The organism is Mesobacillus foraminis, assembly GCF_004340465.1.
Classification (GTDB): Bacteria; Bacillota; Bacilli; order Bacillales; family Cytobacillaceae; genus Mesobacillus_B; species Mesobacillus_B foraminis.
Genome location: NZ_SLVV01000001.1, coordinates 230,196 through 286,021 on the forward strand (window position 1 = coordinate 230,196; position 55,826 = coordinate 286,021).

The window sequence follows — 55,826 nt, forward strand, 5'->3', positions numbered from 1 at the left end:
CTTTCGTTATTCCTGCTTGAATAGTAGGCATTGATGCAAAAGAAAGGAATCATTGATAAGCCAAAATAAAAAATTGATGGGGCAGCAGATAAAGGAACTGTAAACAGCAAAATAGCTGTTCCCATATAGATAATCGTCCATTTAGAGTAAAAGGAGGTCTTTTTCTTTTTAAATAGAAGCAGCAATGGATAGGTAGCTAGATAGAGCAGCACCCAGCCAATAAACAATGGTATATGCTGCCATACAATCCCGGTTGCAGCCGCGCCCAGCCAAAACGGGATTATTAACATGGCCCAGGCGCCGTGCTGCTTAGGCAATAATAACTTCATTTCAATCACTCCCTTCTCTTTACTATAACGCCATGCAGCGTTAAGGTAAGTGAAGGAAATCACATGTTAAGTAATATATCGTTCAGGAAAGAGCCTGGCTGCAGCCCTAGTCACTTTTTGCCATTAAGCTTTTTATATACAAGTGAGGTTTATATATATATGTTACTTTATTTGTAAAGGCGAGAAGCAGTAAAAATAAAAAAACGATAATGAAGTGTGCCCGCAAAATAATTGAACTGTTTGTAATCAGATTTAGATCAGGCTTAAACTGAATCAGGCTTGCTACCCAAAGAAGAAGGTGGTGGGAGTCATCCGAAAAATGCATCATCCAGAATCCTGACAGCGCACTAAGTATAAGCATTGTCCTCAATACGGCTTTTATTACGTATTGGGATTTGGAATTATCGTTATTCCCTCCTGGTGCATCCAGCTGCCAAATCAGCCCCATGCCGACAACTGCTGCAACTGAGTAGGGAAATACAATCCATAGTAATAATTGATAAATTTCCATTCCTTTTCACCTCTGTGACATTGTTCAAAGACTATTCATAAACATTGTAGCGTGAGAACTTGCCTGTCACAGTGAGAAAAGTCGCAGCATATGAAGATTTTGCGAACTTTTTTTAAAAGATTTATGAACACAGAGGTATTAAGCCCCGTTACGGCGACATGCTACCGATTTCGGCCATTACATAGTCTGCAATCCAGGCAGCCGCCTGATCCGCCTTATGGAAAACCGGGCATTCCATGTTTGCAAGGCCTGCAGCTATTCCGGCATCCATGCAAAATACCACTTCCCTGTTCGTTAACACTTTCAGAAGCTCCAGGTCCTTTTCTGCTCTGATAAGAATCGCTTTTGGAAAGTCCATGTTCTTGTGCCCCTCAATCAAAATGACGTCGGGATTTAATTGGGAAATCAGCTGGATTTGTTCTTCCAGCTTCCAGTTTTGCTTTTCGGCCTGGACAATGACTCTGCCGTCACCCTCAATGAGAGAAGCAAAAGCACCAGCTTTTACATGCCGGCCAGAATCTTTGTGTTCAGGAATATCCGGCTTGCCGCCATGGCCATGATGTTTAATGGTAACAACCTTATAGCCTCCGGATGCAAGAATTTGGATGACTTCAGACATGATGGTTGTTTTTCCGCTGTTCTGATACCCGACAATCTGAAAAATCACTGGTTTTACCAAGGCCAGTCACTGCCTGTCTGATCTTCGAGCATAAGGACTTCAACTTTCATCCCGCGTTCAAACCCTCTTGTTCCTCCCGGAAGGATCATTAGCGAGTTGGCTCCGGCAAGGCTCATGATAATATTTGATTTATCCAGGCCGCTGGGGGTAACAATCAGTTTTCCATCTTGAATAGTCAGAGCACTCCTTACAAACCTGGTAAAAGGATTCGCTTTGGGGAAATCAGCCTCCAGTCGGGCCCGCTCTTTTCGTAGATGCGGTTTGTCCGAACACAGCATCGTACGGATGATTGGCCTTGCAAAGAGTTCAAACCCAACATAGCACGCAGAAGGATTTCCGGACAGGCCGAACAAAAGCTTGCCATGAAGCTGCGCAACTGTTGTTACGCTTCCCGGTCGGACGGCTACTTTATTAAATAGCACTTCAGCCCCCAGCTTTTCATAAATTTGAGGCAGATAATCGAAATCTCCGACTGAAACTCCGCCTGTTGTGATAAAAATATCGACACCTCCGATTGCAGCTCGAACTGCTTCGTAGCAGGTTTCAAAATCGTCCGGAAGCTGGCCGAAATAGCGTACCTCCGCCCCTGCTCTCTGGACCTGGGCTGAAATCATATAGGAATTGCTGTTCCGGATCTTACCGGGTTCTAGAGGATCTCCTACCTCAAGCAGTTCTGTTCCGGTAGCATAGAGGCCAACAATCGGCTTTCTGGCTACGGGCACTGTTGCATAGCCGAATGTTGCCAGCATAGCCTGTATTCCCGGATTAATAAAGGTCCCTTTTTTTACAAGAACCTCTCCCTCTTTTGCATCTTCCCCGCGGAAAGAGATATTTTCTCCTTTTTGATGGACTCTCTTCACGAACATAAATTTTCCGTCAGCTTCTTCAGCCTCTTTTGTCAATTCCAGCATGACCACTGCATCCGAGCCTTCAGGCATTTGGGCACCGGTCATAATTCTGACGGCCTGGAATGGCCCTATCGTTTTGTCTGATACCATCCCTGCACCAATATGGTCAATCACCTCAAATTTTACAGGGGAGGTCTGAGCCGCTCCTCTTGTATCTTCCGAACGGACGGCATATCCATCGTACGGCGCCCTGTCAAAGTGCGGCACATCACTTGTCGCCTTTAAGTCATCTGAAAGGAACCGGCCATAGCTGTCATTAATTGAAACAAACTCCGTGGATCCTTCCAGCTTATACTCCATCACCTTTTTAACTGCCTCACCAATCTGTATGGGGGTTCTTCTCTCTACCATCTACTCAGCTCCTATATTCCGTTCATGTTGTTTCTTTCCATTTCTCCATTATAAAGGGTATTGGAATTCCAATACATGCAAAATGTCACATATTATAACAAGACTTTTCAGCAGAAGTTTTTTAAGTGTGATTCATATCACCTAATAGTAAAACCATTTCCTTTATGATGAATCTATAAACAGCCATTCACCATAAGGAGGAACTACGAATGAAACTTCCATTTAATGAACAAACACTGGTCAGAGACATTGTAAATATATTCCCAAAATCAAGTGATCTATTTAAAAAGAACCGAATTGATTTCTGCTGCGGGGGCAGTATCCCTCTGGCAGATGCAGCAGCTGAAAAAGCTGTCAGCCTTGAGTCTCTTATGGCAGAGCTTGAAGACCTTTATTCACGCAATGTGAATTCGGCAGAAGACATGGAATTCTGGACCGAAACTCCATCAGCTGCACTGGTTGATCATATCCAGGTGCAATACCACCGGACCCTTGAGGAAGAGCTGGCCCTGTTAAGCCCTTATGTAACAAAGGTTGCCAGAGTACATGGTGAAAATCACCCCGAACTGGTGAGGATGCACGATTTATTTTACGAGTTGAAAAAGGAACTGCTAGAACATACGGCTAAAGAGGAAGCTGAAGTGTTTCCCGCACTTCTGTCCCTCGATGACCCTGCAGCCGAAAACCGGGAGACAATCCTTATGAGAATCCAAGAGCTTGAAAAAGAACATGACCATGCAGGCTCCATTCTCAAGGAACTGCGCGATGTCACTTCTGACTTTACTCCTCCAATGGATGCATGCGGTGCGTACAGGCTTGTTTACAAGCGACTGGAGATGCTTGAAGCACATACTTTCATGCATGTGCATTTGGAAAACAATATTTTGTTCCCCCGATATTTCGCAGACATTACAGTCTGATCGGACAGCTGCACACAATTCAAGCTCCGGAATTTCCGGAGCTTTTTCTTTTTACAGGCATTAAAGCACCCCTGAAAACAGGCGGGCAAATGATTCTTTCGCTCTCTCAATAATTCCTCTTTTATAATGCTGTATCGCCCCTATCTTTTCACTGTGCTCGATATCCTCCTCATACTGTCCTACGAGGTCACGAATGGAGCTGCTGCCAAAAAGAAATACATTTACCTCAAAATTCAAGTGAAAGCTGCGCATATCCATGTTTGCTGTTCCAATGGAGGCTAAGTTCCCATCCACAATGATGACCTTTTGATGTAGGAATCCTTTTTTATATGAATAAATTTCCACACCGTATCTTAACAGCTCGGCAAAATAGGATCTGCTGGCATACTGGGTAAGGAAACTATCATTTATCTCAGGCACCATAACCCGGACTTCAATTCCTTTGGCGGCTGCCACCCTTAATGCAGTCCTGATGGCTTCATCTGGTACAAAGTATGGCGTTGCGATCCAGATTGATTTTTCAGCACAGGTCATCAGTGCATAGTAAAAATCACTCATGATTCCCTGCTGTGTATCAGGCCCGCTTGCTACCACCTGGATGGCCCCATCGATTACATCATCTTCCAGCCTTGATCTCGATTTATCCGCCCTGTGTTTTTCGATGACCTTTTCGCCGCTGACATACTCCCAGTCAAGCAGGAAAACATTGTGAAGGGAATAGACCGCTTCACCAGCAAGAACCATATGGGTATCCCGCCAATAGCCAATAGCTTCGTCCTCCCCAAGGTATTCCACGCCTACATTCAATCCCCCGACGAAGCCAATTTCGCCATCAATGACGATTATCTTCCGATGGTTGCGGAAATTGAATTTTTGATTAAAGAATCCATACTTCAATGGGGAAAAGGGACGGATTTTAATGCCGGCTTTTAACATAGCTTTAATGTCTCTCGGGCAAAGACTCCTGCTTCCGGCCGCATCAAAGATAAAGAGAACTTCAATTCCTTCATTGGCTTTTTCAATGAGGATATCAATCAGCTCTTTCCCAAGTCTGTCGGATCTGAAAATATAATACTCTATGTGTATGAATTCTTTTGCCTCTCTTAATTTTGTTTTAATTTGATGAAAGGTCTCAGATCCATTTTTAAGGATGGTTGCACGTGAACCAGTGCTGATCGGAGTCAATGCGACATTATTGGCAAACCTTGCGAACGATTGCTGGTTATCCTGCAAAAAAGAAAGATCCGGCGTTTTCTCTTTCCGCATCAAGCGTTCCCACTCGTCCCTGGCCATTCTTCTTTTCGTTTTAAACAAGTAGCCCTTTAAATACAGCTGTCCGGAATACAAGTAAAAAAAGTAGCCCAGGACAGGAAGGAAAATAAGGACATACATCCATAAGAGAGTTTGATTAGGAGACCGATTCTCCAGAATCAGGGAAAATACACTGGCAAGAATGATTGCACAGTAGAGACCACCAAAAAAAAGCTTCCACATGAAGCCATAATCAGTAAATAAAAGCAAATATAAGCACCAGATTAAAATAATAACAAAAACAAACTCAATTCTTCTCTTTATCATAAAACATCTCCAAACCACTAGGCAGCAATGATAAACACTACCATTAACATACCCATTTCCCTTCCCAAAAGAAACATAGTGAACCTGCACTTTACCAAAGTAAAGCGGGTCAGGCACCTTCTGTTCTATTAAAGCAATAAACCACCAAAGAGGGTCACACACCTTTTTTCTACTAAAGCATTAAACCACCAAAGAGGGTCACACACCTTTTTTCTACTAAAGCATTAAACCACCAAAGAGGGTCAGGCACTTTTATTCGCTTCGGAACCTAAAAAAGACCCCATGAAGGAGTCTTTGGACGTTAAGGTTTATCCGCCTATATAAGACATTTCGACTTTTTTGCGGTTGGCGATGGTTTCCTGTGTTCTTTCGTCTGAGTACCGGTCATTCCTTGCATTCCAGATGTCGGTGATCCTGTTCTTGAGGTCCTCATCGGTTACTCCGGTCCGCATATAATCGCGAATATCGTGGCCGTTTCCGTTGAAAAGGCAAGTAAACAGCTGGCCATTGGCAGACAGCCTTGATCGTGTACAGCTGGAACAGAAAGATTCTGATACGGAAGATATAAACCCTACATGGACGTTTGTCCCTTTGTATCTATATCTCTTCGCCACCTCTCCGAAATACGCGGCACCCGTATGTTCAAGTTCATAATGTTCATTGATTAGCTCATACATTTGCTGCTTCGTGATTACATCGTCCATCTTCCAGCCATTTGTGCTCCCCACATCCATAAATTCGATATACCGGAGTTCCAGGCCTTCCTTTTTGCAAAACTCTGCCATTGGAAGTATGTCAGAGTCATTCAGGCCTTTCTTCACAACCATATTGATTTTTACGCCCAGGCCGGCCTCCTTGGCCGCTTGAATGCCTGCCAGAACCGGCTTCGTACTGACATTTCTTCCGTTTATCTGGCCAAATAGTTCATCATTCAACGTATCAAGGCTGATATTGACCCGTTTTAATCCAGCTGCTTTCAGTTGGACAGCAAGCTTTGGAAGCAGCACTCCATTAGTCGTTAGAGCGATATCAGACAGTTCTTCAATGGCTGAAAGCTTTTCAACCAGAATCGGAAGATCCTTCCTTAGGAGAGGTTCTCCCCCGGTCAGTCTGATTTTCTCCACCCCAAGTTCAACAAAGATCTTTGCCAGCCGCTCAATCTCCTCATAGGAAAGTAGTTCATTCTTGGGCAAAAATGCAAAATCAGGACCAAAAATTTCAGCAGGCATACAATACGTACAGCGAAAATTACAGCGGTCAATAACAGAGATGCGCAAGTCACGCAGCGGCCTGTTCAGCTTATCTTTGATCAATGTTTTATCCATATTCGTCAACTCCGTTTAATAGAAGTTTGCCCGTCGACAAAGCAGTGGTTTAAGAAACTATTATCACTAAAATTAAGCTTTTACTTGTACAGGAAATTACTTTTTCTTTTTATCATACTATACATCGCCCCTTAAAAACTACGTTCATAGTATAAATACCTTGAAATGTTCAAATTCTTATATTTTAGGAATCATCGTCTAAAAAGGATGGAAAAGTGTATATTAATTTTACAAAACTGTGAACATCTTCACTGAAAATCATGACAATATTTCAACAAGTTGGATTGAACTCATTATTTCTACTACGCAAATGTTATTATTGGGGCAGAAAACCATACTCGGCAAAAGGGTGATAACCATGCCTCTAGTAACTAAAGCTACACACTCAATTGAAATAAAAGAATTATTGCAGTTTGCTGACCGGACAATCCATGCAAAGAAAGGTACTTACCTGTTTCAGGAAGGAATGGAAGCAGAAGAGCTTTATCTCATCCTGTCGGGAAAAGTTCAAATCAGCAAGGTGACACAGGACGGCCGAGAACTCGCCCTCCGCATTTGCGGCCAAAATGATTTATGCGGCGAACTGACCTTATTTACTGAAGACCCAAAATATCTTCTGAGTGCCTTGCTCCTTGAGGATGGAGAAATAGTTGCCATCAGGAAAGATGTAATTGAAAGAGAAATCTTTCAGAACCCGGCACTTGCTTTTGAATTCATGAAGTGGATGAGCGACCACTTTCGAAAAACGCAGACAAAGTTCCGCGACCTTGTTCTAAACGGCAAAAAAGGCGCCTTGTTCTCCACGCTGATTAGGATGACCAACAGCTATGGCATCAGGAGGCAGGACGGAATTTTAATCGACCTTCCTCTGACAAACCAGGAGCTGGCAAACTTTTGCGGGACGTCACGAGAAAGCATTAACCGCATCTTAAATGAGTTGAAACGGGAAAAGATCATTAGTATACACAAAGGCAGAATTATTGTTCATGAACTTGATTATTTAAAAACAGAAATAGGCTGCGAAAACTGCCCCGCAGTGTATTGCAGCATCGATTAAGGCATCCTGAACAAGCTATTCGGATTCACAGGAAAGGAACTCTCAAAACTGAAAGTTCCTTTTTTTATGCTGCCCAGGATCATGAGCGCTTTCCTTTTAATTTTCTCCATGCTTTTGGAATATAAACACAAAAGGGTTCCGATTCCAGGTAATCACCTGTCATTGCATAAGCTCTTGAACGAGACCCCCCGCAAACATGCCTGAATTCACATACCCCGCATTTCCCCTTATATTGATCGGGGTTCCTGAGACTTGTAAAAATAGGGGAATAACGATAAATATCAGCAAGAGGCTGCTCCCGGATATTTCCTGCTTTTACTGGAAGCAAGCCGCTGGGGAAAACATCCCCTGTATGTGAAATAAAAACAAAGCCGTTGCCATCATTTACTCCTTTGGGAGCCCTCCCTAGACCATCAATCGAGCCTGTCAGCCCTTGTCTTGTCATGGCATCCAGATAGTCTATTTCACCGTTTTGTTCCCTCGCCTCACGCATTTTTTGCTGAATGACGACACGGCGGTAATGCTGCCCGGCCGTTGTTTTAATATCAAATTTCACTCTGTGGCTTAATTGATAAAGCCAAATAAACACTTTCTCATGTTCAGCCGGTGAAATCATATCCTTTTCCTGTCCTCGCCCGGTCGGCACAAGGAAAAAGACGCTCCATAAAACGCAGTCCAGTTTTTCAACCAGTCTCGCCATCTCTTCAAGTTGGTCAATATTATAGCGAGAAATGACCGTATTGATTTGAATCGGGATTTCAAGCTGATGCAAATAATCGATTCGTTCCATCGTTAAATCGAAAGATCCTGAAGTCCCCCGAAAATGGTCATGTATTTCTGAATTAGGGCCATCAAGGCTAAAGGCCCAGCGTGACAGCCCCACATCTTTCGCTTTCTGAATCGCTTCTTTTGTAACATTTGGGGTCGCACTGGGTGTCATGGATACACGTACACCTTTTTGCACCGCATATGCCGCAATGTCAAATACATCCTCTCTCATGAGCGGATCCCCGCCTGTAAAAACCAGCAATGGGTTGTTCATTTCGTATATTTGGTCAATTAATGCTTTTCCTTCCTCAAGACTCAATTCTCCCGGATCCCGCCTGAACTGTGCTTCGGCGCGGCAGTGCAGGCATTTTAATTGGCAGGCTCTTGTCAATTCCCAAATTACAATAAACGGATCTTTATTAAAATCTCTGGCTAACATTCTTTACTGCCCCCTATTTGGTCTCTTCTTTCAGTATAGAAAACTTCCCAACTGGTTTAAGTGAGTTATCTCACATTCCAGGCTCTATCCCCTCCCCTATGGATCCGCTCGCACTAAACTTCCCCAGAACACTTAGCAGAACTTTTTGTGTGCTATAAAAAAAATGTTCAGGTCCCGGGACCTGAACATGATCTTTTTAGATTTATTTGATTTTCATTTCTGCATTTTTCCTTTGATAAAAAAACCAGTTTAAAATGAAGGCTGCAATATAGACAACAACAAAGAAGTAAAGGGCATTGATTGGCGTTCCAGTATGATTAGTGGACCACCCAAACAATTTAGGGATAAAGAATGATCCATATGCTGCAAAGGCCGCTGTGAACCCCAGGACGGGCGCTGCTTCTTTTGCTTCAAAAATATTCGGGATCATCTGGAAAGTAGAACCGGAGCCAACACCGGCAGCAATGAACAACACCATGAAGGCAGTCAAAAAGCCTGCAAAATTCACTTGTTTTGTGAAGTAAACCACAACTAAAGCACCCGCAGTCATAACCCCGAACACAATGGATGTCACAAGAGTTCCGCCAAACTTGTCAGAGAGCCATCCTCCAATCGGACGTGCTGCCGCTGCCAGAAAAGCTCCAAGAAAGGCCAGGCCGATATGCGCCGGGAAAAGCGATTTTAACAGTAATGGAAAAGCAGCTGAATATCCAATGAAAGATCCAAAAGTGGCAACATATAAAACAGTCATGATCCAGGTATGTTTCCTTTTTACAATCACGAATTGATCTGAAACAGATTGCTTAGCAGCGGGAAGGTTATCCATTCCGAAATAAGCAAGCAAAGTCAGGATGATGATTGGAATCACCCAGACAAATGCTGCGTTTTGCAGCCATACCTGAGTGCCATCTGAAAGGATCTGGCCTTCTGTATTGCCGCCAATAAATGCAAAAGTGCTGCTGGCGATGACCAAAGGAGTAATGAATTGGACAACGGAGACACCCATGTTTCCAAGTCCGCCATTGATTCCCAAGGCAGTCCCTTTTTCTGCCTTTGGAAAGAACATTGAAATATTAGCTGTAGAGGAAGAGAAATTGCCTCCGCCCAGTCCGCATAGTCCGGCCAGAAGAGCCATTACCCAGTATGGCGTATCAGGATTTTGAACAGCAAATCCAATTCCCAGAGCCGGAACCAGGAGGATGGCCGTTGCAAAAATCGTCCAATTTCGGCCACCAAATGCACCAGAACCAAAAGTATAAACAAATCGAAGAGTGGCACCAACCAGTCCAGGCAATGCAGCGAGTGTAAATAGCTGTTCCTGCGAAAAGGCAAAACCAATATCATTAAGCCGGATTGCTACGACGGACCAAATTTGCCAGATAATGAATGCGATCATCAATGAAGGGACGGAAATCCACAAGTTCCTCTGGGCATGCTTCTTGCCCTCTGCTTCCCAGAATGCCTGATTTTCAGGGTTCCACGTTTTTATTCTAGCCATGATTATTCCCCCAATAAGGTGTTTGTTTTTTTAATTTTTTAAGAATTATTCCTGGAATGAAATCATAGTAACATAGGCCATATGTCTATAGAGCTTACGGCTGATACAATACACAATTCCGTAACAATCTCAGACAAAATTCCTTCACAATTTCCCCCTTTGAAACCTTAAAAAGCTGTAAAAAGCCATAAAAAAAAACGCCTGGATCATATCCAGACGTTGTGGTTCGCACAATAAGCAATGCTTATGTTCAGTCCCTGACTCCAAGAGCGATTTTCGCATAGCGGGACATCATATCCTTTGACCACGGCGGGGTGAAAACAATGTTAACTTCCGTATCCTTCACTTCAGGAAGATCGGAAACTGAGTGCTTAACTTGATCGACAATTGTACCTGCCAGCGGGCATCCCATGGAAGTAAGAGTCATCGTCACGGTCAGCTGTCCTTCCTCATTCATCTCGAGACCGTAGACAAGTCCGAGATTCACAATATCTACTCCTAGTTCAGGATCGACGACCATCTCAAGCGCACCCATGATACTGTCTTTTAATTCCTGGTCCAAAACGTTCACTCCTTTTTAAATCTTATCCTGCCTCTATCTTAACAGCATTTTAAATCTTGTACAGCCTTTAACTCTCAGAGATGCTTTTCAAACCACTCTGCAGCACTCCTGATGCCTGCTTGCGAAACCTTATGGCCTGCATGGGCATCCGCAATAAACTTAAGGTTTTCGGGGATTTCATTATAGTCTTGCCTGATTGACTCATAAAAATCATAAGCACCGTCAAACGGGACGACCGGATCCAATTTTCCATGCCAGAATAAAACAGGCCTTCCCTTCAATTTCTCAGGCTCCAGACTTAGGTCGTATTTCCGGATTTCATTCAATAGTTCAGCGATATCACTTTCTTTTAACGGCGAGCGTATCCCCATTTTTTCCACTTCGTTCAATTGCCATAATGCCAGCTGTTCATAGGCAGGGTGCCCCATCAAAGAAACTGCCGCTTTAATCCAGTCATATTTCCTTAAAGCCCCGAGAGTGATAATAGCCCCCATGGAAGTTCCTGCAAGGCCGATTCGTTTGGGATCTGCCAATCCTTCATCAATAAACGCCTGCTTTAAGTCCTCCAGTTCATGAATTGTATTGAGAACAATTTCCCAAAAAAGAAAGCTTAATTCCCTTTCCGTTTTGCCGCTGTTGCGCTCCCCATGGTGAAGAGCCTCGGGAAGAACAACCCGAAATCCTTTGTCGGCCATAAGGTAGGCGTAATTAAGGTTGGTTTCCTTGATGCTGGAAAAACCATGGATAAAAAAGACAAGCGGAAGAGATTCTGTCATTTTTTGCTGCTTCACTATATGCAGGACGGGTATATCGTTTATCTGTTTTTTTTCAATGACGATCAAATTAATTCCTCCTATAAACAAACATTAAAAGGTGTTAAATGATTTTTTTACAATTAATCTGTAAAATGGGTAGCATAGTCGTTAGATGTTCTTTCCTCCGCTTTCTAATCGTGTCTGCATCATTGTAATCCTCATTCAGGATTCAAGTCCAATATTCTGACATACAATCTGTGCAGATCCTATATGATAACAATAAAAAGAAGCAAGGGAGAAAGCGGAGAGGAACAAATAAACAGAAAAAAGAGGGAGTACCAGTATGGCTGACAAACATTTAATTGCTCTAGATTTAGACGGGACCCTTTTAAAAGATGACAAAACAATATCAGAGAGAAACAAACTTGTGCTGAATAAAGCGCGCGAAGAGGGCCATATTGTCATGATTGCAACGGGAAGACCCTTCCGTTCAAGTGAAATGTATTATCACGAGCTTGAACTTGATACCCCGATTGTTAATTTTAACGGTGCCTTTATCCATCATCCATTGGATCAAAGCTGGGGTGTCCACCATTCGCCGCTGTCCATTGAGGTCGCCAAGGATATTGTAGAAGCGCTGGATTCATTCAAATTTCATAACATCATTGCAGAAGTCATCGATGATGTGTATTTTCATTATCATGATGAAAAGCTCCTGGACATTTTCAATCTTGGCGGCCCGAATGTGACAACAGGGGATCTTCGTAAATATTTGAAAGCTTCGCCAACAAGCATGTTAATACATACAGAGGAAGAACAGCTTGCTGTTATACGGAAGCATCTGTCCGAAGTTCATGCTGAAGTCATTGACCACCGCAGCTGGGCCGCTCCGTGGCATGTAATTGAAATCGTCAAATACGGACTGAATAAAGCGGTTGGCCTGAAAAAAGCTGCTGATTATTTCCAGATACCAAAAGAGAAAATCATTGCTTTTGGGGATGAAGATAATGACCTGGACATGCTTGAATATGCCGGCAGAGGTGTAGCGATGGCAAATGGGATTGAAGCGGTAAAAAATATCGCAAATGAAACCACACTTTCCAATGAAGAAGATGGCATTGGAGTTTATTTAAACGAAATCCTGAATTTAAAGGCACTTTAAACTACAAATATTCGAGGCGGTTATTCGACTTTAGGACATTTCACTGTGAGTTTTGGAGCATACTAACAAAGAAGCAGTCATCCTGTTTCATATCTTGCTCGCTAATGGAGGGGTAAAAATGGGGAAATCGAATAAATCCAAACGCTTTTTCAAGCAAGGATCAGACAGTGTCGCAAGGCATGACTCTCGAATTCCGTATCATACCACTTATGCTGAAGCTGAGGCAAGGCGAAAGGCCGATGTGCAGGATTCTTCTTTAGGGGGTATATAGATGGGAAATCGCCTCTTTCAGGAAGCGAAAAAGGCTGTTGAACTGGCACACAGTTCCAGCGGGAATAACCGCCAGGGTGCTGTCAATCGTGCAGAAAATGCCCTTTCTTCCGCCTTTGCGAATTCGACACTAGCCGAAAAGCAGCAGCTTCATCAATATCAGGACGAGCTTGATCACATTAAAGGGCATTAAATGAAAGCTGGCACATATTTTGTGCCAGCTTTTGTTTTCCTTCTAATAAAATTTTTCAAGTATCAATGGATAGCTGTTAATCAAATCACCATCACTGTTTCGTTCATAAAGGTGTAAAATAAGTGTTCCATTTTTAGGAAGTGCATCCGGAGGAAGGTGAATTTCAATCTTAAACGGTTTCCAAGCTTCAGGTGCTTTTTCAACCTCGCCCTTTGTTTCTTTTAAAAGTTGATTATGCCCATCTTCAACACTGTAGTAAAAGTATCCATCTTTTGGGCTGGCCAGCCCCTTGATCGTGTATGTGCCCTGTTGCCCACTCACTTCTATGTGTTTGAAAGCGGGATTTTCTTTAGGAAGGTACATCGTTTTCACATCTGTTAATGGCTCCAGTTTTTTACCATTAACCATCTTTGCTTTTAATAATGCCGATACTTTGTACTCGCCTTCATGAAGTCTAACCCCGGAATGATGTAGATCCCAATGCTCTGTCCAGTTTACTGATTTTCCCGGCAAAATCGTTACATCCCTTAAGGCTTGGGCAAAAGCCTTGCCCGCTGAATAGCGATACACTTCCACGCCTCGATTGTCATGGACTGTGATTTCGTAGGACTGTGAAGTCGGGAACGTGAAGGTCAAAGGAGTGTCTCCTGTATTGGTAAGCACGAGGTCAAAAGCGGCTTCCTCCGGCCCTGCGACCGGGTCAATGAAAAAATGCATCGTTTCCCCCTCCTTTTCCGTCTGTTCCCTCTCATAGGCAAATGCTGGTGCTGCAATTAAAAGGAGCAGAAAAAGGGCAAGCATAAATTTACGCATGATCCACCTCGACTTTGTTATTAAAAATGTACTTGTTGTCCTGACTATTCCCTTCTGAAAAAACCAAAGATTCCAGTTGTTTCAACAATGTTTGTAAATGCTTGGGGGTCGACGTCCCTGATGATCCTTTCTAGATCAAACAATTCGTAGCGTGTAATGACAATGAACATCATATCCTTTTCCTCATTCGTGAAGGCACCCTTTGCTGGAACAGTCGTGATTCCTCTCACCAGCCGGCTGTGGATGGCACTTTTAAGTTCCCCTGCTTTTTTAGTCACGATCATTGCAGTCAATTTCTCGTGCCTCGTATGGATGGCATCGATCACTCTGGTTGATACATAAAGGGTAACGAGCGTATATAAAGCTTTCTCCCACCCATATAAAAAACCCGCTGATATAATAATTATGCTATTTAAAGTAAAGAAATATGTACCAACAGGCCGATCCTGCATCCTGGACAGGATCATGGCAACGATATCCATTCCTCCTGTGGAAGCTCCCCACTTCAACGTTATGCCAACTCCTACAGCTGCAATGACACCTCCAAAAACAGCATTGAGCAGGATATCTTTTGAAACATGGACAATCGGGATTACCTCAAGAAAAAACGACATCAGAAGAACCGATAAAAAACTGTAAATCGTAAAAGATTTCCCAACCCGTTTCCAGGCCAGAATTGTTACTGGAACATTTAAAATAAATAGCAGTATTCCTGTTGAAAGCTGAAAGGGTGCAAACTCCCCTAGGATACTTGAAATGAGCTGAGCTGCTCCTGTAAATCCGCTCGCATAAACATTAGCGGGAATTAAAAACAAGTTCATCGCAATGCCGTTGAGCAGGGCACCTACCAGCACAACGACAAATTTCTTTGTATGTAACCAGGCCATCTCCATCCTCCTTGCTGTTTTTGGTTGTTTACCCTATTTTGCCTAATATCAGCACTTCTAATTGTATTTTTAAAATTTAACCGCTAAACTAAAAATATATAGGTAGAAAGAGGTGAATTTTTATGGGAGTAAAAATTCTGGCTGATAGTGCGTGCGATTTGCCTTTACCATTCTATGAACAGAATCAGGTTGCCCTTATCCCTTTAAAAGTATATATAGATGGCCATGAGTATCAGGATTTACAAACAATCCAGCCTGCAGAAGTTTATGAAAGCATCCGTTCCGGGGATTTCCCAAAAACGTCACAGGCTTCCCCAGCTCTTTTTAAAGAACTCTTTACAAATCTGGCCATTAATGGTGAGCAAGGAATATACATAGCATTCTCATCAGAGCTGTCCGGAACTTACCAGACGGCTGTCATGATTATGGAACAAGTAAAAGAAGAGCATCCAAATCTTGACTTGACCATTATCGATACAAAATGTGCCTCATTAGGCCAGGGTCTTATCGTCATGGAAGCAGCAAGGCTTGCAAATGAAGGAGCAGCAAAAGAAGAAATTCTTGAGGATGTCCTGTTTAGGTGCCAGCATATGGAGCATCTGTTTACCGTCGATGATCTTGACTATCTGGCAAAAGGCGGGCGCGTCTCCAAGGCATCAGCGTTCCTGGGAGGACTTCTCAACATCAAGCCGCTGCTTCATGTGGAAGAAGGCAAGCTGGTTCCCATTGAAAAAATCCGCGGGAGAAAGAAACTTCTGCGCCGGATCATTGAAACAATCAAAGAACGGGGCGAACATCTCGAATCCCAGGTAATCGCCATCAGCCATGCGGACGATGAGGAAGCGGCCAATGAAATAAAAGAAATGATCAACCAGGAATTTGGCCCTAAAGAAGTTTATATCAATGCCATTGGCGCGGCAATCGGTGCCCACACAGGCCCAGCAACAATTGCCATATTCTTCTTAAATAAAATCAGGTCTTAACAACAAAAGGGTGTTCCCATGCGGGACAACCTTTTTCTATTGCGGTACGTGCGGGAAACACCATCCATTTTTGGGGACAAGGGCTACAGGGCCTGGCCTGCAACAAAGACATTGCAGGAAGTATTTTTATCTTTCATACTCGTCTTTTTTTTACGAATCTGGTTTTTAAAGTCAGTCTGGGTTTTCTTGTCTTGGTAGATTTCTCGTGATTTAGGATCTGAGAACGCTGACTACTCTTTCTAAGTAGCTTTCTAGGAGGTTCAGCTAAGGCAGGACTCTCCTAGCATCCCCTCCACGGTGGGTTTTCCTGTGTAGAGGCATTCAAAACCCATCTAGCTTCCCTCACCCGGCGGATTTCCTGCGCTGCGGGCATGTAGACCTCTTCTAGCTTCCCCCCATCGGCCGTTTTGCCTGTTTGGGGCATGTAGAACCCTTCTAGCTTCCCTTCCCCGGCGGTTTTGCCTGTGCAGGGGCACATAGAACCTTTCTAGCTTCCCTCACCCGGCGGTTATGCCTATGCGGGGGCACATAGAACCCTTCTAGCTTCCCTTCCCCGGCGGTTTTGCCTGTGCAGGGGCACATAGAACCTTTCTAGCTTCCCTCACCCGGCGGTTTCCCCTGCGCTGGGGGCACATAGAACCTTTCTACCTTCCCTCACCCGGCGGTTTTCCCTGTGCGGGGGCACGTAGACCTCTTCTAGCTTCCCTTCCCCGGCGGTTTTGCCTATGCGGGGGCACATAGAACCCTTCTAGCTTCCCGGCGGTTTTGCCTGTGCAGGGGCACATAGAACCTTTCTAGCTTCCCTCACCCGGCGGTTATGCCTATGCGGGGGCACATAGAACCCTTCTAGCTTCCCTTCCCCGGCGGTTTTGCCTGTGCAGGGGCACATAGAACCTTTCTAGCTTCCCTCACCCGGCGGTTTTCCCTACGCTGGGGGCACATAGAACCTTTCTACCTTCCCTCACCCGGCGGTTTTCCCTACGCTGGGGGCACATAGAACCTTTCTACCTTCCCTCACCCGGCGGTTTTCCCTGTGCGGGGGCACGTAGAATCCTTTCAACCTCTCCTCACCCGGCGGTTTTCCCTGTGCGGGGGCACGTAGAATCCTTTCTACATTCCTTCACCTGACTGTTTTTCCTCGGCATGGGGCTCAAAACATTCTCTACCATTTCTCCGCCAGCGTTTGCTGGTCATTCCCTTACCTCATACCCGCTTTTCTCACGAAGAAAATCACACTTGCTCCTCTTGTGTGACCTCCACACACTTTTTCACCGAAGTAGGTCACGCTTCCTCTCCTTGCGTTACCTCTCACACGCTTTTTCACCGAAGTAGGTCACGTATCCTCTCCTTGCGTTACCTCCCACACACTTTTTCACCGAAGTAGGTCACGTATCCTCTCCTTGCGTTACCTCCCACACGCTTTTCCATTGAAGTAGGTCACGTATCCTCTCCTTGCGTTACCTCCCACACGCTTTTCCATTGAAGTAGGTCACGTATCCTCTCCTTGCGTTACCTCCCACACGCTTTTAAAAGAAGGTCAAGCATTCTCTCCTTCTGTTACCTCTCATCCGCTTCTATGTGAACAAGCTTCTCCTCTTGGATTGATTGCCAGTCTCCCTTACTCGCTGCCCCGCTCCCTGGCCATCCGTGCAAATCCGCCCACCAAGAATACTTCCCCTTAATGGTTGGCATCCTAATTGATAGATGATTGGAAAGGAGCTAAATGCAATGTCACATACATCTGACAATGATAAAAAAGCCCAGGACCATAATGCCATGCAGCATGAAAAGAACATGCTTGCTGAAAAGAACCGCAAAGCAGGCAAGAACCAATATTCAAAGAAGACAGATCACCTTTAGAAAAAGCGGCCGTGACGGCCGCTTTTTAATGTACATTAGTTGTTTTCCTTTTTATATGTCCATCCTTTGTCCTGGTAGACCTTTCCTTCTTTCATTAAGCGTCCCAGCGCTCGTTTAAAAGAACTTTTGCTGAGGCCAAATCGATCCATGATGTCTTCAGCCATACTTTTATCGCTATATGGCATGGCCCCGTTCCTTGATTCAAGATACTCCATGATTTTCTCGGAATCTGTATCAAGCGCTTCCTGTTTCCTTGGCAGGAGGGAGATATTGACGGTGCCATCCTCCTTGACATCGATAATTCTTCCTTCGACTTTTTCACCGACTCTCGGTTCAGTCCTTCGCTGCGACTCGTGGATAAATCCTTTATACCCCTCAGCTGTGAGCATCCAGCTTCCAACCCTTGCTGTCCGATAAATATGGCCATGGACGTTTTTATTAAAATCTTTCGTTGTCGCAGGAACGGAAATTTCCTGAATCACCTGATCGCTGGCGAGACGCGCATAAATCAGGTTGTTTCTGTTTACTCTCAAGGTGATATACACCAAGTCCCCTTTACTCGGCCAGACCGATTCAAATACCGGTAAATCATCCTTGCCAAGCAGAATATCTTTTTTGATGCCGATATCGAGGAAAACACCTGTGCCCGGGTTTACATTAACGACAGGGACCCAGCTGTATTCGCCAACGGTAACCGCCGGAGTGGTTGTTGTGGCGGACAGCCTCCCCCTGGAATCCACGTAAAGGAAGACAGACACCTCGTCCCCTTCCTCAAACTCCCGGTCTGTATCATTTTTGTGGAGCAGGACATCCTCTTCTCCATCGGTTAAGAAATAGCCAAAATCCGAAATGCGGGCAACCTTTAATGTAGCCATACGGCCTGTATATTCATTTAAAGACATGATAAATCCTCCTGATTGCTAGTTTAAAGCGTAGAATCTGCGAAAAGTTGTCGGAACTGCTATATTTTACTATAATGAAGCCATATTTAAAAATGATTTCGGAGGTTGAGTATGTCAAAAGAGAGCTCATTTGATATTGTATCCAAAGTTGATTTTTCAGAAGTCACAAATGCAATAAATATTGCGATGAAAGAAATCAGCACCCGTTATGATTTTAAGGGAAGCAAAAGTGATATTTCCCTGGACAAGGAAGAACTGGTTTTAGTCTCGGATGATGAATTCAAGCTTGAACAGCTGAAAGATGTCCTCCTCGGCAAACTGATCAAGCGCGGTGTTCCCATCAAAAACCTTGACTATGCAAAAATCGAGGGTGCTTCAGGCGGCACCGTCCGGCAGCGTGCCAAGCTGGTATCCGGCATTGATAAAGAAAATGCCAAAAAAATTAACACGATTGTTAAAAACAGCGGACTTAAAGTCAAGAGCCAGGTACAGGATGACCAGGTCCGTGTAACAGGCAAAAACCGCGATGACCTTCAAAAAATCATTGCAGCTGTTAAAGAGGCAGATCTGACTGTGGATGTCCAGTTTGTCAATTACCGATGAAATAAAATAATTAAAAGCTGCGGACAGGAAATACCTGTCCGTTTTTCTTTTCACTCTTCTACTTCATAATTTTTCCATGTTTTTTCTATCTTGATAGAAGGAATTTAACAGTATGACTAAGTTAAGAGGAGTGAGCTGTTAATGACAAACGAAAACAAACAAGGCTTCCCGGCACAGCATCAGGATCACCAGCCAGGTACGGAAACAGAAATGCATCCAGAGCCAGTATCGGTTTCCCCCAATTACAAGGGCTCCGGAAAACTTGAAAATAAAGTTGCACTAATTACCGGAGGAGACAGCGGGATTGGTAAATCTGTGGCTGTTTATTTTGCAAAGGAAGGCGCAGATGTGGCCATCGTTTACCTGGAGGAAAGCGAAGACGCTCAGGATACTCGCCAGTTAATCGAAGCCGAGGGAAGAAAATGCCTCCTGATTGCGGGCGATATTGGGAAGGAATCCTTTTGCAGGGAAAGTGTTGAACAAACACTCGCTGAGTTCGGAAAAATCGATATCCTTGTGAATAATGCAGCCGAGCAGCATCCACAGAATAGCCTTCTTGATATTTCAGCAGAACAGCTGGAGAAAACGTTCCGTACGAACATTTTCTCTATGTTCTATATCACAAAAGCGGTACTTCCTCACTTGCAAAAAGGAAGTTCCATTATTAATACCTCATCGATTACAGCTTATAAAGGAAATGAGACTCTGATTGATTACTCTTCTACTAAAGGAGCCATCGTTTCATTCACGCGTTCTTTGGCCATGTCTCTTGCATCCCAGGGAATCCGGGTAAACAACGTGGCGCCGGGACCTATCTGGACTCCATTGATCCCGTCCACCTTTGACGCGGAAAAAGTGGCCAAGTTCGGCACGAATGCGCCAATGGGACGGGCTGGCCAGCCTTATGAGCTAGCCGGTGCCTATGTATACCTTGCGAGCGAGGATTCCTCGTATGTCAGCGGGCAAACCATTCATGTTAATGGCGGTACCATTGTAAATGGCTAAAATGCAATAATAAAAAGGCAGCAAACCATAAGGTCACGGTGTGCTGCCTTTTTTTGCTTTTGGTTCACTGCAGGAAAGTCTCTCGACGATTTCATAAGGAATGATGATTCTTTTTGCAGGTTCGTTCGGGTTTTCTATTTTTTGAATCAGGCTCTTGGCCGCTTCAAATCCGAGATTAAAAATATTGATGTCTACGGAGGTTAACGGCGGCTTAGCCATCTCTGCGATCATGACATTATTAAAGCTCACAATGGAAAGATCCTCAGGGACGGAGATTCCCACCTCATCAAGTGCATTCAGTACACCCAGTGCCATTAAATCATCCGCCACAACCAGGGCGGTTGGCATGGCCCCTGAAGAAAGCAGGATCTGAACCGCTTCACGGCCGCCCTCCCTCAGGAATTGATTATGGATGATGTATTCACTTGTCAGCGGAATCCCAGCCTCTTCTAAAGCCTTTTCATATCCAAGCAGGCGGTCAACGGTAACGACCAGATTAAGGTCCCCGCCGATAAAGCCAATCTTCTCATGCCCCAGGGAGATGAGATAATTGGTTACTTCTCTTGCAGCCTTAAAGTTGTCGTTATCCACATGCGTAATTGATTCCGTATCCTTAAATGGCTTCCCGATCACCACAAAGGGAAAATCCTGTTCATGAAGGTAGGACAGCACTTTGTCTTCTACTTTAGAGGATAACAGAATCATGCCATCTACCCTTCCCCCCTGAATCATGGATACGACACCTTCATAAATCTCATGATCGGTTTTGCCTGTCGTCATATGTAGGACATACTGTTTAGCTTGTGCACCTTCACTTAATCCCCCCAGAACGATAGGAAAAAAAGGATTTTGAAAAACGATATCCGTCGAACTCGGCATGATTAGTCCGATAGCCTGTGTAGACTGGCTTGCAAGGCTTCTGGCAATAAAGTTTGGGTGATAGCCTAACTGGTGCATGACCTCCCTGACTTTTTCCTTCGTTTTTTCGCTGATTCTCGGGCTGTTTGCAATGACACGAGAAACGGTCGAAGGTGCCACATTGGCTATTTTAGCTACATCTTTAATGGTTACTGCCATTCCTTCCCCTCCCTATGCCAGAAATATCCTTGTATTTTCCTTTGTCCCCTAAATTTGTCTCTCAACATTTGCGTATCAACAAATAAAGCAAAGGCGTTCCCCATTCAGTGTGGAATGAGCCACTACATCATGACCTCTTTCTCTTTGCCCTTCTCCATACAAGGAAGATGAAGATGAAGAAAGCAGCATATACAGCACCCATGACAGTTAAGTAAGGGATATTTAAGCCCGAACGATCAGCCAGGCTATAAATTTCTGCTTCCTCCCGGTCAAGTACGAGCTTATATTTTCCGTCTGTGCTGCGAACCAGGTCGCCTGACAGCATCCCGCGCATTTCCTTGTCCTTCTCAAGTTCTTCTTCCGTCAAGGTAACATCCTGTGATTTCGAAGTATTATTAATTGCAATGATGGAAACTTCATCCTTATATGTTCTTTTATAGACTGCCATTCCATCCTTCTCATGCAGCAAGTCAAACGATCCTCTGGTGAGAGAGGGATGCTGATTCCTTAGTTCACCCAGTTGAGTGATATAATCAATCAATTCTTTGTCGGTCATAAAATTCATCTGGCGCCGGTTGTCAGGCTCTTCTCCCCCGTCAAGAGCAATTTCGCTTCCATAATAGACAACAGGGATTCCCGGCACAGTATATAGATAGGTTAAGGCCAAGCGCCATCTTGCGCCTGGATGCTGATTATTCTGAACTGCATCTCTCGTGAATCGGACGGTATTATGGTTGTCCATAAAATTGGCCATCAAAAAGGGAGCTTCGTATACTTCTCCATTTCCCTCGGCAGCTGCCAATAAAGCCTCCAATGGCTGGTCAGGCTTTGCGAAAGCGGTTCTTAAATCTTCATTCAAAGGATAATCGAGAAGACCGTCAAACCCTGCCTTATCATATTGGACAATTTCTCTTGGATCTTTTGAACCCACTTCCCCCAATAGATAAAAATCACTTTTAGCGCCCTTTATTTTTTGGGTAAATTCACTCCAGAAATCAACAGGTACATTCTGGACATCATCCAGGTGGTATCCGTCTATATCGGTTTCAGTGATCCACCACTGAGCCGCATCAATCAGATACTTCCGCACTTCAGGGTTGTCCTGATTCAAATCAGGAAGGCCTTGAAGCCAGCTGTCTTCACGTTCTTGCTGATCATCTCCATCTTCCGCCTGTTTTGGGTGGAACCAATCAGCTTTTGAGGAATCTTTCAGCCAAGGGTGTTCAGGGCCGACATGGTTGACAACAAAATCCAGGATCACCTTTATATCCCGTTTATGAGCTTCCTTGACTAATTGCTTAAAAGTTTCCATACTGCCGAAATGCTCATCGGTTTTATAAAAGTCGCTGACCCAGTATCCATGGTAGCCGTCCTCCGCATTATCGAACACCGGCGACAGCCAAATGGCCGTAAATCCCATATCTTTAATATAATCCAACTGTTTGATGACCCCTTCAAAATCTCCGCCATGATAGGTTTTTGGGTCTTTCGTGTCTATATTAAGATCGTTTGAATTGTCCCCATTATTAAACCGGTCCACCATTAGGAAGTAAATTGTTTCATCCTGCCATTTTCGTTCTTCTTTTTCAACAGCTCCTACAGGGAGGGCGTAAAAAAGAAGAAACGGAATTGTGATGAAAGCAAGCCATGCTCTTTTCATTCCGCTCCTCCTCCAAAAACTCAGGGCAAAGGAACCAGCCTTTGCCTGATATTATCTGCCCTATTAGATTATCCCTTTGTACCGCCAGCCGTCAAACCAGATACAAAGTATTTTTGAAATGATAAAAAAAGAATCGATATAGGAATGGCAATCAGCACAGCTCCGGCTGCAAAGTTTGTAAATTCAGCCCCAAACTGTTTGGCAACCATTTCATACAGCCCAACAGCAAGTGTATAATTCTTCTCTGTCCTTAAAAGGATGCTGGCAATGATGAAATCTGCAAATGGAGCAATAAAGGAAAACAGGGCAACGACTGCGATAATAGGTGATGAGAGCGGCATCACAATCTGCAGGAATATCCTGAAATGTCCCGCCCCGTCGATTTTAGCGGATTCGTCCAGCTCTCTTGGAATTGTGTCAAGATATCCTTTCATCAGCCAGGTATTGATTGGAATCTGGCCGCCAACATAGACAAGGATCAGTCCAAGATGTGAGTCAAGAAGCCCAGTAAGAAAGGCCAGGACAAAAATGGCGATCAATGCTGCATAGTTGGGAACCATTTGCAAAACTAGAAATGTCATCAAACTTTTTCTGCGGCCGGCAAATCTGTAACGTGAAAACGAATAACCTGTCAGGCTGACCAGTATGACTGTAAATACCATGGTCAGAATGCTGACTTTCAAAGAATTCCAGTACCAATATAAATAATTGCTTCTTCCGGGGTCAAATAATTCCCGGTAATGGGCCAGGGTGGCATTTTTAGGAATGATGCTCGAGCCTGACAAACTCTGTCCAGGATTGAAGGAAGACCCGATAATCCATGCGAGCGGATACAGAATGACAGCAAACATGATAAAAATCACAAGATACGTGATGGTCAGCCTGAGATATTTCTCCTTTTTTATACTCATATCACATCATATCCTCTTCCTGGAATGATTTAGTTCTCTTAAACTGCCATAGCGCTGCCAAAATGACAAAGACCGATAATAGCATCGTGATGGCCGCAGCCTTGGAGTATTGGGCTGATGTCATGGTGAGCCGGTATATCCATGAAATCAGGATGTCCGTTCCGCCTGCATTTGCCCCGGGGACGGCAGGACCCCCGCCATTGAACAAGTAGATGATATTGAAGTTATTAAAATTAAATGTAAACTGCGTGATCAATATTGGTGCTGTGGCAAACAGGACAAGCGGCAGGGTAATTTTCTTGAATTTCTGGTAGTAAGTCGCCCCATCGACTGTTGCCGCCTCATACAGTTCATCTGGTATGGATTGCAGGACTCCGGTTGTCATCGCAAAGATAAACGGAAAACCCAGCCATGTCTGAATCAGGATGATGGCGATCTTGGTGTACACAGCCTTTGTCATCCACGGAACAGGGTCAATCCCGATCAGGGAAAGAATATCCCGGTTTACTGCCCCAAAGGATTCGTTGAACATCCCTGCAAAAACAAGGATGGACACAAAGGCAGGCACTGCCCATGGGAGGATAAAAACGGTCCTGATCATTGCCTTTCCCTTTACTTCCTTCTGATTTACGAGAATAGCGAGAAAAATTCCCAGTGCAATCTGAAAGGTGGTTGCCGTAAATGTCCAGACAATTGTCCATGCGAACACAGAGAAAAAGGTCTGCCTCCAGATATCAATGCTAAAAATGTCCACAAAGTTTTTGAAGCCCGCCCAGTCAACGAGTTTTGCAGGCGGGGAATGGTAGAGGTCATAGTTTGTAAAAGCCAGTAGAATAACAAAAATGATCGGAAGGATGACAACGAAAACAAGCAGCAGGAAGCCAGGTGACATAATTAAATAGGGAAATCCGCTATTAACAAGGTTTTGATATTGTTCTTTTAATTTTGCCGGCCTCTCTCCCCTATCCCTCTTCAAGCCATTTTGATAAGCGTCTCTTAGATTAAAAAGGTAGAATGCCAGGCCAAAAATTAAAACAATAACGGCCACTATTCCATATACAAGGAGAAAGATTGAGTGGTCGCGGGGAGTTTTTTCACCCAGTGTGAAGAGGCCCCATAATCCAATATTGAGCATATCAGCAAATACATAGATAAAAGAAGCTGCCAATATGAAAAAGAATGTCCCTTTTGCATATTGTTTATGGTACAACTGACCCAGCCCCGGGATGATTGAAAGAGCGAATGCCGTTCTCCGATGATTTGTTTTATAGGGTGATTCAGCCATCGTATCCTCCCCTTTTTTTATTTATGCCATCATTTTTCATGTCTTTATATTAAAGATCGGATTAAAAATCAGCTGGCAGCACCCAAGGAGGCACTGCCAGCTCGTTATTACTTGGAATGGTTAGCTTCGATATTTTGCTGAATCTGCTTGACCGCGGAGTCCAACGCACTTTTAGGCTCTGCTTTCCCTGTTACGACTGTTTGGAGTGCATCAGCCATAGGCTTCCAAACCTCGCTCATTTCAGGAATGTTTGGCATTGGGACTGCATCCTGAGACTGCAGGGCAACTGCCTTTGCTCCTTCGTCTTCAGAGATTGCAGGGTCGGCAACCAACGCTGTATTGGTCGGAACCTCTTTTGTTTGTTCAAAGCGATATTTAGCATTTTCGTCGTTTGTTATATACTCGATAAATTTAGTCGCCCACTCCTGATTTTTAGAGAAGGCGGAAACATGCCAGCCCTTAACTCCCATGAACGTTTTCATCGGTGTTCCGTCTGCAAACTTTGGCAGCGGGGCAGCACCGTAGTCGATACCTGCTTCTCCAATTGGTCCAAATGCCCATGGTCCATTCATGACCGACGCTGCTTTTCCTTCATTAAATAATCCATCCATGGCTGACCCGCCGCTTTCACCAACAATTCCATTAGGAAATAATTTTTCAAGGTACCATTTCTGAATGTACTGCGTCCCTTTAACAGCGCCTTCATTATTCAGCCCAAGATTAGCTGGGTCAAGCACCCCATTGTCATCATTGAAGACAAAACCGCCATTTCCTCCAATTACCGCATGGGCGAAATAAAAATTATCCCATAGAGCAAGAAAACCATATTGATCGCCGGATGTATTCGCTTTTGCAAAGTCATAGAGCTCTTCCATTGTCTTCGGAACTTCCTTCATAAGCGCTTTATTGTAGATAAAAACCGGTGTCTCAGCAGATTTTGGCAGACCGTATAATTTTCCATCATAGGTTTGGGCAGCGAGAGAAGATTCCGAGAATCGATGTTTCGTTTCTTCACTTACATCCAATTCAGCTACTATTCCTTCCACTGCAACCTGGCCAATCTGGTCATGCGGAAGCGTCACGATATCTGGCCCGGTTCCTGCAGGACCATCGAGGCGCAGCTGATCCCGCATCTTGGTTGCCATTTCGACTTCCTTAAATTCAATTTTAATGCCGTGTTCCTTTTCAAAGTCGGAAGCTACCTTTTCCAGCCAGCCTGACTTATCTTTATCTTCCCAGACAACTAATTTTTCAGGTTTAGCCTCTTCCCCTTTGCCGCCCGTTTCGGATGGCCCCGTTTCCTCTTCCTTCGGACCACAAGCCGCAAGAATACCAAGCATCAGAATCAGCATCAAAAAATTGAATAGTGCCTTTTTCATCTCTGCCCCTCCTAAAAATAATTTCTTTTCTGTATTGCGCAATAAGTTCCATATGGAACTTTATTGCGCAATCGCTTTCACTCTTGTTTAAACTATATTAATGCTGTGTCCCATTTATTAATTTATTTTGTCTGTATCATGACAAGGAGGACAAAATCATGACAGCAGTTTTGCTTTTGTGGCTTAAAAGTGTTTAATAACAGGCACAAACGGTTAATATGATTAGACTAAACAGATAGGTAATTTTTATATGAGATTAATAGTAAAGGGGTATTGATCGATGTTTAAAGAAGCTATTTACCATCGGCCTAAAGATAACTATGCATACGCTTGCGCAGAAGATGAGCTTCATATCCGCATCAGGACCAAAAAGGATGATATAACGGAAGTAACCCTTATGGCTGGAGACCCTTATGAATGGGAGCATGATCAATGGATCACCACGATGGTCCAAATGAAAAAAACCGGTTCGGACCAGCTGTTTGATTATTGGCTTGCATCAATCAAGCCCCCATACAGACGGCTCCGATACGGGTTTATTTTAAGCGACGGAGTGGAATCGGTATGCTTTACTGAAAAAGGTTTTTACCCAGAACCGCCCCTGGATGACATCGCCTATTATTTTTGTTTCCCATATTTAAACGGTTCTGATGTGTTTAAGGCACCCAAATGGGTCAAAAATACTGTATGGTACCAAATTTTCCCTGAACGTTTCGCCAACGGCGATCAGTCAAACGACCCTGAGGGAACGCTGCCGTGGGGAAGCGAAGGTCCCACACCCGAAAACTTCTTCGGAGGGGATTTGGAGGGTGTAATCCAGAATATTGACTATTTAAAAACGATAGGGATAAACGGGATTTATTTCACTCCCATCTTCAAGGCTCATTCTAATCATAAATACGACACAATTGATTATATGGAGATTGACCCCCAGTTCGGTAACGAAGAGACACTGAAACAGCTTGTGCAAACTTGCCATGAAAATGGCATTAAGGTAATGCTTGATGCCGTCTTTAACCATAGCGGATTTTATTTTCCCCAGTTTCAGGATGTTCTTGCGAATGGGGAAAATTCCCCCTATAAGGACTGGTTCCATGCAAGAGAATTCCCTCTTAAAACCGAACCTGCGCCAAACTATGATGCTTTCGGTTTTGTACCGGAAATGCCAAAGCTGAATACGGAAAATCCAGAGGTAAAAGAATACCTTCTTGAGGTAGGACGGTACTGGGTCAGGGAATTCGATATTGATGGATGGAGGCTTGATGTCGCCAATGAGGTCAGTCACGCATTTTGGCAGGAGTTCCGCAGAGAAGTAAAGGCGATCAAGCCTGATTTATACATCCTCGGGGAGATTTGGCATGATTCCATGCCCTGGCTTCGTGGAGACCAGTTTGATGCCGTAATGAACTACCCTTTTACGACCAATATTCTTAATATGTTTTCCAAGGGGACAGTTGGGCCAACTGAATTCATGGAGAATATGACCACCGTTATTCACATGTATCCTCGAAATGTAAATCAGGGGGCCTTCAACCTGATTGGCAGCCATGATACTCCAAGAATCCTTACGGAATGCGGCGGAGACATAAATAAAGTGAAGCAGATCTTCGCAATCCTCCTGACCTTTTATGGAACACCATGCATTTACTATGGAGATGAAATCGGGATGGACGGAGGCATGGACCCAGGCTGCCGGGAATGTATGAGATGGGAAACAGACCAGCAGAACCGTGACCTGTTCGAGCATGTCCAAAAGCTGATCCAGCTCCGAAAAGAAAATGAGGTACTTGCGAATGGCGGTGATTTACAATTCCTGTATGGTGCATGTGAAGGGGATGCCTGTTTCGCCTATTCCAGATCAAACGGCGAAAAAACAGCGATTGTCATTGTCAATAACAGCCAGGACCCCACCGAATATGAATTGCCATTTGAACTGAAAAGAAAGACGATTAAAAATCTCTGGACAGGTGAAAAATTCACTGCCGAAGCTGAAAAGCTGGTGGCAACCGTAGAAGGAAACGGGTTTGCCATTCTTGAATTCGAGAAGGCCCCTATCGATGAAAACACTCCGTAATCAACGGGGTGTTAGCTTGTAGACATAGTTTGTATTTTTATAATTAGATTCTTGTATTAGCAAAGGTTAAAGCATGTTATCAAACGACTGGATAGTAATCGAAACAATAAATATTGTACGGATAACGGACCGCCAAGTGTTGACTCGGTTGTTCTAATCAAAAAGGTCTTTGTCTAATACCTTTTTGGTATTAGACAAGACGATCGCTAGTATTGAAGCGATTTAACACAACCTATAATAAAAAGAAAAAGTTTTACGAGCTCAGCTTGGGAAGAAAGGTACTATATTTTCTTCCCAAGCTTTTTTATTTTTACTTTTTTAATGAACGTATTTTCATTTTTTAAAATAGAAAACAAAGATTGCTACCATTAACCTAGCTTTGCTTGGTGTAAACAAGGTGAATTATTAAAGTAAAAAATAAAGGCTGTCGAGATTTTCTCGACAGCTGAGCTTAAATAAGAAGGTTTTTCTTTTTTATTTTTTATCCGTTTGTTGGTGTGTCATCAATATCCTGACTAAGACCGCAAATACAACGGCAGTCTATCACAAGTCTTTGGTCCCTAGTAGGTGGAGGACCCCCGCCGGTTTGAAACCATATAAATTCCGCACAGCATGTTTCTGGGAAAAATTCGACAAATTCGAAGTCAGTACCTCGGAATTGATCGTCAGGATTGAATGCAAGGAACTGGTTATCTCCTTCAGGAAGGATTTTGAACATTTCACCTGGAATTGCATCTTCCAAAATGCTGCAAGCACACCCCTCACAATTAACCGGAGTTGGTGGAACTGGTGGTTTTGGTTTATGATCATGACAATGATCATGACAATCATGATGACGACCGAAAAGGAGACCTTCAAGCAAACCTCTATGTTTCCGGTCGCAGCTATCAAGAATCAAATCTCTAAGCCAACCGCTTTTATCATCGTGATGAGGCTTTTTATGGTCATGGTGTTTATGATCATGGTGTTTATGATCATGGTGTTTTTTACCACATGAACATTTTTTACTCATATTTTTTTCACCTCCTTGATTGCATATTATGTAATTAAGGAGGAAGCGACAGGGTATTTGTACCCCGCAGTACAAAATAGGCTTAATTTCTTTATTTTTTCTACAAGGTAAAATCACCAGGCTTTAACACAGTTTATTACGATATTTTATGAATATAATATAGAAATATTGCCAGGAGGGGATCCGGTGGGAGTCAAAAAATTAGGCTTGGAGGATTTGACGGAAAGACAGAAAGAATCCTACATTTTAACTGTTGACGATGCTCTAAAGATGTTAATAGAAGCCGGTGTCTCAGAAGCAAAAGACACACAAGTCATCAGTCGCTGGTGCCGTGAAGGAGTCTATTTGGACGCCATTTTGATTGAAAGAGGAAGGGCGGAAGAGCGGGGTTGGCGAATCAATGAAGGATCTCTTCGTTTGTTTATACACTATAAACAAATGACGTTTGATGAATATCGCATAATGTTTGTGAAGGCATGGCTTTACGATCAAGTAAAAAATGCTTAAAAGCCCGATCATTGCAGTCTTACTTCTTAGAGTCAAATAGACAACGATAGATCAAAAAACCAGACAACCCCTACTCCAAATCAAGGTATGGCCTGGGGGTTGTCGACAGTATGATACCCCGTAATCTACGGGGTATTTTTTTAATCCACGATATTCACGTTATAGTCCCTGAACCAAATATGAATCTGTGCGATGTGGGCCAGAAGCTGAGGACCGGTCATTAACTGCCCAAACCATGGGCTCTTAAAGCTGGCGCCGTCACTTTCAATCATGGAGATAAGCTGATTTCTGTCGAAGAACTCATACAGGGCGCTATTGGGATCTTCAAGGAAATCAGAAAGCAATCCTTTGACAGCCTTTGTATAGGATGGGTGATGAGTTTTCGGATAAGGGCTTTTCTTCCTGTATAGGACCTCTTCAGGCAGGAGCCCCTCCAAAGCCTTGCGGAGGATTCCCTTCTCCCTGTTGCCATGCATCTTCATCTCCCAAGGAATATTCCAGGCGTACTCTACAAGCCGATGGTCCGCAAATGGCACCCGCACCTCCAGGCTTGCCCCCATGCTCATCCGATCTTTTCGGTCCAGCAGGGTTGTCATGAACCATACCATATTTAGATAAAACAGCTCACGCCTTTTTGCTTCAACCTCATTCTCGCCATCTAAGCGGGGAACCTCTTCAATCGTTTCTGAATACTTAGCCATCATGTAATCCTTAAGCTGCAGCTTTTTCTGCCAATGGTCCCTTAAAAGACCCTGCCTCGCTTCAATCGACCTCATCCACGGGAAGCCTTTCCTGTTAAAGTCCTCTTCCCGGTGGAACCATGGGTAGCCGCCAAAAATTTCATCGGCACACTCGCCAGACAAGCTTACCGTAAAATCCTTTTTAATTTCACTGCAGAACCACAGTAAGGATGAATCGATATCAGCCATGCCCGGCAAATCCCGGCAATGGACTGCCTCGGCCAGCTGGTCGGCCAGCTGCTGCTGGGAGATAATGCTGCTGTGGTGAACAGTCCCGAATGTATCGGACATTTTCTTAATCCAGGCACCGTCTGAATTAGGCTGAAATTCATTCTGCTTAAAGTAGGCATCATTCCCTTCATAATCAATTGAGTACGTATGGAGGCTTCCCTTTCCTTCTGCCGCAAACTGATTTGCAGCTATGGCAGTGATTGCACTGGAATCCAGCCCTCCTGATAAAAATGTACAAAGAGGAACGTCGGATACAAGCTGGCGTTTGACTGCATCCGAAAAGAGCATCCGGACTTTTTCGGCGGTCTCCTCAAGATTGTCTTCATGCTTTTCACTTTTTACATTCCAATATCTCCAGATTTTCAGGCCGTTCCTGGAAAAGGAAAGAGCATGACCAGGCCTGAGCTCGCGTATCCCTTTAAAGATCCCATGGCCGGGCGAACGGGAAGGCCCAAGCCCAAATAATTCACATAAACCATCCCTGCTGATTTCAGACTTCATACCGGGGTGGGCAAGTATGGCTTTTTGTTCAGAGGCAAAGAGGATCCCCGCAGGTGCTTCGGCAAAAAATAATGGTTTTACGCCCAGGCGGTCCCTTCCAATAAACAATGTTTCTTCAGTTTCATCCCACACTGCAAACGCAAATATCCCGTTTAAATATTCCAGGCAATTTTCTTTCCATTCCATATACGCTGTCAGCAAAACTTCTGTATCAGAATGACCCTTAAAGGAATATCCTTTTATAGAAAGCGTTTTTCGTAAATCCTCTGTATTGTACAGTTCACCGTTATAGCAAATCGCATAGCGGTGATTTCCTTTGATCCTGCACATAGGCTGCTTCCCGCCTTCAGGATCGACAACCACCAAGCGTTTATGACCTAGGGCGGCATGTGTCTGAAGATATACGTTTGTATCATCAGGTCCTCTGTTGGACAAAGTTTCCGCCATCTTTACAATGCTTTTTTGTTCCTGTTTCAGATTTTTATTAAAATCAATCCAGCCAGTTATTCCACACATTCAGCATCCATCCCTTCTTTCGCGGAACCTTTAGTTTTGGGCTATGGTTAATCTTATGCAAGAAGAAACTATATGGTTAAAATACTTCGATAATCTTTCACAATGGTTATAAATTCCTAAAAATGTGTCTAGAAAGGATGGTGAATAGCTAAATTCGGAGGACAATGATGAATCAACAGCAAAGATTGAAACTGATAGAAAGCCAGCTGCGTTCCTATGATACCGGCACAGTCGAGCACATTAACGAGCAATGGATATTTTTTGACGAGGAAACCGAAGAAGCTGCTCTCCTTGAGCAATTTAGCAATCAGGAAATTGAGATTCTGCGAAAAAATTCGTGGAAACGAGGTGACCTTCTTGACGGAGGATCCGTAAAATGCGGCAAAGAGGTTTTTCAGCTGGAAGATGGCGAGATGATAAGGGTCAGGAAACAATTAGTATATTCGCTTGAACGGCTGCTGGCAGAATTAAAGGATGAAGCCTTCCTGTACTTTATCAATACATTGAATTCCCTTCATTTTTCAATACATGACTGTATTTATTGCTATAACCACCTGACCTTCCTTGATCCAGGTCAGGGAGCTGCAGGGGTCAATTTCCTCATTTTTGATAATGAAGAATCCATTTGCAGCATCCAGCACCATTTTAATTATGGAGATATGCAAAACGACCGGTTTGAGTTTACCTTAAGCAGCGGAAAACGCACCGTAATTGAAAAAATCTCCTGAGTGGAGCAAAACCCCCGCATAACCAGACCATGCGGGGGTTTTTATCACCTTTCATCCTTTTTTGAGCGGCAAGTACCTGGTCAATTGGCCTTCTGAGGCTCCTTTTTCGTAATCGCTAGATTGAAGCGGTTTTTGAATAAAAAACCCTTGTGCATACTGGCAGCTCATTTCCCGTAAAAGCTCTGCCTGTTCCTGTGTTTCCACACCTTCCGCGACAACCTCCACTTCGAGTCCCCGGCCCATTGAGATGATTGCCCTGACAATTGAAAAACCGTTCGAATCAGTTTGGAGATTGCTGATAAAGGATTTATCTATTTTTAATGAATTAATGGGCAGGCTCCTCAAATAGCTTAACGATGAATAACCTGTTCCAAAGTCGTCGATTGATACCTTTACGCCAAGCTTTTGCAGTTCTTTCATGGTCAGTATGCTGTGATCAATGTTTTGGAGCATTGTACTTTCTGTGAGCTCCAGGGTAAGGTACTCCGGTTCCAGGCTGGCCTGTTTCAGTGCATCTATAACCACTTGCAGAAAACCGGGCTCCCGGAATTGTCTTGCCGACACATTGACAGACACGCCAAGGCTTCCGAACCCTTTTCGCTGCCAGTCTTTTGTCTGCAGGCAAGCCGACTGGATTACCCATGCCCCAATCTCTTCAATTACTCCTATTTCCTCAGCAAGCGGGATGAATTCGAGCGGAGCTACAAGGCCAAGGTGCGGATGATTCCAGCGCAGCAGTGCTTCATTCCCTGTAACTCGGCCAGTTTTTAGATCAACCAGGGGCTGGTAGCACAAAAAAAGCTCCTTTTTCTGCAGGGCTGTGCGCAAATGGTTTTCAATCTCAAACCGAAGCAGCACTTTCCCTTTCATGTCAGGACTGTAATAAGTCACCTGGTTCCCGCCTTGCTGTTTTGACTCGTTCAAGGCGGTATCTGCGTTTTTTATTAAAGTCTGATCGTCCTGTCCGTCACAGGGATAGAAGCTTGCGCCAATACTGGCGGTAATGAATAGTTCCCGCCCCTGATATAAAAGCGGACTGGAAATCTCTGTGAGAATTTGTTGTGCAATTTTGCCGATATTGTCGGTGCTAGGTTTAGATGTTAATAATAGTGTGAATTTATCACCTGCAAATCTTGCTAAAAATGATCCTGCAGGTACCTTTTTCTTCATTCTTTCAGCAATTTGCTTTAGAATGGCGTCTCCTGCCCTGTGGCCAAGACTATCATTGATATTTTTGAATCGATCCATATCAAACATGAGCAAAGCAAGCTTATTCCCATGGGGATTCACTTTATTTAACATTTCATCAAGATATTGAGAAAATTTTAACCCATTGGGAAGGCCAGTCTCCAAATCATAATAGGCAAGCTTAAAAATTTTTTCATCCAGCAAGGTAAAAGAAAGGAAAATCTCTTCTTCGACCTTTCTTTCAATTTTCGATCCTGACGGAATGCATCCCAGAATGGTTGCGGCAGAAAATTTACGTTTCAGCACTTCCCGAAGTTCTAGCTGTCTGCCTTCATTTTCAGAAAAAATCTGGACAAGAAGGTTTGGAACATCCTCAAGAAAGGATTCTTTGATAAAATGGTCCAGCTGATGGTCGTCGTGATATAGGCAGCAAAAGGTTTTAGCCATAATACTCTCCAGTTTTCAGTATTTCTCCAATATCCCTGAGTTAAAGGTAACACACTTTTATGGCCAAAATTTTGACAAAAAAACAAAAGCTGCCTGGCGGCAGCTTTTGTTTTTTACCCTTTAAATAAATAGGTGCCAAGCGGCAGGGAAAAACCTAAATATAACACAAGCAGGATGGCGATGATAAATTGGATCCACAGCACCTTTGTACTTTCTCTTTTGGCTGTGCGGCCCAGGATCATCTCTAGCATGGCAATAACCCAAACACCCACTGCAGCCTTCAGGATATACATCATGCTGATATTGCTCAAGCTCAGGAGAAGACCTACGCCTGTTGCAATGATAAGTATGTACAGAACCCTTAAGATCATTTTCAGTACCTTGAATCCTTTTTCTTTCCCGCTCTTATGCAACCCTAACGCAACAAAAAATAAAACTAGTGCCAAAAACCACGCTGTCATATGGGCATGTACCATAAAACTGCCTCCTATTATGTAAAATTCCCCATTATCATACCATAGAGGGAAGTAAAATCCTAAAGATATGATAGAGGGAAATCTATTGCCGCGGGCTTTTTACCTAACAGGATTGCTCAATGTGCCAATCCCCTCTACAGTAATCTCTACCATGTCCCCACTAGCCAGAAAACTGGGCGGCTTCATGCCTTTGCCAACTCCTGCCGGTGTACCTGTGGCAATGACATCTCCGGGTTCAAGGGTCATTCCTTTTGAAAGCTCCTCAATAATTTTCGCGATAGGAAAAATGAGCTGCCTTGTATTAGAGGATTGTCTGATTTCACCATTCACCCTGGTCTCTATGTTCAGCTGATTGGGGTCGGCTATGGAAGAGGCATGAACAATCCATGGTCCCATCGGACAGGATCCATCCAGGCTTTTACCGATAAAATATTGTTTATGGCGAGACTGCAAATCACGTGCAGTTACGTCATTAATAATTGTATAGCCAAAAACATGGTCAAGGGCATCCTCCTGCTTGATCCCTTTCCCTTCTTTCCCGATAACGACAGCCAATTCTCCTTCATAGTCGAGTTCCTTTGTCACTTCGCTATGCAGCGGGATAGGCTGCTTTGGCCCAATAACTGAAGTCGAAGCCTTTGTAAAGATAATCACGTCTTCAGGTATATCCTCTTTGCTGCCAAGCTCCACTGCATGCTCGGCATAATTCTTGCCCACACAAAAGATATTTTTGGAAGGCCTGGGTATCGGCGCAAGGAGAGTCAACCCGGTTAAAGGAAGATATGCGCCTTCTTCCGCTCGATGTTCGCCTGCCCAAGCTGCAACTGCCTGTGCCTTCTCGATAAATTCCTCTCCCATTGCAATGCATTCTGCCATTGAAGCAGGAAGACTTGCGAAGCCCGTCATCTTTTCTTCCGTTCTCCCGAGTGGAAGAACTTGATCTTCTGCTTCATTCAACAGTCCTACGAATAAACCCTGTTCGTCCTGTGCACTGACAAACTTCATATCCCCATCTCCTTTCAGGCACTTATTTGTATAGATTAATAATGACAAAGTTTAATTCACAAACTTTCCTGTTATGCCCTTTGATGCCCAATATTTATTTCTCAAGTGAACCTTTTGAATCTTTCCCGAGGCGGTTTTGGGAAGCTCTTCCACAAAGCTCACTCCCGTTATGGCTTTGAAATGGGCAAGTTTCTCCCTGGAGAACTGAATAAGCTCGTCCTCTGTTACGCTCTTTCCGTCTCTCTTTACGACATAAGCATGAGGAGTTTCGCCCCATTTCTCATGCGGAACCGCAATAACGGCAGCTTCGAGGACCGCCGGATGGTCATATAAGACACCTTCGACTTCAATGGACGAGATATTTTCTCCTCCTGAAATAATGACATCCTTTTTCCGGTCGACAATTTCGATATTCCCAAACCTGTCAACGGTCGCCATATCCCCTGTATACAGCCAGCCGCCCTTGATAGCTTCCATTGTGGCCTCGTCATTTTTCCAATACCCTTTCATGACACCATTGCTTCTTGTTGCCACTTCACCAATCTCACTTCCGTCTCTTGCCACTTCTTCTCCTGCATCATTCAGGACTTTAACCTCACAGCCGATCATCGGGACACCCGCCTTAGCTTTCATCCGATATTGTTCGTCAAATTGGCAAATGCTTCAAATGTGATCTGACCACAGAAACCGTACTGAGGGGAGAGGATTCTGTCATTCCGTAAACCTGGATAAATTCCCACCCCAGCTCTTTTTCCACCCTTGTCACAAAGGCAGGCGGCGGTGCTGAACCGGCAATGATAACCCTTACATTCTGGCCAGGCACTGAAGCATATTTCTCGTAGTGCTGCAAAAGGGAGTTCAGTACAGTCGGAGCCATATGCATCACCGTTACACCATGCTTTTGAAGGGCGTCATGAATCATTTCCGGGGAAGACTTTCGCAAACAAATCTGAACCGAACCGTTTGCTGTATAATAAAATGGTGATCCCCAGCCATTTACATGAAACATGGGAAGGACATGGAGCAGGACATCCTCATCACTGACCCTCAAATGATGCATGGTACTTAGTGCGTGGACATAATTGTTCCGGTGGGTCAGCATCACTCCCTTTGGCTTGCCAGTGGTTCCGCTTGTATAAAGCAGGCTGCAGACATCCTGTTCCCCAAGAAGTTCTCTATCAAACGCCTCCGGTGAATGGCTGCCCAGCCATTGATCATAACCTGTTTCCCCGCAGCCTTCCTCTGAGTAATGCACAATGATTTTTTCTACGGATTCCAATTGATCTTTGATTGGCTGAATTAAGTGGTACAATTCCTGATCAACAAACAAAACTTTTGACTCGCTATGATTCAGGATGAAAAGATAGTCTTCAGACTTCAGGAGGATATTCAGGGGCACCATGATTGCACCCAGTTCAAAGACGCCGTAGAAGCCCTCAAGCATTTCAACGGAATTAGGTGCCAGGTAGGCGACACGGTCTCCTTTTCTGATTCCAAGCTTTTTAAGACCGGCCGCCAGACGTTTTACTCGTTCGTTCAGTTCTTTGTATGTAAACACCCTTTCCTCACAGATGATTGCCCTCTTTTCCCCATATAATGAAACTGCCCGATCCAAAAACTGAGTAAGTACCATAGGCATGTCCATTTCGTAACCCTCCATATAAAACGGAATTTTCTAATAATATGTTACCATTTGTAATTACACTTGGGATGTCGTTTTTTGTCTCCCCGCAGACTTTATTTCTTATAGGCATTTTAATCACATACTGCTTCCGCCTACATAGGATAATAAAGAAAATTTAAAAGGGTGTTGTTGTATGCCAGCAATTGTTGGAGCTGTTCAAGTCATCTCGATTGGAAGCAGCGGCGTTTTTAACATTGGAGATGTCTATAAGATCATGCCAGTTTCCACTGCTAAAACCTTTTCGGGGGCCGGTTCATTTAACACAGGAGATAGTATGCAGGTTTATAATAATCAAAGTTCCACCAATACCTTTGACCAGGACAGTGTTGACCAGGGAAATTACTTTAATGCTTAATGGCGGGTGAACGATTATGGCCAATTTTTATATACAGCAGTCCATTTCAATCAATTTGATCAGGATTGACGGAATCACAAACTCTTCTGTCCTGCAGATAGGCAGCGCCGGGGTGATCAAGCCCGCATCCTATCTTTATAATACTGGCGGATTTAAGGGACCTGCTCCGCAGGCTGTACCTCCTGGAAGTGCGGCGACCGGTACTTCCCCGCAGGCTGCCCCATCCGGCGCAGGCAATCTTCTTGAAGCTCCCGCGGTCCCTCTTCAATCCCCAACCTAAAGGCAAAGTGGACACTATATGCATATGATTTGAGGTGAATTCCTTGAACATGGAAATCTATCAATATATAAGAGAACTTCATGCCTTCGTGGAAAAACAGAGTAAAAAGCTGCGGAAACTGGAGAAAGCCATGCTGGAAATGAATCAGGAACTCGTGAAGCTTAAGGAAAGGCCACCCATTCAGGTTGGAAATCTAGAATACAAATTTGACCAGTTAAAAGTGGAGACACTTGAAGGAACGTTAAACATCGGCCTGAACCCCTCGGACCTCGAAGGAATTTCCGATTTCGCCGTGGATAATAAAAGCATCCAGGCGCAGGTCGCACCGAAGGACTTATTTAAAAGGGGAATGGAAATTGAAAATGAGCTGCGGCAGTATCTGGAAACAGATTTGCCAGGAATCTATCAGGATACCATGCAAAAATTGAATTTCACTGCAGATGAATCCTATTATCACTTTATTACGGAGGATATTCTCAAACAGCTTCCCAGCCGAATCAAGGTACATCTGGAGCAACTTACTAAAGAAACACGGGAAAATGAATCCGAGGCCAAACAAAAAGTCATCGAAACGATAAAGGGAGAAATACAGAACGGAGTCTATTTATTTTTGAACAATTTACAAGAGCAGACAAAAGGAGTGAGGACAGATTGAACTTCTGTGTCTACAACAGGGATATCCAGGTAGGAAGCATCAGGGTATTGGGTGTATCGAGTTCATCTCTCCTCATGGTTGGGGATGCTGAATCCATCCAGCTAGCCGCCACATTCGATACTCCACCTGAATCACTGATTGTCGGCCCATTCGTACCGCTGGGGCCTGAGTGAGCCATGCTGCAAAGAACTTCTTCCATAAACCATATAAAGGTTGACAGCCTGGGGATATCCTCCGTTTTTCAGATTGGGGATTCCCATCGAATACAAGCCTTATCGCGGGCACTCGCTGTCCAGAGAGAAGCAGAAATCTTCTTTGACAACGAAGGAAATTTCGCTTCCTACCCCATCTTTTCAGAGCCGATTCCCTTAATCCCTGTTACGGAAAATGTGAAAATGTCCCAGCAGAATCTCAATCCTTTTTTAAAAGTAGGCAATATAGATATCATTGGGGTTTCATCTTCTTCCGTGGTCCATCTTGGAAACACCTGCCATGTTTCAATGGAAGCGAGAATCAAGCATATCCGGCACTTGCTGACAGACAAAGAACAAACGTGAGCACCCATGCATATCGTACAACGAGGAGCAAAGAGCCTATTATAGAAAAGGATGTTTTAGATGCCAGCTATCATTGGTCCGGTACAGATTGTCAACGTTGGAGGAGGAACTGTCCAGTTTGGTGACACACTGTTTATTTCACCCAAAAGCAATACAAAATCAACCACGGGCGCTGGTTCTTCCAACACTGGCGGTTTCATCATTACAAATAATGGACTAAGCTCAAGCAATGTCCTGGATTCAAGCCTAGTTGACCAGCCAACTGTCGGAAATAATTAAAAAAAGCCGCTGCAGCAAATATCAAGCTGCACCGGCTTTTTAGGTTGGTCTTTTTAATCGAGCTTCAAAAGGTTACCGCCATCAAAGAAAAATAAATAACGCTCTTCAACCGGCCGCTTCCAGATTTGTTCCAGGGCTTTTGCGTAGAGTTCGATCTGAACTTTGTATCGATCTGCAAGGACAGGCTTTGCCTGTTCAAAGCCTCCTCGGAACCGGTCCTGAATCCCATCCGTTTTAAAATCGAGCAGGACCATTCCCTGTTCATCCTCAAACACACAGTCTACGACCCCCTGGATGAAAATATCTTCTTCCTGTCCGGCCCAATCAGGATAGACCTCGGGCGCGGGCAGCGACAGGTAAAACGGCACTTCCCTTTTTACATTCTTGGAAGCAAGGAGGCGCCGGCCAATCTCCGAGTCAAAAAAGGCTAATATCCATTTTAGTTCCACGGCGTCCTTTTGCTCGGGGTATAAAAGTTCTTTCCGTACCATGATGTCAAGCAATTCATGAAGGGATTCCTCAGTGACAGGACGGCTCAGATCGACATGCTGCATCACCATATGCATCGCTGTACCCTTTTCGGCCGGGGTCATTTCCTTCTCCTGCATGAACTTCGGCCTGTTCAGCAGCGGTTTGGCAAACTTCCTCAGCAGGCCTGTGCCGCTTTCATCGTCCCTGACCTCATGATTCCTCTTTAGCTCAGAAACAGACTGCTTGGAACGGTGAGTAGCCGCTTTATCAAATTCGTATTTCCAGGAAAGCTGACGGCGAACCGCTTCCGCATGCTGGGAGCCACTATTAACAGGCTCCCCGGCCGCAACCTTCTCCAGACGTGTCTCGTTCTCCATGTTCCCCTCTTCCAAAAAGGAAGCTGCCTCATCAGCTCGATAAACGTGCAGCTGCCAGCGGGACGGGTGGCCGACAATCTCATTAGGGACAGGTCCGCTCCTGCCCCCCTCTGTTATGGTATGGGCATCCTGATGGCGGACCAGCGCAGGGCCAATCCAATCAAGATAGCTTCCGGCTGAGGCCCTGAGAAATTCTTCAAGCAGCCAGTCGGAATGTCCTTCGGCTTCCGCCCATTTATCTGCTGTTTTTTGCATATTCTTGACCGAGCCAATCAAAAATAACTTTTCCTTTGCCCTGGTTAACGCAACATAAAGGACCCTCATTTCCTCAGCAAGCATTTCCATTCTCTTTTTCCGCTTAAACGCCAGCTGAGGAAGGGATGGGTATGATATCCGTTTGTCGGGATTGACATATTTGGAGGCAAAGCCGTACTCTTTATCAAGCATAAATGACTTTTTCAAATCCATCGTATTGAACTTGCGTGCTAGCCCCGCCACAAAAACAACAGGGAATTCCAGCCCTTTGCTGCTGTGGATCGTCATGATCCGGACAACATCCTCCTGCTCGCCGATTGCGCCTGCTGCACCCAGGTCATCGCCCCGGTCCTGCATCCTTTCGATAAAACGCAGGAAACGGAATAATCCACGGAAAGAAGTAGACTCATACTGCCTTGCCCGGTCATACAGGGCGCGCAGATTTGCCTGACGCTGTTTTCCTCCAGGCATCCCCCCAACAAAATCATAAAAGTGGGTTTCCCTGAACAATTGCCAAATCAACTCGGAAACGGATACTTGTCTGGCAACAGAGCGCCATTTCTTCAGATTGTCCAAAAAGGGGCGAACCTTTTCGTACAGTCCCTCGTCTTCCTTTTGTCCTCCATTTTGGCAAAAAGAGGAGAGGGCATCGTAATACGTTCCTTTTTTATCGGCAATCCGGATGACAGCAAGCTCTTCTTCGTTCAGTCCAATGATCGGGGACCGCAGAACAGAAGCGAGCGGGATATCCTGATAAGGATTATCGATCACCCGCAGCATTGACAGCATAATCGCAACCTCAGTCGCTTCAAAGTAGCCTGTTGAAAGATTCGCATAAACAGGTATACCCTGCTGCTTAAATTCCTCTATGAACTGTGGAGCCCAAGTCATGGAGCGGAGAAGAATGACCATGTCCTTATACTGTACAGGTCTTTCCATCCCCGTTTTCGGGTTAAATACCCCCATCCGGCCTTCAACGAGTTCTTTCATTTTCCTGGCCATAAGCCTTGCTTCAAGCTGGGATTGTTCAAGATCCAGAGCATCATAGCCTTCTCCAGCGTTTTCTTCTCCATCAGAATCTTCTGCTGTATCTGCTCCAGAATCAATCAGTAAAAGCTCCACCGGGTAAGGGTTCCCCTCGGGATATGGCGCACCCTTTTTCAACTCGGCACTCTCATCATATTGGATTTCCCCAACCCGTACCCCCATAATCTGCTTAAAGAGATAGTTGGTTCCATCCAGTACCTCGGACCTGCTTCGGAAATTTTGCGCAAGATCGATTTTAAGTCCGGTATCCTCCCCGAAAGTGGTGAACCTGTTGTATTTGCTTAAAAATAAATTTGGTTCCGCCAGCCTGAAGCGATAGATCGACTGTTTGACGTCACCCACCATGAACAGGTTCCCGCTGCTTTCTCCGTCGGCCGTCACAAGCTGGAGAATCGCTTCCTGGACCATATTGGTATCCTGGTATTCATCGACAAGCACTTCCTTGAATTTATCTCGGTAATAAATGCCGGCTTCGGAAGGCTGCAGCAGATTTCCCGCCTTGCCCGCCGAAAGAATTTCAAGTGTAAAATGCTCAAGGTCTGAAAAGTCAACCAGCCCTTTCTCCTGCTTCTTATCAGCAAACCTTTTTCCAAATACTTTAACAAGCCCAGTAAGCGTTTCAATGACGGGCTTCATTTCCATCATATCTTTTAGAAAGCTTTCAGGCCTTCTGGTAAATAGCTCAGTTTTCAAGTCGAGCACCATCTTCTTGGCCTTGTCCCGAAGTTTCCCTGCCTTTTCAATTAAGTCTTTATCATAAACTTTGGGACTGCATGGCTTGGCCCTTTTAAAATCTACCAGCTGCATGGCCTCAAACAGGGAAGACCAGGATTCCTTTTGGGCCGCTAGCAGTGTATCAACCATGTGAAGATCCTGAAGGAAGTTTTCGGCCCGTGGAGCAGGTCCGGCTGGGAGCTTTGTCAGCTCCAGTCCTTGCTCAAGCAGTTTCCTTGCACCCTCCAGCTGAAGCTCAAGATCGAACAGCAGCGACCTGGCAAACGGCATATCTTCAATTGATCCGCTCAGATCAACATCATACATAGAAACAATTAAATCCAGGTAGTCTTCAGGTGCTGGATTGGACCTGGCAAAATCGTAGAGTTCGAGAATGATATCCTTTAATGCCTCATCGCTGCGGTCATTGGTAAAAGTATCAACCAGCTTGAAGAATTCGAGATTTTCCGGTTTCCCATACTCTTCTTCAAAAATATCATCTATAACCTCATCCCTTAACAGCTGCCCTTCTGTTTGGTCAGCAATCCGGAAACCCGGATCCACATCAATTAAATAATAGTACTTGCGAATCACATCCAGGCAAAATGAGTGCAGTGTTGAAATAGATGCCCTGCTCAGCAGGCTTAGCTGTTTTCGCAAATGAGAAGAAGATGGATCCGCTGTGATTGCCTTCTCCAATGCCTCGCCAATTCGATGGCGCATTTCAGCTGCTGATGCATTTGTAAAAGTAACAACCAAAAGCTCATCAACGTCGAGCGGGTCAGAACCTGATGTAATCTTTTTAATGATCCGCTCAACAAGTACCGCCGTTTTACCTGAACCTGCTGCGGCGGCAACAAGAATATCCTGCCCATTGGCCATGATCGCCTTCCACTGGTCATCCGTCCATGTTACCCCATCCGGCTTTGGCGGAATGTTTTTTTTACCCAAGATCGACTCCCTCCTTTTTGATAGCCTCGAGGATATCTTCTTTGCTTTTTGGGACAAGCTTTCTAAAATCGTTTGAATCGATGGACCGATCAAACTGACAGACAGATTTAAATGAACAAAATGTGCATGGCAGCCTGTCCTTCAGTTTGAATGGATCGATATCGACGACGCCGCTGATAATATCGTTTCCGGTCTCCACATATTTGTTTCGGACAAAGCGTCTCAGGCTGTCAAAATCCTCCCTGTTCGCCACCTTGGAGGCTTTAGATAAAGTACCATCCTTTTTAAAGCCGGCAGCAACAATATGTGAATTCCCTGATTCGAGAGTGCGGTCCATCAGCCGGATCACATTTTCGTCTGCAAGCATCAGGCCGTTCATTTTAAACTGCTTCATCATTTCCTCTTCGATTTCCTCAAGCGTAAGCATTCTTGAAGCGTTGATAATCGGATTATGGATATGGAAATACAGGACGCCTGCTGGGTCAGCCTTCTTCCCGACGAGATGGGGTGAATGGGTAATGATGATATCAAGATAGGTCAGCATCTGCAGGGCGAGCCCGTAATAAACCTCTGTCAGATTGAGTTCCTTTTCGCTGGATTTGTAGTCAAGCACACGCAGATATAAGCCATTCTCGTCTTCTGCCTTGTCAACCCGGTCAATCCTGCCCATCAGCTCCATCTTCGTCCCGTTCTTCAATGAGAAACCAAGGGGCGGCAACGTTCCCCGCCGGCCAAAACCCAATTCAAGTCCTACAGGCGAAAAGCCGCTTGCTTTCGCATGGTCGCTTAAAACAATTGAGGCCCGGGTAATGATTTGCTGCAGCTTTTGTTTGATATAGTGATGCCTGTTTGAGCTCAAAAGAATCTCATGCTGCAGCCGCGGCGCCAGCCTGTCGACTGCCTCCCTGGCCAGCTTTTCAGACTGGGACCTCGTCAGGCTGGCCCAGGACAGGTTTTCCTCCATGATGGTCTCTGCTATATATTTTAAAGCAGCATGGAACAAGTCTCCGATATCTGGAGCCTCGAGCCTGAAAATCTGGCGGTCGCGCAGCTTCAGCCCATGCTGGACAAAATGCGAAAAAGCACAGCTGTTAAACAGCTCCATACGCGATACGCTTGCTTCAATTTCCTCACCGTACAACTCTTGGCTTACTTGTTCGGTAAGCTTCTGTGTCCTGTTTTCATAAAAAAGACTGGACAGGACCCTTCTTGCCGTCCCTCTCCACTGCGGGCTTTCCAAAAAATAATCATAAACGTCCCACCAAAAATCATGCACGGGATAATTTCGTTTCTTCAGCTGCAGCTGTGAGGTTAAATAGCTGAGTGCTGTAAACTCACCTGAAGCATATTCCAGCTGCTCAGCTTCCGGAAGCTCCGACGGATCGGAAGTGAAGTAATGGCGGTGATGTTCAGGGAACAAATCTTCCACTCTTTTTATATAGATTGACGGGACCAGGCCTTTCCCCTCTTCATTTGCCATTGGATAGCTTAAATAAAGAAGCTCGGCAGGTGTCGTAAAGGCCTTGTATGCAAGGAAGTTTTCATCCAGCAGTTTTTGCCTTGAGGACGGAGCAACTTTCAGTCCATCAGCCTGAAGCGCACCTCTGTCATCATCACCGAGAATTCCCTCATCCGAAAGTTTTGCCGGCAGGACTCCTTCGTTCACACCAATGACAAAGGCAGCCTTAATATCTGCCAGCCGCGATTTTTCGAGGTCTGCGATGAGCACCTGGTCAATCGCAGGAGGGATTAATGAAAACTTCAAAGATTCGAACCCGGCATCAAGAATGGTTACAAACTTCCTGGCTGGCACTTCTTCCTCACCAAGCATTTCAACAAACTGATCAAGCAGGTCGATAACTGAATTCCATGCCTGGTCATGCTCCCTTGCATCAACCAGCCTTCCATTCTCTTCGGCTGCCATTCTTAACTGCTCCAGCTTGACTGGGATATTAAGTTCTTCAAGATAGAGGTATACAGCTTCGCACAGCTTGCGTCCACTGTCTGCCCTCTTAATTCGCCTTGACAGCCGCTGAAGCGGAGCGGTAAGCATCTGCCTTAAGCCATTCAGCAGTTCTTCTGTTTCCTTCTCCGCGTCGGTCTGGGCTGTATCCGAAAATTCAAGTCCGCGAATCCGGCGGTAGACCCACCGGTTCTTCCTGGTCCATTTATCCCCTTGAATCCCATGGGCCAGAACATAGTTTTCGAGAATATCCATTTGTTCACGGGCTTTGTTTATTTCGGTCCCTGACGGAAACAGCAGATCCGTTTTAATCGCCCGGAATATCGGCTCATAACGCCAATTGCCCAGCACCGTCTCAAGGCTTGATCGGATCAGCTCAATCAGTGGATGATTAAGCATCGTGCTTTTCTGATCGATGAAATATGGAATATCATGGTCGTCAAAAATCGTTTCCAGTATTTCACGGTAGTCGTTTGCATTTCTCATGAGAATGGCGATATCTCTGTACCTTAAGCCCTTGTCACGCACCAGGCCCCTGATTTTGCGCGCTATTCCTTCCACTTCAGCCCTGCGGTTTGATGCCTGGGCAATATGGATGCTTGTGGCACCAAGATATTTTTTAGCCGGCCTTGAATCGAATTCTGCTTCCAGATGCCTTAATGAATCTTCATTCCATCTGAGCTGGCCCTTAAGGAGCATATCCTCCTCCAGCTCAATCCCATTTGCCTCAATGATTCCGTGAATATTCCGGCATGTCTCGCCGGTCAGCCTGAACAGATGGAGCTCATCAGGATGGCTATATTTAAAGGACTGGTCGAGTGGCAACGCAATGGTTACCCGCCTGCATGTCCGCATCAGCTGCTCGATGATTTGCAGCTCGAGTGGGGTAAAGGTATAAAAGCCGTCTATATATACCTCCGCATCCTGGAGATAACTTGAAGCCGGAATTTTTTCGGAAAGCAAACGGAAATAATCTTCCGAATCAATATATTTACCGAACAGCTCGTCCTCAAACTGGCGGTAGACCAGTTCAAGATCATGAAGTTTTTCCCTCAGGGCTTTTTTGCCCGCTTCTTCTTCTTCTTTTGCAGCCAAGTCATCGGGTTTAATGCCATACCGTTTAAATTCAATCAGCATTTGTTCCATTTGCTGAACAAATCCATTTTTTCCTGCCGCACGCTGAAAGATTTTTAGCTCGTCCTTTTTGTCCTCGATAATTTTCCGGATCATCATGCTGATTCCTACACTTGACAGATGATAGCGGGTATAGCCCCCGGTTTCCTGAAGGACTCTCCAGGCGAGGCGCGGAAAACTGTACACTTGAGCCCGGATCATGCCTCCCAGTCCTGGTGCAGTCGACAGCCTGTATTCCGACAAAAATGACATCTGCTCCGGAACAAGATAAATGATAGGTTTTCCTTCGGGATCATCTAAAAGCCTGTCCTTTATTTCATTCAAACATAGCTCCGTTTTCCCGCTGCCGGACCGCCCCAGAACAAAACGTACAGACATCGATTTTCCTCCTTTTTCATAATGAGCGCGCTCCAACCCGCAATGTATCCTATATAGAACGGACCGGTAAAAGAGCGAACAACAAACTAGATTTCTGTTAATCTGATATAATCATGCAAACTATTTTAGTAGTCTAAGGAATGAGAACATAAAAAGACGCAATCACTGCGCCTTTTGGATAATCATGTTTTTAGAGAGATTTCCCTTCAATTATACCGGTTATTCAGCAAAAATTCGAGTTTGCCCTCTCGTAAATTATTCCCAATACAACCTGCAAATTACTGCCTATTAGCATAAATTAACCTTGGGTGATCTTTATGAATCCTTTGCCGCTTAGCCGGAACATTCCTGCTCTCCTGTCCATTTGCTCCATTTTAGTTGCCAGCAATATTTATACTCTCATCCCAATTTACGGGACAATTGCTGAAGATCTAGGTATCTCGAGAAGCAGCGTGATTTGGGCAGGCAGCCTTTTTACATTTTTTTATGCTTGCGGGCTTCTCTCCATTGGCCCGATTTCCGATTACACAGGCCGAAAAAAAATACTTGTTCTCGGGCTCCTTGCCTCTGCCCTTTCATCCTTAGCCGTAGCCCTTTCAACAGACGTTTTTAGCCTATGGCTGACCCGATCGATACAGGGTTTTACACTTGCTTCATTTGCTTCTGTGATTTTTTCATACTCGTTTGAACTATTTCCATTCAAGCAGAGAACCCTGCTGGTTGTTTTAATTAACACTGGTTTCTTGATTGCCGGCATTTTTGGACAGCTTGCCAGTTCATTTCTTTCTGAGTGGCTCTCATGGAACAGTGTTTTTATTTTCTTTGCACTTTGTTACTCGCTGTTGGCCGCATTGACTTACTGGCTTCTCCCAGAGTCACCTGGATTGCATGGCAAACAGGAAAAACTATGGCGAACCTTCCGTTCCATTCTGCATGATCCCAATCTGGGCAAGTGCTATATGATTGCTTTTACCCTATTATTCTCGATCATCGCATTTTACGATGCACTTGGAAGGTTCTTTACAGGTCCCGGGTCCGAGTTATACATGATACGGGTAGCAGGCCTGGCAGGAGCTTCTGTATCACTCTTTACCGGAAAATTAATCGAAAAAGCTGGTGAACTGCGAACATTGTCTTTTGGCCTGGTCCTCGGGGTAATTGGCCTTTTGTCCATGCTCATATTCCACTCCACTCTTGGTCTCATTGTTTTTTCGATTATGTTTATTTCATCCATATCCCTGGCTATCCCAACTGTCATTACGCTAATAGGCGAACTTGCAGGCACAAGGAGGGCCAAAGCTCTTTCACTGTATTCCTTCATCCTTCTATCAGGTGCAAGCCTGGCCCCGGCCATTGTATCTTTATTCCATTTCTTTCACATGCTCATCCTTCTGTCGGTCATTTTCATGGCCAACTTAGGTTTATGCGCGGTTCTTTTCAAAACAAAAAGCGAGGGACACTTCCAATAGGACCGTCCCTCGCTTTTCTCACCAGCTATTATTATTTTCATCTTCAAGCAAGCCCATGCTTGAAATATGGTCCCTTGTTTTTTTATCTCCCAGTTCATAGAGCATGGAGTAAATTTTTCGCATACTATTATCGTAGTGTGGATTCGATTTATTCTCATGGTATTGTTTGAAAGGAACATGGGATTCGACAAAGCCTTCCAGATCGGAATCATAATTTTCATTTAATAAGTCCCTCAGAAGCTCTACCTCATCATCGGTCGCCTCAATTTTGAATTGTCCCTCCGGTTCCGCCGGTTCCATCAAAACTTCACCACTGGTAATGCTTACATAAAAAGTTTTCTTTAATTCCTGCATCCCTACAGCTCCTCGCGTTTTTACTATGCTTTACCACAATGAGCTGCAAGTTAATCTTCCTATTAGCATCACTTTCTGATTTTGTTTTAAAAGGAGACATCCATCTCATCCAGAGGCCAGTATCTCAGGTTCACCTTCCCTACTACCTCGTCCATTGAAATATATCCAAAGTGGCGGCTGTCCCAGCTGCCTAAACGATTATCGCCAAGAACGAACAGCTTCCCTTTTGGCACCTTCTTCTTGCCGGTTATATCCTCCAGATTGAAATCGCCGGTTAGAGATCCGTCGAAGACCTTCGCGCGATAGTTCTCTAAATAAGGCTCATCCACTTCCCTGCCATTTATATACAGTTTATCGTCCCGATATTCAATTTGATCCCCGGGCAGGCCGATGATTCTTTTAACATAGTCTTCTTTCTTGTTAGCATGAAAAACAATGACATCAAAACGCTGCAGGTCGCTTTCCTCATAGCCGATCTTATTCACGACCAGTTTATTTCCTTCTTCAAGAGTTGGCAGCATCGATTCTCCTTCCACGACATAGTTGGAGAAGAAGAACGTACGAATAAATGCGAAAATGACCAGTCCCAGAGCCAAAGCTTTGAGCCACTCGATCCCTTCTTTTCTCAATTCCTCTTTCATTTCGATTGTCCACCTCGATTTCAAGCCTCATCATATCGGGAAATAGTTCCAGCCAGTTAATTTTTACTACCATTATGATCCTTTTCAGTACTCATATTCATCTTTATTTCAATAATTTTGCCAACATACCAAAGAATAAGAATAATAATGATAACAATCGCCGTTCTCAGCGGTTTTGTGATCAATGAATGAAGATCATAGCCTACAAAACTGATGGTAAAAATCATGACCATTTTTCCTGCCAGCACAGCAAGCATATACTGGGGCAAACTTATTTTTGAAAGACCAGCAACAATATTAACCAAAGCAGATGGCGTGAAAGGAAAACAAAGCAGTAAAAACAGGGGGCCAAACCCATGCCGCTCCACCCAGCTCATCCCCTTGCGCACCTTTGGATGCTTCTGGATAAATTTCAAGAGCCTTCTTTGGCCATAATTCCTGATTAACAGGAACACAATCATGGCCCCTGCACAGGCCCCTATCCATGAGATGAGGAAACCGATCCAAAGTCCAAACGCATTTGCGTTGGCCATGACAAATAAAACGAGCGGCAGAAATGGCAGAAACGCCTCAAGCAAAGGCAGCAGCACCCCTGCCAAAGGTCCTAAAGCACGGTATTCCCCTACTAATTCCATAATATTTTCTAGTGTAAACCATTCCTTGATTAATTCTAAATCCATTGAGTTTCTCCTTTTTGCTCCCTGACAAGTCCTTATCTCTCATTTTACACCTGTACAAATAATTGAAAAAGTGCAGCGGTCCAATAATTACTGTGCAAGAAAATCTTTCAAAGCCTGTTTGTTTTTCTCAAGGTCTATGGCAAGGACAGCCCCTGCCCCGCTAATTCGCTGATTTTCATAAGACTGATCAACAGGAATTCTCAATGAGTCGATATTCCGGCTTTCCCTGGATATGAACCCCCTTCCGATATACACCATGTCACCAGCGCCCATATTCGTGTTTATATAGGGGGCAACAACGCCGATAAGCTTGGGCAGCTTTGGCACAGTCTGAATGCTTGCAAGCTGGCTCCCGACCTCTTTTATCACTTTTTGCTGTCTCTCAACCCTTCCGAAATCACCAACAGCATCATGACGGAACCTGACATACCCAAGCAAATGTTCTCCGTCGAGCCTTTGCAGACCCGGCTCAATAGTAACATCGATATTCGTGGACATTCTTTTTTCTACATCTACTTCTACCCCATTTGGAAATGCTGTATCAATCAGCTGGACGAATCCTTGAAAATCAACAATCGCATAATGCTCCAGGTCAACATCAAAGTTTTCCTTAATGGTCTGGCGAAGCAGCTCAGGGCCTCCCAGTGCAAAAGCAGTATTAATTTTATTGCTCCCGTGGCCTGGGATGCCTATATAGGTATCCCTCATGATGGAAGCAAGCTTATAGGTTCCCCTGTCCGGATTATAGCTCGCAATCATAATCGTATCGGCACGCGAAGTTTCTCCTTCCCTGGAATCGCTTCCGAGCAGGAGAATATTAATTGAACCATTTTCATCCTTGCTTCCATTAAACGTATACTCTTCTTGAACCTCCCCTGTTTGTTTTTGCGAGTCTGCCAATCCTTCATTAAATTGTAGATAACTATAAATTCCCACTCCTCCAATCAGGAGCAATAAAATAAAAAATACGGCCGACCATCTGACTTTGCGGCGCTTTTTTCTCTTCTCATGCCGGTCCTGTCTCATAGAACAATCCTTTCCATCGTGAATTTCTTATTAATTGCATCTATCGGTCTTATAGCTTCTTCTTTATTTTCCTTCTTTTTCGCTTCAATTAAACTTTTATAAAAAAGTTTTTGAAAAAAAATAAAAAAAACCGCAAAGCATCGTTGCAATTTGCGGTGTATCAGGGCCATGAAATCCTATAAAATTACAGGCAGTCCTTAAACCAATCTGTGATATAGCTTAAGCGGACAATGCGATAGGAAGGTTTTCCGCTTCTTGATAGTTCATGGTTGGATTCAGGGAAGCGGATGAGTCTGGCTGTTTTGCCTGCCCTTTTTAAAGCAATGAACAGCTGCTCGGCCTGCTCGATCGGACAGCGGTAATCCTTCTCGCTGTGGAGAATCAGAAGCGGTGTATTCATATTATCCACATAGGCAAGCGGTGAATGCTTCCATAATACTTCGGCTTCCCTTAAGCCGGCCTTGATCTGCCATTCGGTAAAATAATAGCCAATATCGCTTACTCCATAAAAACTGATCCAGTTAGAGATGGAACGCTGGGTAACCGCCGCTTTAAAGCGTTCTGTATGTCCGATGATCCAGTTGGTCATAAGGCCTCCGTAGCTACCTCCAGTGACACCAAGCCTGTTTTTATCTATAAAATCAAGATTTCCCACTACATAGTCAACGGCCTCCATAAGATCCTTGTAGTCGCCGCCCCCATAATCCCCGCGGACCAAATTCACAAATTCCTGACCATATCCATGACTCCCTCTAGGGTTTATATAAAGGACAGCATATCCTTTTGCCGCAAGCACCTGGAATTCATGAAAGTAGGTGTTGGCATACATTGTATGCGGGCCGCCATGAATCTCGAGGATCATCGGATATTTTTCCCCCTGTTTATAATTTGCCGGCTTCATGATCCAGCCATGAAGAAGCATGCCGTCACTGCCTGAAACGACAATAGACTCCGGTGCAGACAGTCTTACCTTGTTAGTGAACTCTTCATTCACATGAGTAAGCTGCTCAAGGTTTCCGGTTGTCACCTTAAGAATGAACAGTTCTCCCGGAAGCTCCGGCCTGCTTATCGCCGCTATTATTCTTTGTGTTTCAGGATGCAGTGTCATGCCATATACATGCTGCCGATCTAACAAGGCTGGATAGATTTCTCCCTGTAGATTTCCAAAGTATATAACAGTGCTGCCGTTATCCGAGATTAAAAAATAGAAGCTTTGTGAATCTGCCCCCCAAAGGATGCCCGGGACTTGCGCTCCCTGCTGTAAATCCCCTACCGCAGCATCTCCCGCCATTACATCCATTTCCTGAGTGACACAGGTAAGGAGACCGGTTTCCAATTCACAAATCCACAGCTTTACAAGGGTGGCATTTTCGTATTCCCGTTCATTTCCGAGAAAGCCAAGGAATTTTCCGTCCGGTGAAAAAGAGGCCGATTTGAAAAATCCTCTGCCCGAGGTAATATTCCTGGTTTCCCGGGTTTTGGTGTGAATCAGCTGGATATCCTGGTTAAACGAAAGGTCCTGGCTTTCCTCAGGGTTCCCTGATACAGCAATCCAGTTTCCATCAGGAGACCATCCTTCAGGACTCCAGTCGGTCTCTCCTGACGTAAGCAATTCTGCCTTTCCAGTGCTTAGGTCGGCTATGGCAATTTGCTTGAACCGGCCATCCCAAAATCCATCACTGTCCGATTTATACTTCATCCTGTCAACCACAAGCGGACCAGGCATCTCCCTCGAATCGTCCGTTTCTTGATTTACAAGTGGCTCCTGGGGTTTCAAAGCTGTCCTGAAAGCAATCGATTTGCCGTCCGGAGCCCACACCGGATTATTTGCTCCATTTAAGCAGGAGGTCACTTCACGAGCCTCTCCCCCTGACGCAGTCATCACGTAAATTTGGTTCTTCCCGCTTCTGTTTGATACAAATGTAAGCTGGGTCCCATCTGGGGACCATCTTGGAGAGTGATTCCTGAATTTCCCGAACGTCCATTGCCGGGCTTCCCTCTTTGTTTCCAAATCCAGCATATACAAGTTGGAAACATATTCGTCCTCTTCTTTTAAAATTTCTGTTTGTACAAACACACACCGTTTCCCATCTGGAGAGAACTGCGGGTCAGACACCGACTTTAAGTCATATAAATCCTCTGCCGTTACGATCCTTCTTTCACCCATATAAATGCTTCCTTTCTGACTATGTATTTGTTTCCTGAAGCTGTAAACAGGAACTTTGAAACAAGTTTCGTTAAGCCCCCTCTTTTAAGGGGAATGATTTAAACATTTAAAGACAGCCTATTTTATAAGCAAAGTAATCTAAAACCACTTGAAATGTTGCCTGTCCATGAAGTACGATATATACATAAAAATTAGAACATACGTTCCGCAAGACTAAAAGGAGTAACCCTTATGACAAGGATACCTGAAAAAGACCGCGATATCATGGAAAAAGCAATCTATCTGCCTATGGTATTAACCATACTTAACCGGGATATTGGTGTAGTTGAAACAAGTGCATTTAAACTGAGGAAGCCCTATCTTGAGTTAATCGAAGAAACAATGAAAGTGATTCAAAAGGAAATGGCAGGAGTTAAACGTTATATGAAACAAAATAGCCTTCGTGTGGAACGGCTTAAACAGGACGAAGCTTTTACAATGTATCTTTTTTTCTATCAGGGGTATGAAGAACAGCATAATTACTTCAATCCCCGTATCCGCAATAAGGTTCAGGAGCTTATGATCTATTACTTGTTCAAAAGGCATTCCCTCCAAAACGCGCCTGCAAATAACTAAAAGCCCTGTCTGCCAGGGCCAGTTGCACCATCAATCCTCATAACGATTATTTTCACTTACAAGTCCGGCTCCATCAGTAAATCTCGGACTATGGAAAAGGTAGCCAGCCCGGCGTTCTGTTTCTTTCATTCTCTGCATCATTCGTGTCCTGAGCAAAGCCGTCCGTAACAGCTGATTTTCAAAAGAATTAAAAGAGACCGGAAGAATAAAGGATTGGTTGTTTCTGAAGGTGACTCTCGTACTGTACGAATCATATTTCTTGTGGTGGAGAACATGTTCATGTGAAACCCAGATGCAGCCAGAGTTGGTCGGTGAAGTTGTCGGTAAAAAGAAAATTGAACTTAAGGGGTCTATTGCTATGGGGGCCTTGTGGGTAATCCCTGTTAGCATACGGGTGCCTTTTTTTCTGCCTTCAAAATCTGCAAAGAAGTATTCGCAGCTCCTCTTGATGAGGTCAATCGGTTTAAATGGCGAAATATATTCCTCTTCAAATTCCACAACCTTTGAAAAGGTCTTGCTTCCGTACTGATATGGAAAAATAATCATGGTATACGGATTAATCTCATATTCTTCAACTAGCTGTCTGTCCTCGTTGAACACGCTATCATCGCCTCCTCTGGGTATATTTACCCAAGGACAATCATACCATTGTTTATCACCTTATTAAGCCTAATTCTGCAACGTTCTTAAATTCTTCATAATTAACATTCGAGAAAAATTTTCTAAAAATTAAAATTATTTAGTTGATTATCCTCTGTTAACTCCATATAATAAAAAAAAGGTCAAGAGGTGAGGTCAGTGAAAGAAAAATCGTATTCTGAAATCATGAAGGCCAGTGTGATGAAGCGGATTAAAGCAAAGGAAACATTTGTGTTGGAACTCTATGTTGACATGCTAATTTCCGAAATCCAGCTCCAGACCCGGAAAGAAAAACTGCTGACAAGAATCGACAAGGCCATCGATGACCGCGACAAACCGTTATTCCTGACTTTGACAGAGGAATTAAAAGATTTAAATAAACAGTTCGGCACATAATATTAAATAGATTCCCCCGCTGTCGGCGGGGGATATTTTTATTTAAGTGAAGCCTGGGGGGAGGAGCAAGATAGGATTGATTAACGGTTGGTGTAAGTTACCCAGCAGGGCGGCTTACGAAGGAAGGATCAGGTTCTATGTCACCCTCCCGCTTGCAAGGCAGACATCGTGAGGTGCGTAGACCGTTTATTTTACCTTTTCTTTGAGGGATTGACGGCTTTAGGTTTGTAGACGGATTCTAGGTTACCTTTCCTTGATGGGATCGCCGGCTTTGGGCTCGTAGACGCGCTCTATGTTACCTTTGCTAGATGGGATTGACGGTTTTGGGCATGTAGACGCGCTCTATGTTCCCTTTCCTTAGTGGGATTAACGGTTTTGGGCATGTAGATGCGCTCTATGTTCCCTTTCCTTGGTGGGATCGACGGCTTTGGGCTCGTAGATGGGCTCTTTGTTCCCTTTCCTTGGTGTGATTGACGGTTTTGGGCTCGTAGACAGGCTCTATGTTCCCTTTCCTTGGTGGGATTGACGGCTTTGGGCATGTAGACGCGCTCTTTGTTCCCTTTCCTTGGTGTGATTGACGGTTTTGGGCTCGTAGACAGGCTCTATGTTCCCTTTCCTTGGTGGGATTGACGGCTTTGGGCATG

General features: G+C 44.5%; 52 protein-coding genes and 1 pseudogene (1 of these 53 only partly in view). 22 read left to right on the forward strand and 31 right to left on the reverse strand.

Features of this window, described 5'->3' with window-relative positions:
• From EV146_RS01090 to EV146_RS01105, 4 genes are all read right to left on the reverse strand, one after another.
• On the reverse strand, positions 1-329 hold the 5' end (the start) of the coding sequence (locus tag EV146_RS01090) for a YwiC-like family protein (protein ID WP_132000921.1). It extends 388 nt beyond the left edge of the window; the window shows 329 of its 717 coding nt (coding positions 1-329); it begins with the start codon at positions 327-329; the stop codon falls past the left edge of the window.
• Between the two features lie 106 nt (positions 330-435).
• Positions 436-840 carry a respiratory nitrate reductase subunit gamma gene (locus EV146_RS01095; protein ID WP_132000923.1) on the reverse strand — a complete coding sequence of 135 codons (405 nt, stop codon included), beginning with the start codon at positions 838-840 and terminating at the stop codon, positions 436-438.
• Between the two features lie 148 nt (positions 841-988).
• On the reverse strand, positions 989-1,507 hold the full coding sequence (gene mobB, locus EV146_RS01100; RefSeq protein WP_241993772.1) for a molybdopterin-guanine dinucleotide biosynthesis protein B: 519 nt from the start codon (positions 1,505-1,507) through the stop codon (positions 989-991).
• A gap of 5 nt (positions 1,508-1,512) precedes the next feature.
• Positions 1,513-2,778: a molybdopterin molybdotransferase MoeA gene (locus tag EV146_RS01105; protein WP_132000927.1), complete on the reverse strand. Its 1,266-nt coding sequence runs from the start codon at positions 2,776-2,778 to the stop codon at positions 1,513-1,515.
• Positions 2,779-2,987: 209 nt separating this feature from the next.
• On the opposite strand from EV146_RS01105, the gene ric reads away from it, so the two are divergent.
• Positions 2,988-3,698, forward strand: coding sequence for an iron-sulfur cluster repair di-iron protein (gene ric, locus EV146_RS01110; protein ID WP_132000929.1), 711 nt, complete (start codon positions 2,988-2,990; stop codon positions 3,696-3,698).
• 60 nt (positions 3,699-3,758) lie between these two features.
• Here ric and cls read toward each other — a convergent pair whose 3' ends face one another.
• Together cls and moaA are read right to left on the reverse strand one after the other, a co-directional pair.
• The gene (gene cls, locus EV146_RS01115; protein ID WP_132000931.1) at positions 3,759-5,276 is read right to left on the reverse strand and encodes a cardiolipin synthase; all 1,518 of its coding nucleotides are present in this window, start codon (positions 5,274-5,276) and stop codon (positions 3,759-3,761) included.
• A gap of 308 nt (positions 5,277-5,584) precedes the next feature.
• The gene (moaA, locus tag EV146_RS01120; protein ID WP_132000933.1) at positions 5,585-6,601 is read right to left on the reverse strand and encodes a GTP 3',8-cyclase MoaA; all 1,017 of its coding nucleotides are present in this window, start codon (positions 6,599-6,601) and stop codon (positions 5,585-5,587) included.
• A gap of 358 nt (positions 6,602-6,959) precedes the next feature.
• Between moaA and EV146_RS01125 the strand changes: the two genes are divergently transcribed.
• Positions 6,960-7,658 carry a Crp/Fnr family transcriptional regulator gene (locus EV146_RS01125; protein ID WP_132000935.1) on the forward strand — a complete coding sequence of 233 codons (699 nt, stop codon included), beginning with the start codon at positions 6,960-6,962 and terminating at the stop codon, positions 7,656-7,658.
• A gap of 79 nt (positions 7,659-7,737) precedes the next feature.
• Here the strand turns inward: EV146_RS01125 and EV146_RS01130 are convergent, their stop codons facing one another.
• The 4 genes from EV146_RS01130 to EV146_RS01145 all read right to left on the reverse strand — a co-directional run bounded on the left by EV146_RS01130 (position 7,738) and on the right by EV146_RS01145 (position 11,767).
• Positions 7,738-8,865: a TIGR04053 family radical SAM/SPASM domain-containing protein gene (locus EV146_RS01130; RefSeq protein WP_132000937.1), complete on the reverse strand. Its 1,128-nt coding sequence runs from the start codon at positions 8,863-8,865 to the stop codon at positions 7,738-7,740.
• 202 nt (positions 8,866-9,067) lie between these two features.
• Positions 9,068-10,363 carry an MFS transporter gene (locus EV146_RS01135; RefSeq protein WP_132000939.1) on the reverse strand — a complete coding sequence of 432 codons (1,296 nt, stop codon included), beginning with the start codon at positions 10,361-10,363 and terminating at the stop codon, positions 9,068-9,070.
• Positions 10,364-10,613: 250 nt separating this feature from the next.
• Positions 10,614-10,925, reverse strand: a complete 312-nt coding sequence (locus EV146_RS01140; RefSeq protein WP_132000941.1) for a metal-sulfur cluster assembly factor — start codon at positions 10,923-10,925, stop codon at positions 10,614-10,616.
• A gap of 74 nt (positions 10,926-10,999) precedes the next feature.
• The gene (locus EV146_RS01145) at positions 11,000-11,767 is read right to left on the reverse strand and encodes an alpha/beta fold hydrolase (protein ID WP_132000943.1); all 768 of its coding nucleotides are present in this window, start codon (positions 11,765-11,767) and stop codon (positions 11,000-11,002) included.
• 256 nt (positions 11,768-12,023) lie between these two features.
• Here EV146_RS01145 and EV146_RS01150 point away from each other — a divergent pair, with 256 nt between their 5' ends.
• The 3 genes from EV146_RS01150 (at position 12,024) to EV146_RS01155 (ending at position 13,305) form a co-directional block, all read left to right on the forward strand.
• On the forward strand, positions 12,024-12,842 hold the full coding sequence (locus EV146_RS01150; RefSeq protein ID WP_132000945.1) for a Cof-type HAD-IIB family hydrolase: 819 nt from the start codon (positions 12,024-12,026) through the stop codon (positions 12,840-12,842).
• A gap of 118 nt (positions 12,843-12,960) precedes the next feature.
• Positions 12,961-13,113: a hypothetical protein gene (locus EV146_RS27380; RefSeq protein WP_181215895.1), complete on the forward strand. Its 153-nt coding sequence runs from the start codon at positions 12,961-12,963 to the stop codon at positions 13,111-13,113.
• On the forward strand, positions 13,114-13,305 hold the full coding sequence (locus EV146_RS01155; protein ID WP_132000947.1) for a DUF3813 domain-containing protein: 192 nt from the start codon (positions 13,114-13,116) through the stop codon (positions 13,303-13,305). It abuts the gene before it with no gap.
• A gap of 42 nt (positions 13,306-13,347) precedes the next feature.
• On the opposite strand, the gene EV146_RS01160 is transcribed toward EV146_RS01155, so the two are convergent.
• Together EV146_RS01160 and EV146_RS01165 are read right to left on the reverse strand one after the other, a co-directional pair.
• Positions 13,348-14,118: a BsuPI-related putative proteinase inhibitor gene (locus EV146_RS01160; RefSeq protein ID WP_132000949.1), complete on the reverse strand. Its 771-nt coding sequence runs from the start codon at positions 14,116-14,118 to the stop codon at positions 13,348-13,350.
• A gap of 44 nt (positions 14,119-14,162) precedes the next feature.
• Positions 14,163-15,005, reverse strand: a complete 843-nt coding sequence (locus EV146_RS01165) for a YitT family protein (protein WP_132000951.1) — start codon at positions 15,003-15,005, stop codon at positions 14,163-14,165.
• Positions 15,006-15,127: 122 nt separating this feature from the next.
• Between EV146_RS01165 and EV146_RS01170 the strand changes: the two genes are divergently transcribed.
• On the forward strand, positions 15,128-15,988 hold the full coding sequence (locus EV146_RS01170; protein ID WP_132000953.1) for a DegV family protein: 861 nt from the start codon (positions 15,128-15,130) through the stop codon (positions 15,986-15,988).
• 1,728 nt (positions 15,989-17,716) lie between these two features.
• Positions 17,717-17,848 carry a DUF3941 domain-containing protein gene (locus tag EV146_RS01175; RefSeq protein ID WP_132000955.1) on the forward strand — a complete coding sequence of 44 codons (132 nt, stop codon included), beginning with the start codon at positions 17,717-17,719 and terminating at the stop codon, positions 17,846-17,848.
• Between the two features lie 35 nt (positions 17,849-17,883).
• Here EV146_RS01175 and EV146_RS01180 read toward each other — a convergent pair whose 3' ends face one another.
• Positions 17,884-18,750, reverse strand: coding sequence for a CvfB family protein (locus EV146_RS01180; protein WP_132000957.1), 867 nt, complete (start codon positions 18,748-18,750; stop codon positions 17,884-17,886).
• 111 nt (positions 18,751-18,861) lie between these two features.
• On the opposite strand from EV146_RS01180, the gene EV146_RS01185 reads away from it, so the two are divergent.
• On the forward strand, positions 18,862-19,353 hold the full coding sequence (locus tag EV146_RS01185) for a YajQ family cyclic di-GMP-binding protein (protein WP_132000959.1): 492 nt from the start codon (positions 18,862-18,864) through the stop codon (positions 19,351-19,353).
• A 141-nt stretch (positions 19,354-19,494) separates the two neighbouring features.
• Complete coding sequence (locus tag EV146_RS01190; protein ID WP_121609629.1) at positions 19,495-20,358, forward strand: SDR family oxidoreductase; 864 nt, start codon at positions 19,495-19,497, stop codon at positions 20,356-20,358.
• Between the two features lie 33 nt (positions 20,359-20,391).
• Here the strand turns inward: EV146_RS01190 and EV146_RS01195 are convergent, their stop codons facing one another.
• The 5 genes from EV146_RS01195 to EV146_RS01215 form a co-directional block, all read right to left on the reverse strand.
• On the reverse strand, positions 20,392-21,435 hold the full coding sequence (locus tag EV146_RS01195; RefSeq protein ID WP_132000961.1) for a LacI family DNA-binding transcriptional regulator: 1,044 nt from the start codon (positions 21,433-21,435) through the stop codon (positions 20,392-20,394).
• Between the two features lie 127 nt (positions 21,436-21,562).
• Positions 21,563-23,095: an alpha-amylase family glycosyl hydrolase gene (locus tag EV146_RS01200; RefSeq protein ID WP_132000963.1), complete on the reverse strand. Its 1,533-nt coding sequence runs from the start codon at positions 23,093-23,095 to the stop codon at positions 21,563-21,565.
• Between the two features lie 68 nt (positions 23,096-23,163).
• Positions 23,164-24,006: a sugar ABC transporter permease gene (locus EV146_RS01205; protein WP_132000965.1), complete on the reverse strand. Its 843-nt coding sequence runs from the start codon at positions 24,004-24,006 to the stop codon at positions 23,164-23,166.
• Position 24,007: 1 nt separating this feature from the next.
• A complete protein-coding gene (locus EV146_RS01210; protein WP_132000967.1) occupies positions 24,008-25,291 on the reverse strand; it encodes a carbohydrate ABC transporter permease in 1,284 nt (427 codons plus the stop codon).
• Positions 25,292-25,398: 107 nt separating this feature from the next.
• On the reverse strand, positions 25,399-26,670 hold the full coding sequence (locus EV146_RS01215) for an extracellular solute-binding protein (RefSeq protein ID WP_132000969.1): 1,272 nt from the start codon (positions 26,668-26,670) through the stop codon (positions 25,399-25,401).
• Positions 26,671-26,950: 280 nt separating this feature from the next.
• Here EV146_RS01215 and EV146_RS01220 point away from each other — a divergent pair, with 280 nt between their 5' ends.
• From EV146_RS01220 to EV146_RS01230, 3 genes are all read left to right on the forward strand, one after another.
• The gene (locus EV146_RS01220; protein ID WP_132000971.1) at positions 26,951-28,744 is read left to right on the forward strand and encodes an alpha-glycosidase; all 1,794 of its coding nucleotides are present in this window, start codon (positions 26,951-26,953) and stop codon (positions 28,742-28,744) included.
• A gap of 586 nt (positions 28,745-29,330) precedes the next feature.
• The gene (locus EV146_RS01225; protein ID WP_132000973.1) at positions 29,331-29,741 is read left to right on the forward strand and encodes a hypothetical protein; all 411 of its coding nucleotides are present in this window, start codon (positions 29,331-29,333) and stop codon (positions 29,739-29,741) included.
• A gap of 201 nt (positions 29,742-29,942) precedes the next feature.
• Complete coding sequence (locus EV146_RS01230; RefSeq protein ID WP_132000975.1) at positions 29,943-30,263, forward strand: hypothetical protein; 321 nt, start codon at positions 29,943-29,945, stop codon at positions 30,261-30,263.
• 140 nt (positions 30,264-30,403) lie between these two features.
• On the opposite strand, the gene asnB is transcribed toward EV146_RS01230, so the two are convergent.
• Positions 30,404-32,251, reverse strand: coding sequence for an asparagine synthase (glutamine-hydrolyzing) (gene asnB, locus EV146_RS01235; RefSeq protein WP_132000977.1), 1,848 nt, complete (start codon positions 32,249-32,251; stop codon positions 30,404-30,406).
• Positions 32,252-32,415: 164 nt separating this feature from the next.
• Between asnB and EV146_RS01240 the strand changes: the two genes are divergently transcribed.
• Complete coding sequence (locus EV146_RS01240) at positions 32,416-32,979, forward strand: DUF2777 family protein (RefSeq protein WP_306822094.1); 564 nt, start codon at positions 32,416-32,418, stop codon at positions 32,977-32,979.
• Positions 32,980-33,030: 51 nt separating this feature from the next.
• On the opposite strand, the gene EV146_RS01245 is transcribed toward EV146_RS01240, so the two are convergent.
• From EV146_RS01245 to EV146_RS01260, 4 genes and pseudogenes are all read right to left on the reverse strand, one after another.
• Positions 33,031-34,614: a putative bifunctional diguanylate cyclase/phosphodiesterase gene (locus EV146_RS01245; protein WP_132000979.1), complete on the reverse strand. Its 1,584-nt coding sequence runs from the start codon at positions 34,612-34,614 to the stop codon at positions 33,031-33,033.
• Positions 34,615-34,727: 113 nt separating this feature from the next.
• A complete protein-coding gene (locus tag EV146_RS01250) occupies positions 34,728-35,090 on the reverse strand; it encodes a YisL family protein (protein WP_132000981.1) in 363 nt (120 codons plus the stop codon).
• 99 nt (positions 35,091-35,189) lie between these two features.
• A complete protein-coding gene (locus EV146_RS01255) occupies positions 35,190-36,095 on the reverse strand; it encodes a fumarylacetoacetate hydrolase family protein (RefSeq protein ID WP_132000983.1) in 906 nt (301 codons plus the stop codon).
• Positions 36,096-36,146: 51 nt separating this feature from the next.
• Positions 36,147-37,740: pseudogene (locus EV146_RS01260) on the reverse strand (long-chain-fatty-acid--CoA ligase).
• Between the two features lie 172 nt (positions 37,741-37,912).
• Between EV146_RS01260 and EV146_RS01265 the strand changes: the two are divergent.
• The 6 genes from EV146_RS01265 to EV146_RS01290 are packed head-to-tail and all read left to right on the forward strand — an operon-like array spanning position 37,913 to position 39,905.
• Positions 37,913-38,134, forward strand: coding sequence for a spore germination protein (locus EV146_RS01265; RefSeq protein WP_132000985.1), 222 nt, complete (start codon positions 37,913-37,915; stop codon positions 38,132-38,134).
• Positions 38,135-38,150: 16 nt separating this feature from the next.
• Positions 38,151-38,414 (forward strand): spore germination protein GerPB, encoded by a 264-nt coding sequence (locus EV146_RS01270; RefSeq protein ID WP_132000987.1) that lies wholly within the window; start codon positions 38,151-38,153, stop codon positions 38,412-38,414.
• Between the two features lie 49 nt (positions 38,415-38,463).
• Complete coding sequence (gene gerPC / locus EV146_RS01275) at positions 38,464-39,069, forward strand: spore germination protein GerPC (protein ID WP_241993773.1); 606 nt, start codon at positions 38,464-38,466, stop codon at positions 39,067-39,069.
• Positions 39,066-39,242 (forward strand): spore gernimation protein GerPD, encoded by a 177-nt coding sequence (locus EV146_RS01280; RefSeq protein ID WP_158286962.1) that lies wholly within the window; start codon positions 39,066-39,068, stop codon positions 39,240-39,242. Before gerPC ends, EV146_RS01280 begins: the two co-directional genes overlap by 4 nt.
• Before the next feature lie 3 nt (positions 39,243-39,245).
• A complete protein-coding gene (locus tag EV146_RS01285; RefSeq protein ID WP_132000991.1) occupies positions 39,246-39,626 on the forward strand; it encodes a spore germination protein GerPE in 381 nt (126 codons plus the stop codon).
• A 60-nt stretch (positions 39,627-39,686) separates the two neighbouring features.
• Positions 39,687-39,905, forward strand: a complete 219-nt coding sequence (locus tag EV146_RS01290; protein WP_132000993.1) for a spore germination protein — start codon at positions 39,687-39,689, stop codon at positions 39,903-39,905.
• 53 nt (positions 39,906-39,958) lie between these two features.
• Here EV146_RS01290 and addA read toward each other — a convergent pair whose 3' ends face one another.
• Both addA and addB read right to left on the reverse strand, forming a co-directional pair.
• The gene (gene addA, locus EV146_RS01295) at positions 39,959-43,720 is read right to left on the reverse strand and encodes a helicase-exonuclease AddAB subunit AddA (RefSeq protein ID WP_132000995.1); all 3,762 of its coding nucleotides are present in this window, start codon (positions 43,718-43,720) and stop codon (positions 39,959-39,961) included.
• Entirely contained in the window at positions 43,713-47,195 is a 3,483-nt protein-coding gene (gene addB / locus EV146_RS01300) for a helicase-exonuclease AddAB subunit AddB (RefSeq protein ID WP_132000997.1), read from the reverse strand. Before addB ends, addA begins: the two co-directional genes overlap by 8 nt.
• Positions 47,196-47,512: 317 nt before the next feature.
• Between addB and EV146_RS01305 the strand changes: the two genes are divergently transcribed.
• Positions 47,513-48,664 carry an MFS transporter gene (locus EV146_RS01305; RefSeq protein WP_132000999.1) on the forward strand — a complete coding sequence of 384 codons (1,152 nt, stop codon included), beginning with the start codon at positions 47,513-47,515 and terminating at the stop codon, positions 48,662-48,664.
• Positions 48,665-48,682: 18 nt separating this feature from the next.
• Here the strand turns inward: EV146_RS01305 and EV146_RS01310 are convergent, their stop codons facing one another.
• From EV146_RS01310 to EV146_RS01330, 5 genes are all read right to left on the reverse strand, one after another.
• Positions 48,683-49,018: a hydrolase gene (locus tag EV146_RS01310; RefSeq protein WP_121609651.1), complete on the reverse strand. Its 336-nt coding sequence runs from the start codon at positions 49,016-49,018 to the stop codon at positions 48,683-48,685.
• Between the two features lie 86 nt (positions 49,019-49,104).
• Positions 49,105-49,659: a signal peptidase I gene (lepB, locus tag EV146_RS01315; RefSeq protein ID WP_132001001.1), complete on the reverse strand. Its 555-nt coding sequence runs from the start codon at positions 49,657-49,659 to the stop codon at positions 49,105-49,107.
• Between the two features lie 56 nt (positions 49,660-49,715).
• Positions 49,716-50,339 carry a TVP38/TMEM64 family protein gene (locus EV146_RS01320; protein WP_121609653.1) on the reverse strand — a complete coding sequence of 208 codons (624 nt, stop codon included), beginning with the start codon at positions 50,337-50,339 and terminating at the stop codon, positions 49,716-49,718.
• 87 nt (positions 50,340-50,426) lie between these two features.
• On the reverse strand, positions 50,427-51,365 hold the full coding sequence (locus EV146_RS01325; RefSeq protein ID WP_132001003.1) for an LCP family protein: 939 nt from the start codon (positions 51,363-51,365) through the stop codon (positions 50,427-50,429).
• Positions 51,366-51,549: 184 nt separating this feature from the next.
• Positions 51,550-53,532, reverse strand: a complete 1,983-nt coding sequence (locus EV146_RS01330) for a S9 family peptidase (RefSeq protein WP_132001005.1) — start codon at positions 53,530-53,532, stop codon at positions 51,550-51,552.
• A 231-nt stretch (positions 53,533-53,763) separates the two neighbouring features.
• Here EV146_RS01330 and EV146_RS01335 point away from each other — a divergent pair, with 231 nt between their 5' ends.
• On the forward strand, positions 53,764-54,147 hold the full coding sequence (locus EV146_RS01335; RefSeq protein WP_121609656.1) for a YhjD family protein: 384 nt from the start codon (positions 53,764-53,766) through the stop codon (positions 54,145-54,147).
• Positions 54,148-54,177: 30 nt separating this feature from the next.
• On the opposite strand, the gene EV146_RS01340 is transcribed toward EV146_RS01335, so the two are convergent.
• A complete protein-coding gene (locus EV146_RS01340; RefSeq protein WP_132001007.1) occupies positions 54,178-54,747 on the reverse strand; it encodes a competence protein ComK in 570 nt (189 codons plus the stop codon).
• Positions 54,748-54,945: 198 nt separating this feature from the next.
• Here EV146_RS01340 and EV146_RS01345 point away from each other — a divergent pair, with 198 nt between their 5' ends.
• The gene (locus tag EV146_RS01345; RefSeq protein ID WP_121609658.1) at positions 54,946-55,182 is read left to right on the forward strand and encodes an IDEAL domain-containing protein; all 237 of its coding nucleotides are present in this window, start codon (positions 54,946-54,948) and stop codon (positions 55,180-55,182) included.
• Positions 55,183-55,826 lie beyond the last annotated feature (644 nt).

What these genes read in the sequence shown, in the direction of transcription:
- EV146_RS01095 (WP_132000923.1), bottom strand. Translation starts at nt 840, where the DNA reads ATGGAAATTTATCAATTATTACTATGGATTGTATTTCCCTACTCAGTT.
- EV146_RS01105 (WP_132000927.1), bottom strand. Translation starts at nt 2,778, where the DNA reads ATGGTAGAGAGAAGAACCCCCATACAGATTGGTGAGGCAGTTAAAAAG.
- ric (WP_132000929.1), top strand. Translation starts at nt 2,988, where the DNA reads ATGAAACTTCCATTTAATGAACAAACACTGGTCAGAGACATTGTAAAT.
- cls (WP_132000931.1), bottom strand. Translation starts at nt 5,276, where the DNA reads ATGATAAAGAGAAGAATTGAGTTTGTTTTTGTTATTATTTTAATCTGG.
- moaA (WP_132000933.1), bottom strand. Translation starts at nt 6,601, where the DNA reads ATGGATAAAACATTGATCAAAGATAAGCTGAACAGGCCGCTGCGTGAC.
- EV146_RS01125 (WP_132000935.1), top strand. Translation starts at nt 6,960, where the DNA reads ATGCCTCTAGTAACTAAAGCTACACACTCAATTGAAATAAAAGAATTA.
- EV146_RS01130 (WP_132000937.1), bottom strand. Translation starts at nt 8,865, where the DNA reads ATGTTAGCCAGAGATTTTAATAAAGATCCGTTTATTGTAATTTGGGAA.
- EV146_RS01135 (WP_132000939.1), bottom strand. Translation starts at nt 10,363, where the DNA reads ATGGCTAGAATAAAAACGTGGAACCCTGAAAATCAGGCATTCTGGGAA.
- EV146_RS01150 (WP_132000945.1), top strand. Translation starts at nt 12,024, where the DNA reads ATGGCTGACAAACATTTAATTGCTCTAGATTTAGACGGGACCCTTTTA.
- EV146_RS27380 (WP_181215895.1), top strand. Translation starts at nt 12,961, where the DNA reads ATGGGGAAATCGAATAAATCCAAACGCTTTTTCAAGCAAGGATCAGAC.
- EV146_RS01155 (WP_132000947.1), top strand. Translation starts at nt 13,114, where the DNA reads ATGGGAAATCGCCTCTTTCAGGAAGCGAAAAAGGCTGTTGAACTGGCA.
- EV146_RS01160 (WP_132000949.1), bottom strand. Translation starts at nt 14,118, where the DNA reads ATGCGTAAATTTATGCTTGCCCTTTTTCTGCTCCTTTTAATTGCAGCA.
- EV146_RS01165 (WP_132000951.1), bottom strand. Translation starts at nt 15,005, where the DNA reads ATGGCCTGGTTACATACAAAGAAATTTGTCGTTGTGCTGGTAGGTGCC.
- EV146_RS01170 (WP_132000953.1), top strand. Translation starts at nt 15,128, where the DNA reads ATGGGAGTAAAAATTCTGGCTGATAGTGCGTGCGATTTGCCTTTACCA.
- EV146_RS01175 (WP_132000955.1), top strand. Translation starts at nt 17,717, where the DNA reads ATGTCACATACATCTGACAATGATAAAAAAGCCCAGGACCATAATGCC.
- EV146_RS01180 (WP_132000957.1), bottom strand. Translation starts at nt 18,750, where the DNA reads ATGTCTTTAAATGAATATACAGGCCGTATGGCTACATTAAAGGTTGCC.
- EV146_RS01185 (WP_132000959.1), top strand. Translation starts at nt 18,862, where the DNA reads ATGTCAAAAGAGAGCTCATTTGATATTGTATCCAAAGTTGATTTTTCA.
- EV146_RS01190 (WP_121609629.1), top strand. Translation starts at nt 19,495, where the DNA reads ATGACAAACGAAAACAAACAAGGCTTCCCGGCACAGCATCAGGATCAC.
- EV146_RS01195 (WP_132000961.1), bottom strand. Translation starts at nt 21,435, where the DNA reads ATGGCAGTAACCATTAAAGATGTAGCTAAAATAGCCAATGTGGCACCT.
- EV146_RS01200 (WP_132000963.1), bottom strand. Translation starts at nt 23,095, where the DNA reads ATGAAAAGAGCATGGCTTGCTTTCATCACAATTCCGTTTCTTCTTTTT.
- EV146_RS01205 (WP_132000965.1), bottom strand. Translation starts at nt 24,006, where the DNA reads ATGAGTATAAAAAAGGAGAAATATCTCAGGCTGACCATCACGTATCTT.
- EV146_RS01210 (WP_132000967.1), bottom strand. Translation starts at nt 25,291, where the DNA reads ATGGCTGAATCACCCTATAAAACAAATCATCGGAGAACGGCATTCGCT.
- EV146_RS01215 (WP_132000969.1), bottom strand. Translation starts at nt 26,670, where the DNA reads ATGAAAAAGGCACTATTCAATTTTTTGATGCTGATTCTGATGCTTGGT.
- EV146_RS01220 (WP_132000971.1), top strand. Translation starts at nt 26,951, where the DNA reads ATGTTTAAAGAAGCTATTTACCATCGGCCTAAAGATAACTATGCATAC.
- asnB (WP_132000977.1), bottom strand. Translation starts at nt 32,251, where the DNA reads ATGTGTGGAATAACTGGCTGGATTGATTTTAATAAAAATCTGAAACAG.
- EV146_RS01240 (WP_306822094.1), top strand. Translation starts at nt 32,416, where the DNA reads ATGATGAATCAACAGCAAAGATTGAAACTGATAGAAAGCCAGCTGCGT.
- EV146_RS01245 (WP_132000979.1), bottom strand. Translation starts at nt 34,614, where the DNA reads ATGGCTAAAACCTTTTGCTGCCTATATCACGACGACCATCAGCTGGAC.
- EV146_RS01250 (WP_132000981.1), bottom strand. Translation starts at nt 35,090, where the DNA reads ATGGTACATGCCCATATGACAGCGTGGTTTTTGGCACTAGTTTTATTT.
- EV146_RS01255 (WP_132000983.1), bottom strand. Translation starts at nt 36,095, where the DNA reads ATGAAGTTTGTCAGTGCACAGGACGAACAGGGTTTATTCGTAGGACTG.
- EV146_RS01265 (WP_132000985.1), top strand. Translation starts at nt 37,913, where the DNA reads ATGCCAGCAATTGTTGGAGCTGTTCAAGTCATCTCGATTGGAAGCAGC.
- EV146_RS01270 (WP_132000987.1), top strand. Translation starts at nt 38,151, where the DNA reads ATGGCCAATTTTTATATACAGCAGTCCATTTCAATCAATTTGATCAGG.
- gerPC (WP_241993773.1), top strand. Translation starts at nt 38,464, where the DNA reads ATGGAAATCTATCAATATATAAGAGAACTTCATGCCTTCGTGGAAAAA.
- EV146_RS01285 (WP_132000991.1), top strand. Translation starts at nt 39,246, where the DNA reads ATGCTGCAAAGAACTTCTTCCATAAACCATATAAAGGTTGACAGCCTG.
- EV146_RS01290 (WP_132000993.1), top strand. Translation starts at nt 39,687, where the DNA reads ATGCCAGCTATCATTGGTCCGGTACAGATTGTCAACGTTGGAGGAGGA.
- addB (WP_132000997.1), bottom strand. Translation starts at nt 47,195, where the DNA reads ATGTCTGTACGTTTTGTTCTGGGGCGGTCCGGCAGCGGGAAAACGGAG.
- EV146_RS01305 (WP_132000999.1), top strand. Translation starts at nt 47,513, where the DNA reads ATGAATCCTTTGCCGCTTAGCCGGAACATTCCTGCTCTCCTGTCCATT.
- EV146_RS01310 (WP_121609651.1), bottom strand. Translation starts at nt 49,018, where the DNA reads ATGCAGGAATTAAAGAAAACTTTTTATGTAAGCATTACCAGTGGTGAA.
- lepB (WP_132001001.1), bottom strand. Translation starts at nt 49,659, where the DNA reads ATGAAAGAGGAATTGAGAAAAGAAGGGATCGAGTGGCTCAAAGCTTTG.
- EV146_RS01320 (WP_121609653.1), bottom strand. Translation starts at nt 50,339, where the DNA reads ATGGATTTAGAATTAATCAAGGAATGGTTTACACTAGAAAATATTATG.
- EV146_RS01325 (WP_132001003.1), bottom strand. Translation starts at nt 51,365, where the DNA reads ATGAGACAGGACCGGCATGAGAAGAGAAAAAAGCGCCGCAAAGTCAGA.
- EV146_RS01330 (WP_132001005.1), bottom strand. Translation starts at nt 53,532, where the DNA reads ATGGGTGAAAGAAGGATCGTAACGGCAGAGGATTTATATGACTTAAAG.
- EV146_RS01335 (WP_121609656.1), top strand. Translation starts at nt 53,764, where the DNA reads ATGACAAGGATACCTGAAAAAGACCGCGATATCATGGAAAAAGCAATC.